General features: G+C 66.7%; 45 protein-coding genes (2 of these 45 running past the window's edge). 15 read left to right on the top strand and 30 right to left on the bottom strand.

Annotation, left to right across the window (positions count from 1 at the left end; translation table 11 throughout):
* Positions 1-735, bottom strand: the 5' portion of a protein-coding gene (locus L8G49_RS20380) for a FecR domain-containing protein (RefSeq protein ID WP_242140341.1). It extends 231 nt beyond the left edge of the window; only the first 735 of its 966 coding nucleotides appear in the window; the start codon lies at positions 733-735; its stop codon lies off the left edge, out of view.
* Positions 732-1,499: a sigma-70 family RNA polymerase sigma factor gene (locus tag L8G49_RS20375; protein WP_242187779.1), complete on the bottom strand. Its 768-nt coding sequence runs from the start codon at positions 1,497-1,499 to the stop codon at positions 732-734. The genes L8G49_RS20380 and L8G49_RS20375 overlap by 4 nt, the downstream gene beginning before the upstream one ends.
* A gap of 185 nt (positions 1,500-1,684) precedes the next feature.
* On the opposite strand from L8G49_RS20375, the gene L8G49_RS20370 reads away from it, so the two are divergent.
* Both L8G49_RS20370 and L8G49_RS20365 read left to right on the top strand, forming a co-directional pair.
* Positions 1,685-2,803, top strand: coding sequence for a metallophosphoesterase (locus L8G49_RS20370; protein ID WP_242187773.1), 1,119 nt, complete (start codon positions 1,685-1,687; stop codon positions 2,801-2,803).
* Between the two features lie 155 nt (positions 2,804-2,958).
* Positions 2,959-3,405: a DMT family transporter gene (locus tag L8G49_RS20365; protein WP_242187772.1), complete on the top strand. Its 447-nt coding sequence runs from the start codon at positions 2,959-2,961 to the stop codon at positions 3,403-3,405.
* 28 nt (positions 3,406-3,433) lie between these two features.
* Here the strand turns inward: L8G49_RS20365 and L8G49_RS20360 are convergent, their stop codons facing one another.
* Complete coding sequence (locus L8G49_RS20360; RefSeq protein ID WP_242187771.1) at positions 3,434-4,726, bottom strand: Gfo/Idh/MocA family oxidoreductase; 1,293 nt, start codon at positions 4,724-4,726, stop codon at positions 3,434-3,436.
* Between the two features lie 231 nt (positions 4,727-4,957).
* Here L8G49_RS20360 and L8G49_RS20355 point away from each other — a divergent pair, with 231 nt between their 5' ends.
* Positions 4,958-5,413, top strand: a complete 456-nt coding sequence (locus L8G49_RS20355) for a DUF3617 family protein (protein WP_242187770.1) — start codon at positions 4,958-4,960, stop codon at positions 5,411-5,413.
* 38 nt (positions 5,414-5,451) lie between these two features.
* On the opposite strand, the gene L8G49_RS20350 is transcribed toward L8G49_RS20355, so the two are convergent.
* The 4 genes from L8G49_RS20350 to L8G49_RS20335 form a co-directional block, all read right to left on the bottom strand.
* A complete protein-coding gene (locus L8G49_RS20350; RefSeq protein WP_242187769.1) occupies positions 5,452-5,796 on the bottom strand; it encodes a hypothetical protein in 345 nt (114 codons plus the stop codon).
* The gene (locus tag L8G49_RS20345) at positions 5,786-6,349 is read right to left on the bottom strand and encodes a transcriptional regulator (protein ID WP_242187768.1); all 564 of its coding nucleotides are present in this window, start codon (positions 6,347-6,349) and stop codon (positions 5,786-5,788) included. The genes L8G49_RS20350 and L8G49_RS20345 overlap by 11 nt, the downstream gene beginning before the upstream one ends.
* A gap of 67 nt (positions 6,350-6,416) precedes the next feature.
* On the bottom strand, positions 6,417-9,569 hold the full coding sequence (locus L8G49_RS20340; RefSeq protein WP_242187767.1) for a PAS domain-containing protein: 3,153 nt from the start codon (positions 9,567-9,569) through the stop codon (positions 6,417-6,419).
* Between the two features lie 108 nt (positions 9,570-9,677).
* Positions 9,678-10,280 (bottom strand): alpha/beta hydrolase, encoded by a 603-nt coding sequence (locus L8G49_RS20335; RefSeq protein WP_242187766.1) that lies wholly within the window; start codon positions 10,278-10,280, stop codon positions 9,678-9,680.
* A 302-nt stretch (positions 10,281-10,582) separates the two neighbouring features.
* Between L8G49_RS20335 and L8G49_RS20330 the strand changes: the two genes are divergently transcribed.
* On the top strand, positions 10,583-11,494 hold the full coding sequence (locus L8G49_RS20330) for a diacylglycerol kinase family protein (RefSeq protein WP_242140351.1): 912 nt from the start codon (positions 10,583-10,585) through the stop codon (positions 11,492-11,494).
* 87 nt (positions 11,495-11,581) lie between these two features.
* Here the strand turns inward: L8G49_RS20330 and L8G49_RS20325 are convergent, their stop codons facing one another.
* The 3 genes from L8G49_RS20325 to L8G49_RS20315 form a co-directional block, all read right to left on the bottom strand.
* A complete protein-coding gene (locus L8G49_RS20325) occupies positions 11,582-14,281 on the bottom strand; it encodes a glycoside hydrolase family 3 C-terminal domain-containing protein (RefSeq protein ID WP_242187765.1) in 2,700 nt (899 codons plus the stop codon).
* Between the two features lie 452 nt (positions 14,282-14,733).
* Entirely contained in the window at positions 14,734-15,513 is a 780-nt protein-coding gene (locus tag L8G49_RS20320) for a FadR/GntR family transcriptional regulator (RefSeq protein WP_242187764.1), read from the bottom strand.
* A 100-nt stretch (positions 15,514-15,613) separates the two neighbouring features.
* Entirely contained in the window at positions 15,614-16,567 is a 954-nt protein-coding gene (locus L8G49_RS20315; RefSeq protein ID WP_242187763.1) for an alpha/beta hydrolase, read from the bottom strand.
* Between the two features lie 423 nt (positions 16,568-16,990).
* Between L8G49_RS20315 and L8G49_RS20310 the strand changes: the two genes are divergently transcribed.
* The 3 genes from L8G49_RS20310 to L8G49_RS20300 all read left to right on the top strand — a co-directional run bounded on the left by L8G49_RS20310 (position 16,991) and on the right by L8G49_RS20300 (position 19,239).
* Positions 16,991-17,356 carry a response regulator gene (locus tag L8G49_RS20310; RefSeq protein ID WP_242187762.1) on the top strand — a complete coding sequence of 122 codons (366 nt, stop codon included), beginning with the start codon at positions 16,991-16,993 and terminating at the stop codon, positions 17,354-17,356.
* A gap of 126 nt (positions 17,357-17,482) precedes the next feature.
* Positions 17,483-18,040, top strand: a complete 558-nt coding sequence (locus tag L8G49_RS20305) for a GAF domain-containing protein (protein WP_242140356.1) — start codon at positions 17,483-17,485, stop codon at positions 18,038-18,040.
* A gap of 245 nt (positions 18,041-18,285) precedes the next feature.
* Complete coding sequence (locus tag L8G49_RS20300; protein ID WP_242187761.1) at positions 18,286-19,239, top strand: glycosyltransferase; 954 nt, start codon at positions 18,286-18,288, stop codon at positions 19,237-19,239.
* Between the two features lie 7 nt (positions 19,240-19,246).
* On the opposite strand, the gene L8G49_RS20295 is transcribed toward L8G49_RS20300, so the two are convergent.
* Positions 19,247-20,362, bottom strand: a complete 1,116-nt coding sequence (locus L8G49_RS20295) for a glycosyltransferase family 1 protein (RefSeq protein ID WP_242187760.1) — start codon at positions 20,360-20,362, stop codon at positions 19,247-19,249.
* Positions 20,363-20,541: 179 nt separating this feature from the next.
* Between L8G49_RS20295 and L8G49_RS20290 the strand changes: the two genes are divergently transcribed.
* Positions 20,542-21,849, top strand: a complete 1,308-nt coding sequence (locus L8G49_RS20290) for a hypothetical protein (protein WP_242187759.1) — start codon at positions 20,542-20,544, stop codon at positions 21,847-21,849.
* A gap of 25 nt (positions 21,850-21,874) precedes the next feature.
* On the opposite strand, the gene L8G49_RS20285 is transcribed toward L8G49_RS20290, so the two are convergent.
* The 6 genes from L8G49_RS20285 to bamA form a co-directional block, all read right to left on the bottom strand.
* Complete coding sequence (locus L8G49_RS20285) at positions 21,875-23,278, bottom strand: TolC family protein (protein WP_242187758.1); 1,404 nt, start codon at positions 23,276-23,278, stop codon at positions 21,875-21,877.
* Between the two features lie 8 nt (positions 23,279-23,286).
* The gene (locus tag L8G49_RS20280; RefSeq protein WP_242187757.1) at positions 23,287-26,487 is read right to left on the bottom strand and encodes a multidrug efflux RND transporter permease subunit; all 3,201 of its coding nucleotides are present in this window, start codon (positions 26,485-26,487) and stop codon (positions 23,287-23,289) included.
* A 133-nt stretch (positions 26,488-26,620) separates the two neighbouring features.
* Positions 26,621-27,877, bottom strand: a complete 1,257-nt coding sequence (locus L8G49_RS20275; RefSeq protein ID WP_242187756.1) for an efflux RND transporter periplasmic adaptor subunit — start codon at positions 27,875-27,877, stop codon at positions 26,621-26,623.
* Complete coding sequence (locus tag L8G49_RS20270; RefSeq protein WP_242140363.1) at positions 27,874-28,266, bottom strand: hypothetical protein; 393 nt, start codon at positions 28,264-28,266, stop codon at positions 27,874-27,876. Before L8G49_RS20270 ends, L8G49_RS20275 begins: the two co-directional genes overlap by 4 nt.
* Before the next feature lie 340 nt (positions 28,267-28,606).
* On the bottom strand, positions 28,607-29,221 hold the full coding sequence (locus tag L8G49_RS20265; protein WP_242140364.1) for a TetR/AcrR family transcriptional regulator: 615 nt from the start codon (positions 29,219-29,221) through the stop codon (positions 28,607-28,609).
* Between the two features lie 481 nt (positions 29,222-29,702).
* The gene (gene bamA / locus L8G49_RS20260; protein WP_242187755.1) at positions 29,703-32,297 is read right to left on the bottom strand and encodes an outer membrane protein assembly factor BamA; all 2,595 of its coding nucleotides are present in this window, start codon (positions 32,295-32,297) and stop codon (positions 29,703-29,705) included.
* A 245-nt stretch (positions 32,298-32,542) separates the two neighbouring features.
* Between bamA and L8G49_RS20255 the strand changes: the two genes are divergently transcribed.
* Positions 32,543-32,863 carry a hypothetical protein gene (locus L8G49_RS20255; RefSeq protein ID WP_242140366.1) on the top strand — a complete coding sequence of 107 codons (321 nt, stop codon included), beginning with the start codon at positions 32,543-32,545 and terminating at the stop codon, positions 32,861-32,863.
* Between the two features lie 373 nt (positions 32,864-33,236).
* On the opposite strand, the gene L8G49_RS20250 is transcribed toward L8G49_RS20255, so the two are convergent.
* Both L8G49_RS20250 and L8G49_RS20245 read right to left on the bottom strand, forming a co-directional pair.
* The gene (locus L8G49_RS20250; protein ID WP_242187754.1) at positions 33,237-34,607 is read right to left on the bottom strand and encodes a HAMP domain-containing sensor histidine kinase; all 1,371 of its coding nucleotides are present in this window, start codon (positions 34,605-34,607) and stop codon (positions 33,237-33,239) included.
* Entirely contained in the window at positions 34,604-35,338 is a 735-nt protein-coding gene (locus tag L8G49_RS20245; protein WP_242187753.1) for a response regulator, read from the bottom strand. The genes L8G49_RS20250 and L8G49_RS20245 overlap by 4 nt, the downstream gene beginning before the upstream one ends.
* Before the next feature lie 180 nt (positions 35,339-35,518).
* Here L8G49_RS20245 and L8G49_RS20240 point away from each other — a divergent pair, with 180 nt between their 5' ends.
* Positions 35,519-36,334 (top strand): response regulator transcription factor, encoded by an 816-nt coding sequence (locus L8G49_RS20240; protein WP_242187752.1) that lies wholly within the window; start codon positions 35,519-35,521, stop codon positions 36,332-36,334.
* Between the two features lie 182 nt (positions 36,335-36,516).
* Here L8G49_RS20240 and L8G49_RS20235 read toward each other — a convergent pair whose 3' ends face one another.
* The 3 genes from L8G49_RS20235 to L8G49_RS20225 all read right to left on the bottom strand — a co-directional run bounded on the left by L8G49_RS20235 (position 36,517) and on the right by L8G49_RS20225 (position 41,535).
* Positions 36,517-39,297 carry a TonB-dependent receptor gene (locus L8G49_RS20235; protein WP_242187751.1) on the bottom strand — a complete coding sequence of 927 codons (2,781 nt, stop codon included), beginning with the start codon at positions 39,295-39,297 and terminating at the stop codon, positions 36,517-36,519.
* Positions 39,298-39,351: 54 nt separating this feature from the next.
* Entirely contained in the window at positions 39,352-40,266 is a 915-nt protein-coding gene (locus L8G49_RS20230; protein WP_242187750.1) for an EthD domain-containing protein, read from the bottom strand.
* 63 nt (positions 40,267-40,329) lie between these two features.
* Positions 40,330-41,535, bottom strand: a complete 1,206-nt coding sequence (locus L8G49_RS20225; RefSeq protein WP_242187749.1) for an MFS transporter — start codon at positions 41,533-41,535, stop codon at positions 40,330-40,332.
* Positions 41,536-41,641: 106 nt separating this feature from the next.
* Between L8G49_RS20225 and L8G49_RS20220 the strand changes: the two genes are divergently transcribed.
* A complete protein-coding gene (locus L8G49_RS20220) occupies positions 41,642-42,550 on the top strand; it encodes a LysR family transcriptional regulator (RefSeq protein ID WP_242187748.1) in 909 nt (302 codons plus the stop codon).
* 75 nt (positions 42,551-42,625) lie between these two features.
* On the opposite strand, the gene L8G49_RS20215 is transcribed toward L8G49_RS20220, so the two are convergent.
* The 3 genes from L8G49_RS20215 to L8G49_RS20205 all read right to left on the bottom strand — a co-directional run bounded on the left by L8G49_RS20215 (position 42,626) and on the right by L8G49_RS20205 (position 45,937).
* Complete coding sequence (locus tag L8G49_RS20215; protein ID WP_242187747.1) at positions 42,626-43,888, bottom strand: MFS transporter; 1,263 nt, start codon at positions 43,886-43,888, stop codon at positions 42,626-42,628.
* Between the two features lie 55 nt (positions 43,889-43,943).
* Complete coding sequence (locus L8G49_RS20210; protein WP_242187746.1) at positions 43,944-45,194, bottom strand: arsenic transporter; 1,251 nt, start codon at positions 45,192-45,194, stop codon at positions 43,944-43,946.
* Between the two features lie 317 nt (positions 45,195-45,511).
* The gene (locus L8G49_RS20205; protein WP_242187745.1) at positions 45,512-45,937 is read right to left on the bottom strand and encodes an organic hydroperoxide resistance protein; all 426 of its coding nucleotides are present in this window, start codon (positions 45,935-45,937) and stop codon (positions 45,512-45,514) included.
* 176 nt (positions 45,938-46,113) lie between these two features.
* Here L8G49_RS20205 and L8G49_RS20200 point away from each other — a divergent pair, with 176 nt between their 5' ends.
* Together L8G49_RS20200 and L8G49_RS20195 are read left to right on the top strand one after the other, a co-directional pair.
* Positions 46,114-47,187 carry a glycosyltransferase family 4 protein gene (locus tag L8G49_RS20200; RefSeq protein ID WP_242187744.1) on the top strand — a complete coding sequence of 358 codons (1,074 nt, stop codon included), beginning with the start codon at positions 46,114-46,116 and terminating at the stop codon, positions 47,185-47,187.
* On the top strand, positions 47,184-48,080 hold the full coding sequence (locus L8G49_RS20195; protein WP_242187740.1) for a hypothetical protein: 897 nt from the start codon (positions 47,184-47,186) through the stop codon (positions 48,078-48,080). Before L8G49_RS20200 ends, L8G49_RS20195 begins: the two co-directional genes overlap by 4 nt.
* Here the strand turns inward: L8G49_RS20195 and L8G49_RS20190 are convergent.
* Positions 47,996-49,261, bottom strand: coding sequence for a glycosyltransferase family 4 protein (locus tag L8G49_RS20190; protein WP_242187739.1), 1,266 nt, complete (start codon positions 49,259-49,261; stop codon positions 47,996-47,998). The genes L8G49_RS20195 and L8G49_RS20190 overlap by 85 nt on opposite strands.
* A gap of 64 nt (positions 49,262-49,325) precedes the next feature.
* Between L8G49_RS20190 and L8G49_RS20185 the strand changes: the two genes are divergently transcribed.
* Positions 49,326-51,395, top strand: a complete 2,070-nt coding sequence (locus tag L8G49_RS20185; RefSeq protein ID WP_242187738.1) for an HAD-IIB family hydrolase — start codon at positions 49,326-49,328, stop codon at positions 51,393-51,395.
* Positions 51,392-52,237, top strand: a complete 846-nt coding sequence (locus tag L8G49_RS20180) for a galactosyltransferase-related protein (RefSeq protein WP_242187736.1) — start codon at positions 51,392-51,394, stop codon at positions 52,235-52,237. The genes L8G49_RS20185 and L8G49_RS20180 overlap by 4 nt, the downstream gene beginning before the upstream one ends.
* A 15-nt stretch (positions 52,238-52,252) precedes the next feature.
* Here the strand turns inward: L8G49_RS20180 and L8G49_RS20175 are convergent, their stop codons facing one another.
* The 4 genes from L8G49_RS20175 to L8G49_RS20160 form a co-directional block, all read right to left on the bottom strand.
* On the bottom strand, positions 52,253-53,410 hold the full coding sequence (locus L8G49_RS20175) for a glycosyltransferase (protein ID WP_242187733.1): 1,158 nt from the start codon (positions 53,408-53,410) through the stop codon (positions 52,253-52,255).
* A 92-nt stretch (positions 53,411-53,502) separates the two neighbouring features.
* Positions 53,503-53,730, bottom strand: a complete 228-nt coding sequence (locus L8G49_RS20170) for a hypothetical protein (protein ID WP_242187731.1) — start codon at positions 53,728-53,730, stop codon at positions 53,503-53,505.
* A gap of 187 nt (positions 53,731-53,917) precedes the next feature.
* A complete protein-coding gene (locus tag L8G49_RS20165) occupies positions 53,918-56,776 on the bottom strand; it encodes a PAS domain-containing protein (protein WP_242187729.1) in 2,859 nt (952 codons plus the stop codon).
* A 7-nt stretch (positions 56,777-56,783) separates the two neighbouring features.
* Positions 56,784-57,671, bottom strand: the 3' portion of a protein-coding gene (locus tag L8G49_RS20160; protein ID WP_242187727.1) for an ATPase domain-containing protein. Its footprint extends 570 nt past the window's final position; only the last 888 of its 1,458 coding nucleotides appear in the window; its start codon lies beyond the right edge, outside the window; the stop codon is at positions 56,784-56,786.

The following is a 57,671-nucleotide window of genomic DNA, read 5'->3' as shown; positions in this document are numbered from 1 at the left end:
TGCCAGCGCACGATCCACCGCGGATGCCCGATCGGCCTCCAACCGGACCGCCGCCTGCGCATCGACGAACGCGCGTTGCCCTGCAATCAGGCGGGTCGCGGGGATGACCTTGGCGGTATCTGCGTGGCGCGTCTCGACCGTGCCGTCCGTAACCAGGATCTCGACCCCGGTCGTGCGTACGCGCACTGAAAAGGCGGTGCCGAGCGCTTGTGCCGTGACGCCCGCTGCGGTTACCACGAACGGTCGCGCGGGGTCATGCGCCACCTCGAACCATGCTTCGCCCTGCACCAGCGCAATCTGACGTGTGTGCGCGTCGATCCGAACGGTCAGCGCGCTGGCCGAATTGATCGTCATGGTCGACCCGTCGGCGAGTGGCACGCGGCGGATCTCGCCGAGATTGGTAACGTAGCGCGTCTCGGGTGCGAAGATCCTGGTCGTGCCGATCACCCCGGCGACGATCGTTGCGGCAAGGCCGGCGAGAACGTTGCGCCGTCGCCAGAACGGCCGGACGACCGCGGGCAGATCATCGCACGTCGCTGCGGATCCGGCGGGGATCAACGCCAGGTCGGCCGCCGCCCACGCGGCCTGGGTCCGCAACAACAGCCCGGCGCGGGTCGCGTCCAGTGCCAGCCACGCAGCAAGCGCAGCCTCGTCCGTCGCATCCCAGCGGCCCGAGTCCATCCGCGCGACCCAGCTGGCCGCTTCGTCCTCGATCGTTTCGAACGGCCCGGTCATCGCTGGCTTCGCGCTCCGTGTTCGGCAAGGTCCAGCCGCATGCCGGCGCGGCGCTCGGCGAGGTTCCAGGCGTCGCGCACCGCGCGCACGCCGACCCAGATCTGCTTCTCGACCGCCTTTTCGGTCATTCCGAGATGGTCTGCGATCTCGCGATGCGACCAGCCCTCGATCTTGCGCAACTCGACGATCCGTCGACAACGCGCCGGGAGGTTGGCGATCAGTTCCATCATCCTGTCATATGCCAGATGGCTTCCCGCCTGTTCCTCCGGGGAAGGCGTCGCATCGTCGCGATATGCTTCAATCTCGGCGAACGCCTCGAACGACACGATTCGTTGCCGTTTGAGCCGGCGCAGCAAGAGATTGCGCGCGATGGAAAAGAAATAGGCTGCCGGGCTGTCGATATGATCGACCGCCTTCAGCATTGCGATGCGACAGTAGGCTTCCTGAATCACGTCGTCGATATCCTCCGGCGAAAGGCGCGCGCGCTGGAACCAGGCGCGAACCCGGCCCTCGTGCGGCATGATTTCGCGCGCCACCCAAACGGCCATGTGGCGGCGACGTGCAAGCTCCCCTTCTGGCCACCTTTCCGTAGCATCCTCCCCTGTGCGGATACGTGCGGGCGTATTTCTCGCCTCTCTGATCCCCTTAGAGACATGATGCGCCCAAACCCCTCTCCGGCAAAGCGACGAACCGTTGGTAATACGAATGTCCGGTGACCGACCGCCGTCTTTTGTGCTGAACCGAAACTGAACCAGACCGTTCACGCCACGGCGACAGGCCAGCGCATAGAGGTCTGCCCTGCCAATCGGGCGCCGGACTGCATTGATCTACAAGCGTAAAGAGTGAGTGTGATGGCAAGAGCCGCGATATCGTCCCATGCCGTCGTCGACCCCATCTTCCCGCCCGGGGCGCGCCTCGCGTATGCAGGCTGCGGCAACGGTGAATCGGCATGAGCAAAACCGTCACCTGGGTGCATGTCGGCGATTTGCATATGGACGAAGCCGACGGCTTGCTGAGCAAGACCCGGTTGCAAGCGACGGTCGCGGAGATCAACACGTGGGTCGGTGCCGCGGCAGACTTCGTCTTCCTGCCGGGAGACAATGCGAATCACGCGACGCCGGCGCAATATGCGCATATCCTGGAAGCGCTGGAACCGCTGGGTCTTCCCTGGCGGGCGATCGCGGGTGACCACGATTTCGAACCCGGGGATCTCGCGCATTACGAAGCGGCCTTTCCCGCGGCCAATCGTCCGGAAGTGGAAGTCATCGCCGGGCACCGGTGCATCTTCCTGGACATGATTTCGGCGGGCGCGGGCGGCCCGGACTTCCGACTGACGATGCACCATCGCAACCGCCTGTTCGAGGAACTGGCGCGCGCCGAGGCGGATCGCCAGACCCCGATCGTCTTCATGCACGGCTATCCCGGCGACCTTGCCGCAGACGGAGACGTCATCGCGCGGACATTGGCAGACGCGCGCGTCGCCTTTGTCGATACCGGGCACACGCATTACAACGAACTGCTCAACGATGGCCGGGTCGTTTATGGCGCGACCCGCTCGACCGGCCAGATCGAGGAGGATGACGGCCAGCCCGGTTATGCGATCGTCACCGTCCACGACCGCGTACCGAGCTGGCGGTTCAAGACGTTGGGGTCGCCGTGGCCCTTCGTCCAGATCGTGGCGCCGGCGGACTATCGCATGGTCACGCGCCCGGCCGACCCGCAACAGGTGCCTCGCCCGGGTACGGTAGAGATCGTAGCCAAGGTTTATGGTCACACCGACCAGCCCGCGTCGCTGCGCTTCGCCGACATGGAGTGGGCGATGACCGGTCCTGACGAGGCCGGACTGGTTCGCGTGGCCGTCACGCTTCCGGCGGGGCTCCACCGATTGACCGTGGCGTGTGGTACGGACCAGGACAGCGTGTCCGTGCTCGTGCGGGATGTCGACGACATTCCCCGCCGCGGCGTTCCGGTTGCACCCGGACGCGACATCCACTCCGTGGGACCATGGCCCGAACACGGGATTGCGGGAACGCAACTCGGCCCCAACAAGAACGGGCGACGTTGGTGATGCCGGCATCGGACGCAACGCCGGATCTGCGCCGTGTTCGCGGTTGCCGCCATGCGGCGGGCCTCGCGCGTGAGCCTTCCTGCAGCGGGCGCGGGGCTGCGCGCGGAATACCCTTGCCTCGATATTCCATTCCCCCGTTGAAAAAGGAGACGATCATGAATGCTGCCTGGGCCTATCCCTTCATTTTCGCCGCCGGTATCTTGCAAGCCGCCGGGGCCGCCATGGGCGGCCAGCTCAATAAGTCGCTGGTGAACCCGTGGCTGGCGACTTCCATTTCGTTCATGCTGGTGCTCTTCCTGACGTCTGCCCTATTTGCCTGTATGCCGCGGCCCTTGCCCACGGTCGGGGATCTCGCGTCCATGCCGTGGTGGGCACCGCTCGGTGGCATCGTGGGCGCGGTTGCGGTCTTCGCGGGGTTCCTGCTGATCCAGAAGCTCGGGGCCGGGCCGGTCAACGGCATCACGATCACGGCCAATATTCTTGCGAGCCTGGCGATCGATCATTTCGGGCTGTTGCGCATGGAACAGCATGCCATGAACCCGATGCGCTTCCTCGGCGCTGCATTGATGATTGGCGGCGTGACGCTGATCGCCAAATTCTGAAGCAGAGAAAGGGGCCGGCCGGCCCCCCTCATGCCTCCTGCAATGCCGGATGTCGAAACAGGTCCAGCCCTTGCCGGGCTGGCAACCGCACCGGCCGCCCGGTTCGGGCACTCTCGTAAATCGCTTCCATCAACCGGTGGTCCTGCACGCCTTCTTCCCCGGGAGTATGGGGCGTGCCGCCGGTCAGTACGCAATCGGCCATATGATCGATTTCGGCCGCAAACTGATTCTTGGGGGATAGTGTCAGAGCGTCGGTGCTGGTCGCGTCGCCTTCGCGTCCGATGATGACGAGCCGCTGGCCGGTATATTGATAGCTGTTGGCCATATCCATCGCGGCGGTTTCCAGGTTCAGCCGCTGGTATTTATCGTCGCGGCCGCCGTAACTGGTGAAGCAGTTGGCGATGGTATGGGATGGAAACCGCAGCGTGAAGGACACGGTTTCCTCGACTTCGGCAAACCGTGGATCGCCAGGGGGAGAATAGCTGGTAGCGAAGATCTCGATCGGTTCCTCGCCGGTGATGAAGCGTGCGGTGTTCAGGCAATAGAGCCCGATGTCGAACAGCGATCCACCCCCGGCCATCGCCTTCTTGTGCCGCCACTGTTCGTGACCGTCCTGCGCGACGGTCTGCGTGTTGACCCCGTGATAGGCGAGCAACTTGCCATATTTGCCGCTGCGAACCAGTTGCATGGCGCGGCGATTGTACGGCTCGTACTGGATGCGATAGGCCACCATCAGCTTCACGCCGGCCTTGCTGCAGGCATCGACCATGGCTTGCCCATCCTGTGACGATATCGACATCGGCTTTTCCGTCAGGACGTGCTTGCCTGCTTTCGCCGCGCGTTCACAGTAAAGGCGATGCATCGCGTTGGGCAGCACGATGTAGACGACCTTGACCTCCGGATTATCCCGGATGCGGTCGAAATCCGCGTAGCTGTAGCAAGCCTCGGGCTTGATCCCATATTGCCGTGCGACCGCGTGCAATTTGTCCGGCGAGCCGGATACCAGCGCAACGGGTTTTGCCTTGAGCGACATGGCGAATGCGGGCAGGATCTCCTCGAGCGCGAGGCGGCCGAGGCCGACGATCGCGAAGCCGACCCGTTCCCCAGGTGGGAGCGGGGTGGGGGGTGGCGGAGAAGGCGTGTCCGCGGCGTTGCGCCAGGCGGGAAACGTCACCTTGCCGTTTTCGACCCGACCGACATCGACCGGGCTGGGCGGGACGAAAGTTTGCGCCGTCGCACGTGATCCTAAAAGCAGCGCGGTTGCGCCTATACCGGCAGCTTGAAACACTTGCCGGCGGTCGGGGCGATCGGTCGGGTCCATGGCGGAACATCCTCTTGCACATCTCGTCGATGGCTAAACGCGAGGCGGGCATATTGGAGCCGCCGCTCTGCTGCCCGATCCGGCGATGCGACGTGAGTGAGCGGCATACCCTCCCGGAACCGGCATGATGCCATCCCGCCTTTCGTTGCGACCGTGGAGCCCTTGGTCGGGCAATTTTGCCATTCCGAAGAGAGGCTTGCGTGACCGCAGCGCGCCCGGCACAGTGATGGAATGTGGAAATCGCTCCTGTTGCTCGCCCTTGTGGTTCCGGGGATTTCGTCCGCGCAGTCGATCGCGCCCGGGCGGTGGGACGTCGTCTCGACGGCGACCGACCTCGATATTCCCGGCGCGCCAGGCTTCTTGCTGCGGATGATGAAAGGCCGGTCGAAGGCCGAGCATAAATGCGTTTCGGCCGAGCAGGCGAAGGCTGGGGTCGCCGCGCTTCTTGCGCCGGACCCCAAAGCGCACTGTCACGTCGACAGCGTCCAGATCGACAAGGGCCGCTTTACCCAGGTGCTGAGTTGCCCGCAGAAACAGGGAGCGCCGCTGAAGGTATCCCGCTCGGGAACCTATGATCTGGCGGGATTTGCCGGGCAGGCGCAAATGTCCGGCGTGACCCCAAAAGGTGCGATGCGGATCCGGCTGGAGCAACGGGCAGCGCATCTCGCCGGGGCCTGTCGCGGCTAGGGTAACGCCCCGCATGCGGTAATCGTGCCGATCAGGAACTAGCGGTCGAGCGTTGCGAACCAACTCGCGTACGGTGTGTTGCGCGCCATGTGTCGGTTGAGGTCGGGGGCGCCGTCCTCCCACCAGACGGGGCCACGTTCGCCGAGGGCGTGCTTTGCCTGGTCCACTTGCCGGCGTGCCTGGGTCTCTCCGGCGCCGTCTCCGGATCGCAGCGCCACACCCACCGCGCGGCGGGCGTCCATCAGTTCCTTGACGAGCGCCGTCCGAACATCCGCTGCCAGCGCGGGATTGCTGCGTCGCCATAGCCTCCCGCGGACGACGAAATAACGTCCGTCGGGCGTTACGGGGTAATCCGGAGCGGCGGCGGACCGGTCAGCGGTCATTTTGCAGACGCTCCGCCGCGCGAAGGGCTGCGGTGCGGACCGCACACCACCGTCCCCGTTCTTCCTGGGCATCGGCCAACGCGCGATGCGCCGGAACATGGGCGGGTTCCCGAATTTGCGCGAGGGTCAGCACGTCCTCGACACGATCCGTCAGCGCGCCCGCTGGCACATGCGGCGCCAGGATCGCGGTTGCGGTTTCGCGGCGGGCATCTTCACTGGCGCGTAACCGCAAACTGCGTCGGTCTATACCCGCCGCGCGGAGCAGCGCACTCAGCCACTTCCCGTCCCAGGACGGCGCGCTTGCCACCAGGTCGTGGCCGGAAAGATCCGCAACCATCTTCGCGGCGACCAAGTCGTGCGGCGTGCCGTCCGCGACCAGCGTGTGCCGCGCGATGTGATGGATCGCTTCTGCCGCCGGATTCCAGTCGGTCCAGTCCGGGGCCGGACGGATCAGGCACCCGTGGGACCGCCCGTCCTCGAATACCCAGCCGACCTCGATCGGATAGCTCTTCTTGGCGAGCGACGAGGCTTCGAAATCGATAAAGACCAGCATGCCCGGTGAACGCCGGACCGCTGGCAATCGTCTCACGAGATCGGGCCAAGGACTATCGTGGCGTTGATTATTCGTCCGCGACCGGTGCCGCTTGAGCGGATACCGATGCCTCCTCGTCCTTCCGCCCAAGCGCCTGATCGACGGCCGCAACGAGATCTGTCGCATCATATGGCTTGCTGAGCAGGACTGCTCCCGCGTCTGTATTGGCCGCGGCAGTATCGCCGGTGGCGAAGACGATCCCCACGTCGGGTCGCAGTTCGCGTGCCTTGCTGGCAAGTTCCGGTCCGGACAGGCCAGGGAGATTGACGTCCGTTACCAGGGCGTCGATCGGGACCGTCTGCAAGGCGGCCATCGCCTCCTCCGCACTTGCCGCATCGACCACGACGAAACCGCTCTGCTGCAACATCTCTGCGGTATTCATGCGGATCATGCCATCGTCTTCGACCAGCAGGATCGTGCCGCGCTTCATCATCGGCACGGGGGCGATGACAGGGGCGGCGACGGGGGTGACGACTGACGGGGCAGGGGTGCCGGTGGTTGCGCCGGCCTTGCGCTGGCGCTGGTTGGCGAGGACGTGCTTGAACTTTCGGGCGAGCGCCTCCCGCGTATAGGGTTTCGACAACAGTTCGATCCCGGCGTCGAGTTTGCCGCCGTGAACGATCGAATTCTCGGTGTAGCCCGAAGTGAACAGCACCGCGATGTTCGGGAGCCGTTCGCGTGCCTTGCGGGCAAGCTCCGGGCTTTTCATGGTTCCCGGCATCACCACGTCGGTAAACAGCATGTCGATGGCGATCCCGCTCTCGATCACGCTGAGCCCGCTAGCGGCGTCGACCGCCTTGAGCACGCTGTACCCGAGGTCGGACAGGATTTCGACCACGGTGTCGCGGACCTCGGCATCGTCCTCGACGACCAGCACGGTCTCGCTGCCACCAACGATCGGTCCGGTGTCGGTCACCACCTCGACGTCCTCCGACTCCATCGAGCGCGGGAGATACAGCTTGATCGTGGTGCCTTCGCCAACCTCCGAATAGATTTTGACGTGCCCTCCCGATTGCTTGACGAAGCCATAGACCATCGACAGGCCGAGCCCGGATCCCTTGCCTTCGCTCTTGGTCGAGAAGAACGGCTCGAACACCTTCTCGATGACCTCTGGCGGCATGCCGCTGCCGGTATCCGAAACCGCCAGCATGACATATTGCCCCGGCACCACTTCGTCATGGGTCCGCGCGTAAGCGTCATCGAGATGCGCATTGCCCAGTTCGATCGTCAGCTTGCCTTGGCCCTCCATCGCGTCGCGGGCGTTGATCGCCAGGTTGAGCAGGGCGTTCTCGACCTGTGCCGGGTCGATGAAGGTATTCCACAGCCCGCCCCCGACGATCGTCTCGACCTCGATCCCCTCGCCGATCGCGCGGCGCAGCATGTCGTCCATGCCGCGTACGAACCGAGTAACATCGACGACCTTCGGCTCCAGCGCCTGGCGCCGGCCGAATGCCAGCAACTGCGCGGCAAGCTTTGCGCCGCGCGACACGCCGGCCATGGCATTGGCAACCCTGCGTTCGGCACGATCGTTGCCCGCAATGTCCTTCGCCAGCAGCTGGAGGTTGCCCGAGACGACCTGCAGCAGGTTGTTGAAGTCATGGGCCACGCCGCCGGTCAGCTTGCCGACCGTTTCCATCTTCTGTGACTGCGCGAGCTTGGCCTCGGCCTGCCGCCGCTCGCTGATTTCCGCGATGACCCGCGCTTCGAGATCTTCGTTGAGCAGGCGCAACTGATCCTCGGCCCGCTTGCGATGCCCTGCCTCCCGCGCCAGCTTCTCCGCCTGCGCGCGCAATGCGGCTTCGGCGGAACGCTGGTGCGTGATGTCAGTATGGACCCCGACCCATTCCCGGATCTCGCCTGCTTCGTCCAGCAGGGGGAGTGCGCGGACGGCGAACGTGCGCCACACGCCCGAATGATGCCGGACGCGGTGTTCGAACACAAACATCGACTTGGTCGCGACCGCTTGCAGCCAAGCGTCGGTCGTGGGCGCAGCGTCCTCTGGATGGACGGCGCTGGCCCAGCCAAAGCCCTGGTAGGCTTCGAAAGTCTGGCAGGTCAGGGCGGCCCAGCCCGGCTGTTCACCGATCATCCGACCGTCGGGACTGTTGGTCCACAGCACACCGTGGGTCGCATCCATCGCGGTGCGGAAACGACCGTTGCTGAGCGCCAGGGCAGCCTCGCGATCCGCCCGCTCCTCGACGTCGATGGCCAGGATATGGACGCCGGGGATCGACCCGTCCGGCTCGATATGGGGGATGTAGCGGATCTCGCTACGCCGCTCGCGTCCGTCGCGGTGGACCAGCATCGTTTCGGACGACAGCTGCTCGCCCCCGAGCGCCCGGTCGATCCACGGACGCCGTGAAGCATATTGCGTCGGTCCCAAGACGGTCGCGACCGACGTGCCGATCATCGCTTCGGGGTCGACGCCCAGCCAGTCGCGGTAGCACCCATTGGCGAAACGGTAGATGTGGTCGCGGTCCACATAGGAAACGAGCATCGGCACCGCGTCGGTGATCCGTCGCAATTCGGCGGCGCTGGCAGCAACGCGCCGCTCGACGTCTGCGCGCGCGCTGTTGTCGACGATCGTGCACATGACCCCGCCCGGATTGCCGGTCGAATCAAATACAGGCGTGTAGAACATGTCGAGGGTCAGCGTCTGCGGGCCGGTCGCGCGGTCAAACACGACCGGCTGGTTGCTGTAGGAACGGAGTTCCCCGCGCAGCCCCGCTTCCAGGATCGGCCGGTTCCAGTCCCAAACGTCCGGGAAGGCACGTGCCACCGGGCTGCCAAACGCAGCGGGATGGCGATCCCCCGCGATCGTGCAATACGGATCGTTGTACAGCATGATGTGATCCGGTCCCCACATCAGCACCTTGGCGACCGGGGAATTCAGGATGTTCGCGACGGTCGTCCGAAGCTCCACGGACCAGTCGTCGACCGGACCCAACGACGTCTTGCTCCAGTCCCGTGCGCGCACCAGATCGCCACAGGCCCCGCCGCCACGGGGCCATTCCGCCAAAGCGTGGTCGCGTTGCGGCTCCTCTTTGGCACGCAGCGCCGACAACGCCGCCATCACCACCGCACCGACGTCTGCATAGGTGCCAGCCGCGACCTGCTCTTCGATGAAGCGATCGTATTCCAGTGGTAGCGATAAGGTCCGAGGCTGCGCCGAGCTTGTCATTCGGCGATATCTGGGAGCAGGCGGATCGGCTGTCAATAAACGGTGACAGTTCCGCATGAACGCATGACAATTGTGCCGCCCCGGGCGACGCTACGCCCGTGCGCGGACCTACGATGCCCGGTCGATTGCCGTGGGATCGGGCACGGTCAGACTGGCCAGCCTCGGCTGTCCCGCCGGGGCCCGTTCCAGTAGCCGAGCATGCGACAGCAACATTTCGGCGACGTCCGAACGGGCATGGCGGTTGGTTGGGTCGCCGACCGTTGCGGGTGCCGTGGCGACGAACTGGCTGCCCCATTTGTCGGCGAGTGCCAGCACCTCTTCGACCTGGAACGTCGTGTCGCTGACGACGATCGACGGAAAGGGCAGCCGATAGATTGGTCCCGTTCGAATGCTCGCAGCTGCCGCGACGTGGTGGAGATCGATCGACAAGGGTGAGTCGAAGACGGCGCCCCGCACTGATCGCAGATAACTGCGCGGCGACAATTGTGCCCACCAGGATACCGCCAGGCATGCGAGCCCCACCGCCAGAATGACCACGGACGTATCGCGATGCGCGAACGCGGCGTCGAGCTGCAACGCCCAACGTCCGTTATGAAATTTGGACAGGTCGAGCACGACCTGCTCGATCGAGGAAGGTGGTAGCGTGTCTGCATCGACGCGCACGAGGATGGCTTGCGGCTCCACGGCCGTTTCACTGGCACGAAGGTCCATGACTGCTCTCCCGACGGCGAGGCGTGATCACGATCGTCCCTTGATGTGAGCCGACTCGCACAACGCCCCCAACACCATCAAGCTATTCCCACCATGAAGATGGGCAATGGGTCTGCGCCGAAATGCAACGCAGCTGCGCCGAGTTGTTCCAGGGGCCATATGACAGCGGTATCTATCCATCCTCGGTTCAGACGTGTGTGGCGCTCATCGCAGCATGGGCTTGTCGTGGTGGCGGACGGGGCCGTCGCATGACGAAAGCGCGGCCGCTCGGAGCCACAGCGTGTCTCGCGTGTTGTTGCGGGATGGAAACAAGACCCTTGCCACGCGAAGCCGCGCTGATCGTCAATGCCCATTCGCGAAAGGGGCAGGATCTGTTCGAGACCGCGCGCGCCAAGCTGACCGCGGCGGGCGTGGTGCTGCGAAGCGCCCACGCCGTGCAAGATCCCGCCGACATGGAGCAAACCATGCGCACCGTCGTCGCCAGCGGTGCCCCGATGGTCATCGTCGGCGGCGGGGACGGATCGCTTTCCGGCGTTGTCGATCAACTGGTCGGCACGGACTGCGTATTCGCGGTCCTGCCCCTCGGGACCGCAAACAGCTTCGCGCGGTCGTTGCGTCTGCCGCTTGATCTCGACGGGGCGATCGATGTCATCGCGCATGGCGAGCGGCGTCGGATCGACCTGGGAATGATCGACGACGATTATTTCGTCAACGGTGCGTCGATCGGGCTGTCGACGATGATCGGCGAAACCGTGCCGCACGCGCTCAAGCGCTATGCCGGACGCGTCGGCTATCTGCTGTGGGCGGTGAAATGCTCGATCCGCTTTCGGGCGTTCCGGCTCACGGTGGACGATGGGACGCAGCGCGAAACGCTTTGGGCAACGGAGCTAAGAATTCTCAATGGACGGCATCATGGCGGAGTGGCGCTGTCGGATCATGCCGATGTCGGGACGCGGGAGCTGCTGGTCCAGGCGGTGGTGGGTCAGAGCAAGGTCGCCTTGGCCCGCGACTGGTACGCCAAGTTCTTCAAGCTTCGCGACAAGGACGCATGCAGCCGCGATTTCGTCGGCAAGTGTTTCCAGATCACGATCGATCCACCACAACGCATTTCGATCGATGGCGAGGTGCTCGCCTGTACGCCCGTTACCGCAAAGGTGGCTCCAGGCGCCATCGAGGTTGCCGTGGGCAAGGCCGATCGCACCAGGTCCGTCTGAGCGCGCGGATCGCGCCTGACGGCTGCATCCTGCGCACGGCCGCGAAAAGGCTTTCGCTGCTCGCGGCAGGATTGCACCGTACGGTTTTCACAGCGGCAAGGGCTCTACCCGGCTGGTCCGGAAATTGGCCGATCGTACCGGAACGTCGGTATCGGGCTGGCCCGAGCCAACGCTGACCCGGAATTGCCCGGCCATGACCTGACGCGTGCCGTCGGCGGTCACGGCACTGAGGTCGCGCGGGGAAAGATCGAAGGTCACGCCGCGCCTTTCGCCGGGGGCCAGCGCGATCCGCTGATACCCGCGCAGCGCCACGCGTGGCGCACCGGGTACGTCGGGGAAGGTGAGGTACAGCTGCACGACCTCGTCGCCCGCGCGCTTGCCCGTATTGCGGACCTCGGTCGTCACGCGAAGCCCGTGTTCCGCACCGCCTGTCGCTGGTGTGAGCGTAAGCGGGGCGTAGGCGAAGCTCGTGTAGCTGAGCCCGTACCCGAAGGGATAGACCGGGGTGCCGGTGAAATAGCGATAGGTCCGGCCCGCCATCGCGTAATCGCCGAACGGGGGCAGGTCTGCGAGGCTGCGATAGAAGGTCAGCGGCAGGCGTCCCGCCGGGTTGACTTTACCGGACAGCACGTTGCCGATCGCCAGTCCGCCCGACTGGCCGGGATACCAGGCCTCGAGGATCGCCGCGGCATTGTCCTTTGCCCAGGCCAGGTTGATCGGGCTGCCGTTCATTGCGACGACGATCACCGGCTTGCCGCTCGCGCGTGCCTGTTCGAGCAGCGCCTGCTGGTCGGCCGGCAGGTCGAGTGTCGTCTTGTCTCCCCCCGCAAAGCCGGGCACCGTAACGCTCGTTTCCTCGGCCTCGAGATCGGAGGTCAGGCCGACCGCGGCCACGAGGACGTCGGCATCCGCGGCCGCGGCCTTGAGCGCGGCTGCGGGGTCGGGCGCGATGCGTTTCCACACCAGGTCGATGCCGGACAGCACATGCTCGTCGCCGGTTACAGTGATCGGATAACGATGCCCCGCTTCGAGCTGAAGAACCTTCATGGTCGGCAGGCTGCCATAGCCAGCCTTGGTCAAGTCGACGAACGCAGCACCATTCAGGGTCATCGAGCCGGCAAAGCCCGTCAGGCCGAGCCGATAGGTACCGGTGGCGGGCGGCACGAGGAAGCCCGTCCATACGACACGGTGATGATCCGAAACCTTGACGAGATCCAGGCTTCTTGCGGCGACGTCGGGCTCGCGTCGGGTCGCGACGGGCTTGGTTGCGAACCGCATCGCCTTGGTCGCTTCGCCGAAACTGCCAGGCGCAAACCGTTTGGGCGGCGGCGTGACGGGGTTGTAATAGCGTGCAAGCAGCCCGGGCTGGCCGTCGGGCGCGCGGAGTGCCGACGTCGGGACACGGTCCCCGTCGGTGAACGACGGACCGAACGGCACGACCGTGACGGTCGCCCCCGGGATTGCCTGCCGCAGCCCGTCGGCGATCGAGATCGGCGGCGCGGACAGGGCAGAGGAATAATTGCCGCGCAGCACCCGCGTGGCGTCACCCAGCGGGCCGATGACCGCGATCCTGACCCCTGGCTTCAACGGAAGCACGCCCGCATTCTTGAGCAGGACCAGGCTCCGTTCCGAAGCCGCGAGCGCCAACGCGCGATGCGCCGGCGTATCGATCTGGCTCGGGCTCACCGCACTGACGGGGCGGATCCCCGCCAGGTCCCCATTGCGGTAGCGCGCCGAGAACAGCCGCACGAGCGTCCGGTCGATATCGGCCTCCGAAATCAACCCGCGCTTCAACGCGGCGCGATAGCGCTCGCCGAGCCCGTCGGTGTCGGTCAGCGTTGCGGTGTTGCACTCATTGTCGACCCCGGCTTTCAACGCTGCCGCGGCCGCAGCGGCGCCGTCCGGGGCATAATGATGGCCGTCACTAATGTCCTTCACCGCGTCACAGTCGGATACGACATAGCCCTTGAAGCCCCACGCGCCGCGCAGGTGCTCCTTCAGTAGCAGGTCATTGGCGCAGGCGGGCTGACCGTCGATGCGATTGTAGGCGCACATGATCGATCCCGCCCGTCCTTCCACCACCGCAGCCCGGAAGGCGGGGAGGTAAGTATCCTCCAGATCATGCGGAGAGACATAGACGTTGGCGGCGTGCCGCGTCGATTCTGGACCGCTATGGACCGCAAAATGCTTGGGGCTGGCGATGACGTCGGGCAGATCGGGGTCGGGGCCCTGCATGCCGGTGACGAAGGCGACCCCCATGTGCGCGGCAAGATACGGATCCTCGCCGTAGGTCTCTTGCCCGCGACCCCAACGTGGGTCACGGAAGATGTTGATGTTGGGGGACCAGGTGTCGAGCCCCGTGCCGATCCGGCCCATCCGCCCGGTCTGGCGGGCGAGCGTATGCAGGCCACGCACTTCGGTACTGATCGTAGCGGCAACGTCGTGCAGGAGCGGGGCATCGAACGTCGCCGCCAGCCCGATCGGTTCGGGGAAATTGGTCGTTGGGAGAGCGCCCAGCGCACCATGCAGCGACTCGGTCCACCAATTATAGGCCGGGACGCCCAGCCGGTTGATGGCGGGCGCGGTATTCAGCAGTTGGTCGAGCTTTTCGTCGAGCGTCAGTCGTGCGACCAGCGTTGCCGCCATGCGATCGGCCGCGATCCGCGGCGCGCCGGCGGCGCTGGCGTCGGACGCGGTCTCCTTGTCCTGTGCCTGTACCGACAAGGGCGCTAGGGCTGCCCCGACCAGCAGGAGGGTACGGAACGCGCGCGAGACAGTCGATGCCATGGTATACCTCGGGTCAGGGACGAGAATGTCCGGCGGTTGGGTCGCGGGTCATCCGCGTGCTACGATCTTTCGAATGAGGTCCCGATGGCATGGCCATCCTGCGCGAAGGCGCTCGGTCGGCTTGCGGCCTCCCGACGCGTCTGTTGCGTGATCCGGTTCTCTCCGGCGGTGGCATCGAGAGAAACGTCGGTGTGGAAGCGCATGCCGTACAGGACCTGTGGATAGCTTGTTGCAGCATTCAACGACTGCCATTTTCTGACAAAAGTTGATGCATTATTCACGAATATCTATCTAAAAATCATAAGTGACAAGAAAACTTTGCATCCTTTTATAAAAATAAGAACCGCTTTTGGCGTGTTGGTGCTATTACAACTGTAGAATGTCCTTTCGCGCAAGGCATGCCTGTCTTGTGCGCAACTGCTCCGTCGATGTCATCGGCAAACCGGATAGTTTCAGCCCGCCATTGCGCTTTGTGTGTCTTCCAGTGCGAGCTCGACCAAGCGGTGCATCGCCGCCCTGGCGGCATCGGGATTTGCGGCGACGATCGCGTCGTAGACGAGCACATGGTCCGGAATCGGATTACGGGGCAGGGCCCGAAGGCGCTGCTTGAACTGCGTGGTCCAGCTGACTGCCGCCCCGATCGACGCGCTCAGCACGCCGAGTGCGTCGTTCCGCGTTGCCCGCAGGATCGCATCGTGAAACTGTCGATCCGCCGCCCGGCCGAGATCCGTCGCAAGCGAATGGCGACGCATCGCCGCGAGCGCGTCCTTCATCAGCCTGAGGTCGCCACGATCGCGGTTGGTTGCGGCCAGCCCGGCCGCGGCGGGTTCGATGATCAACCGCAGCTCGAACAGGCTGCGGACCAGTTGCGGATCAGGCTCGCCGGCGAATGCCCAGGCCAGCACGTCGGGGTCGAGCAGGTTCCACCGCTCGCGGGGGAGCACGCGGGTTCCCGCCTTGGGGCGACTCTCGACCAGCCCCTTTGCGATCAGGACCTGGATCGCCTCGCGATACGCGCTGCGGGATACGTCGAGCGACTCGGCGAAGACGATCTCGCTGGACAGTGTTTCGCCCGGCGCGAATTCTCCCGAGAGGATTGCCACGCCCAATTTGTGCGCGATCGCACCGCGCAATCGACGGCCCTTGCCGCGCGGCTGGCGTGCGGGCGTTTCGGACTCTGCCGGGGCATCGCTGCCGCTGGTCACCACGAGCGGTTTCTCTGTCGTCTCCATCAAGTGTCTCAGCAGCATCCCGCAACACAAACCGATGCCATCGAGCGCCCGCGGGCGGAGCCGGTGCTACCCGTGCAAAGCCCGACCTCGAAACGTCCGGTCATGGTTTCGCGTCTCCAGCGCCCGGCTTGAGTAGTCCGTTCATGTCGAGCCAGGCGATGAAGGCAGCGAACCAACCGGTGCTGGTCGTATCGCGCTTGCCGAGACCGAACCCGTGTCCGCCCTGCCCGTACAGGTGGAACTCGACCGGCCGGTTCGCTTGCCGCCAGGAATCGATAAGGCCGAGTCCCTTGCGGGCAAACAGCGGGTCGTCGGCGGCGAGCACGGCAAACAGCGGCGGGGCATCGGGGCGGACGACGACTGGCTCCATCGACCCGTAGATCGGTGCGAGGAAGGCCGGGCGGAGCTCGGGTGCCTTGAGCGCGGTTGCCATCGTCGTCATCGCGCCGGCGGAAAACCCCATCATCCCCACCCGCGCTGGGTCGACATGCCATTCGCGCGCATGCGCGCGGACGAGCGCGAAGGCCGCTTGCGCGTCCGCGATCGGCTCGGCGAGACCGGTGGCGGCTGCATCGGGGCGGAGGCGCGTGGTCGCCCGCCCCGCGCCGGCGAACATCGCGGCCACCGCCTGCTCGAACTGCGGCATCGCTGGAGGGGTAGGCTTCAGCCGATATTTCAGCACGAACGCGGCAATCCCGCGGTCCGCCAATGCGCGCGCGACGCGCCAACCCTCATTCTCCATCGACAACATCAGGAAGCCGCCACCCGGTGCCACGATCACCGCCGTGCCGGTCGCCTTCGCGGGGTCGGGCAGGAACGGCGTCAAGGTCGCCGTGCTGACGTTGCGCGCCATCGCAACTCCATATTGACTGAACCAGCTTTCCGGCGCGCTGGAGCCAGCGACACCGCCAGTGTCCAGCCGGATCGCGTTGGGCTCGGCAGGGGCGGGGGTGGGCACCATCCGGGCGTCCTGCGCCGTCGCAGGCACCGCAAGGACCAGCGATAGCCCTGCCAATATCCCGTGCCAGCATCGGTTTCCGGAACTTGCTCGCATCGTCTTTCCCCTATTTGGTCGCGGGCTTACGCTTCGTGCGTTCAACTCGACAGAATGCGCCGCGGCGTGCCGTCGGGATCGTCGACCCTATGAGGGCCGAGCCAAGCATGGCGTGGCGACGGAGAACGCGCGGTCCGGTCCCGTCCATCCTCAATCTCCCACATCCTGTCGCCCCCAACGGGCGCAGCGATTTCAAAGCTAACCGGCGGAGGCTGACCGGGTCAATAGTCCGACAAGAAAGGGCCGGTGGCACCGACGGACGGCGGCGTGGTATTTTGCCGGGGCTTCGACGTCCTCTGCGGTGCCGGACGGATCCCGAAGCGCGGCTTATTCAGGACTGTCCGAAATTCCGTTTATTCTCCGTGCCTTGCAAATGGTCCGTCGTCGTCCCTATTGCAGCGAAAGGCATGAGAGGGCGCAGCGATGACAAAAACAGTCTTGTTGATCGAAGACAACGTACTGCACCGCAAGCTGTTCGCGGCCTGGCTGGAGAAGGGCGGTCATCGCACGGTGACGGTAGCTGACGAACGCATGGCTTATGGCGAGGCCGCGGCGCGGCAGCCGGATATAATCATTATCGACATTCGATTACCGTATGTCGATGGCCGGGATATTATCCGTCAGCTCAAAAACAGCCCGCTCACGCGGCATATCCCGATCATGGCGATATCCGTGCTGAGCGGCCGCCAGGATGAGGAATCCTGCAAGGCCGCGGGCGCGGACGTGTTTGTCACCAAGACGATCCGCATGGCGGCATTTATCGATCACGTCGCTGCATTGGCAAATTGAATACAGCTTCGGCCATCGTGCCATGAATTAGACTATTTCCAACGGTTTCGCGCAGGCTTACGATTGGTCCGAGGTACTGCGTGCGCAGACGAGGTGACTGGCGGCAGGGATCGGTGCCGGATTTGGTTGGACAAGATTGGCGTTGAGCGACTTGGGGATACTCGACCCGATGTGCGGGAGCGTAAGATGTTAGAGCATTGGGGTGCCCCATTTGGGGCCGCGCACGAACGGCAGCGTCAAAGCGCCGTCGACGCCATCAGGCAGACCACCAGCGAGCGCGAAGGAGAATTGCAGCGGATCGTCGAACAGGCGGCGGCGATCGCACAGGCGCCGATAGCGTCTGTCTCCATCATCGATCGCGATCGGCAGTGGATCGCCGCCGGGCTCGGCATCGACGTTTCCGAAACGCCGCGCTCCGCGTCGATCTGCAACCGCGTGATTCTGCGTCCGGGGGAGCCGCTCGTTATCCTCGATGCGCAGCAAGACGAGCGTTATGCGACCATTTCGACGGTTGCAAACCCGCCGTATGTCCGTTTCTACGCCGGCATCCCGCTGGTCAATCGCGCGGGCTATGCGTTGGGCGCCCTGTGCGTGGTCGACATGGTGCCTCGGACGGCCGCACCGGACTTGCTTGCGCTCGGCCGTCTCGCGCGGGAAGCGGAACGGGTCATTACCGGCCACTAAGGCTGCAGTTGCCCTCGGGCCCTTGCGATCCAGCCGATGCGTTCCGCCCATGGTCGCGCCATAGGTTCGGTGCTGTAAAGCGCTTGGTGGCATAGCGCGCCTCGCCGCGATGTCTTCCCAATAGGCTGCCCCACAAACGTACATAATCTTAAGTACAAATATCGGAAAATACCGTAGAAATGTGCATAAAATCTGTTCCAGGCAAGGTTGTATTGGCATTCTGCGATAAACTTTGACAGTAAGCGGTGGTATCGGAAGACCTGGTTCGGTCCCCTTGGCGCACACGTCTCGAGAGTCTGGAAACCATGATCTCTGGAAATCGGTTATCCTTGGCGATTGTCATTGCGAGCGTCGGTCGGCCCGGGGTCCTCGCGCAATGGAAAGAGCGCATCGCTGACCAGACTAGCCCACCTGATCTGCTGTATATGGTCGTATCCGCGCCTGCGGACTTGCCGGACGGCGGGCAGTTTCCGGCGGGATGCGAGGTCATCTTCAGCGCCAAGGGATCGTCGGTACAGCGCAATGCCGGGCTGGAGCAAGCGCTTGGCAATGCCGACATCATTGCGTTCTTCGATGACGATTATGTCCCGTCGCGCACGATGGTCCGAGATATTACGATGCTGTTTCAGGATAATCCGGATCTGATCGCAGTGTCGGGGCATTTGCTGGCGGACGGGATCAATCGGTCGGGCATCCCGTACGACGTCGCCTTGGCCACGGTAAGCGAATATGATCGCGCGCAACGGCCGCCGGTCTGGCTGCGCGAGCATCCCGGCGGGCTTTACGGGTGCAACATGGTCTATCGGTCCAGTGCGATCGGGGACGTGCGTTTTGACGAGCAACTCCCGCTATACGGGTGGCTCGAGGACGTCGACTTCGGGTACAGGCTCGTCGGGCGCGGCAGGATTGCTTACACCAACGCCTTTGTTGGTGTTCATCAAGGCATCAAGAGCGGCCGCACGAGTGGGTTGCGGCTGGGTTATTCGCAGGTGGCAAACCCCCTCTACCTTTGGCGCAAGGGTACGATGCGCTTGACCGCCGCGGTCCGGCTCATGGCGCGCAACATCTGCATGAACGTCGCGCGCGCCGCGTTCCCGGAACCCTGGGTCGATCGCTCCGGTCGGCTGAAAGGCAATATGCTGGCACTCCGCGACATGGTTTTCGGCGGCCTGCACCCGTCAAAGATCACAACGTTATAGCGCGAGGTTATACCGCGGGCGGATCCACGGGTGACATCATCGGGATGCCGAGCGCCACGTCTTCGAAAAGCTGCTCATAGGCCGCTGCCGCGCGTTCCCAGGAAAATCGTTGCGCGTTGCGATATCCGCGCGCGCGGAGCTCGGCACGCAACAAAGGCGCGTGCAGGACTTGCTGGAGCAATTGAGCAAGGCCCTGGATGTCGCGCGGATCGAATCGCAAGCCGCCGTCCCCGCCGATTTCCGCAGTACCGGGCGCGTCCGCGAACAGCACAGGGCAGCCGTACCGCTGTGCCTCGATGACCGGCAGGCAAAACCCTTCGTACAGCGACGGCACCACCAGACATAGGGCTGACTGGTACAAGGCGGCCAGTTCCTCGTCGGTGATCCCCGTGTACCGGATCAGGCGATCCGCATACCCGTGCTCGGCCAAGGCCCGCCGCATGCGATCATCGCCGTCGCGCCCGGCGTGTACGAGCATCAACGCCGGATCGGTCGCAGCGGCGATGCAAAAGGCTTTCGCAAGGGTTTCGAGGTTCTTGTTCGGCGTAGCGTTGGCGACCGTCAGGACGAACCGCAGCGCTTTCAGGCGCGTCAGCCATGTGGAGTCCGCCACCGCGCGCATCGTCGAGTCGGACAGAATGACGCGAACCCGACCGGCCAGATGCGGGAAGTGCCGCTTGATATCGCGCGCCGTCGATTGCGAGATCGCCACGATAACCTTGCTGCGACCCAATACCATATGATGCAACAGCCAGGCCTTGGCGACGGCAAAGCGGCTGTACAGTCCGGGCATGGCCGCAAAATACAGGTCGTGAACGATCGTTATACGGGTCGCCGCGCCAAGGAACAGACCTAGCGGATCCAGATTGACGACCAGGTCCATCGTCCGGACCGAACGGTCGAACGGCGCCATGAGCGAACTGCCGATCATTTCAAAGGCATGCTTGCTGACGGGTTTGATTGCCGTGATGGTCCTCATGGCAGTAAAGGCAGGGTCGAGTTGCGATTGCCGGAACTGAGATCGCAGGGAATAGCTGTTCCGTTGACGAGCCATCAGTTGGCGCGAAAGCTCCATGCCGAATCGTCCCACTCCAGTGGGATGATCTGACGGCTGGCTGGGCATGTTCAGCAAGATGTTCATCCGCTATAAGGTCCCAAGCTGATCTATCGTGAAGAGGTAGTATGGTTCTGGCACTATTCTGGCTATGCGCGTTTGCAGCAATATGGTGCCCGATACGGATTGCCGTGTACATATTCCTTATCAGTATAAGCTTTGTAACATTTGCTGTCATTCCCCTCGATGTGACCAAGGGCGTCTCCTTTGTTCCCGTGATCATAATCTCACCCATCATTGTGGTCCGATTGATGTATAAGAGCGCTCCCGCCGATCTTCAGGACGCAACCTTGAACTGGCGCCATCTCGGTCTGCTTGCCTTCTTCTGCCTTTACGCTTTGACGCTGACCGTGGTCGCGCCGCGGATATTTGGCGGGGCACCGACGATTGGCCTCAATACCCAGCAGGAAACCCCGCTCGCCCCGGGGTTCGGGAATGTCACGCAGACCTTGTATTTGTTGAATTCCTGCCTGCTCGCGTTGGGGACATATCTGCTGCTGCTCCAGCAATCGGGCCGCGAAATTTTCCGTAAGGGGCTGATCCTGGGGGGAATGGCCATCGTGCTGAGCGGGGTGGCGGACATGCTCACCTATGGCAGCACCATATTGGATCCGCTGCGAACCGCTCCCTACGCCCTGTTGGGCAACGCCGACATGGCCGGCATGCGCCGCGTGATCGGGTTGCAGCCCGAGGCGTCCAGCTTCGGCTATGCCACGCTTTCGTTCGCGGCCACGCTCCTGTTCGCCCGTCCCGCACAGACGCTGAGCGCTGGCTGGCAGGTATTGGCGGCGCTCACCGGCTGGTCGTGCCTGTTCATGGCAGCGTTGTCGACGTCTTCGGGCGCTATCATGGGTATCTGCCTGCTCTTCGCGATTCTCGCCGGCGACACTGTGGTGCTGGCCGTCGCTGGTAGAACTGCGTTGGATCAGCGCATCCTTCGTTCGAACGTCCTCGTCCTGGCGGGTCTGGCCGTTGGCTTGGGCCTGATGGTCACCGTCTTGCCCGACGTGGGCAGCCAGTTGCTGCGGATTTTCGACGCAGCGATCCTCCAGAAATCGGGCAGCTCATCCTATGAAGAGCGATCCTATTGGAACAGTGTGAGTCTCGACGGCCTGAAGGCAACCGGCGGCTTCGGGCTGGGCATCGGCTCGACCCGGGCGTCCAGCTGGATCGTTGCGATCCTCTGCGCGACGGGTTTGATCGGCAGCCTATTGCTGGCCCTGTTCATCCTCAACGCCTTCCGTCAGCCGCTAGCGCATCTGGATCCGGCGGATCGGCTGTTCGTCCGGGGTACCAGGCGGGCGTTGGTCATTGCTTTCCTGCCGTTGGTCGGATCCGCGCCCTCTGCCGATTTCGGGGTACAGATCGCTATGATGTTTGCCGTGATGACGGCAATACCGGCAGCCCTGGCCGGACACCCGTCAGGACGAAAGCCTCTGCCTGGCCTGCGACATGCCGTTGCGCGGCCGCGCGCGCATCGATCGATTGGCGCATGACGTAGCCGGCACCAAGGCCGCGCCGTCAGCTTCGCTGCGTCTGCCAGCCTCCACCGAGCGCGCGAAACAGGTCGATCTGCGCGTCGGCGATCTGCGCATCGGCGTTCGCGAGCTCGGCGTCGGCATCGGCAAAGGTGCGCTCTGCGTCGAGTACCTCGAGAAAATCGATCGTTCCTTCGCGCTGCCGCGCGCGGGTAATGCGCGCGGCGGTGGCGGCATTGTCGCGCGCGGACTGGAGCTGCGTGCGGCGATCGAGTTCGCGCGCGTAGGTAGAAAGCGCGGTCTCGGTTTCCTCGAGTGCGGTCAGCACGCTGCCATCGAAGGTCGCCAGCGCGCCGCGCGTCTCGGCCTTGGCCCCCGCGATCCGCGCACGCGCGGCCGACTGGTTCAGCGTCCAGTTGAGCAATGGCCCGACCAGCCAGCGCACCGGACCTCCGGTAAAGACGTCGCCGATCGTCGTCGCGGTCGAGCCGACCGAGCCGCCAAGCGAGATTTGCGGGTAGAGTTGTGACGTCTCCACCCCGATCCGTGCGGTGGCGGCGGCGAGGCGCCGCTCCGCAGCGCGGACGTCAGGGCGGCGCGCGAGGAGCGCCGCGCCGTCACCGACCGGGATTGGCTGGTCGATCCGCGGGGTGGTGGTGCGTGCACCCGCGATCGCGGGAAGCGCCTGCGGTGTACGGCCGGTCAGCGTCGCCAGCCGGAACAGTGCGGCCTGCCGCTCGGCTTCGATCTGCGGGATGAGCGCGGCGCGCTGGTCGCGCAGTGCGGCGATGCGCGACTGGTCTAGCTTGGTCGCGCGCCCGGCATCGACGCGCTTGCCGGTCAAAGTGGTCGACGTATCGAGCAGGTCGACGATGCGCCGCGCGACCGCGAGCCGTTCGGCCGACGAGGCGGCATCGACATAGGCGCGCGTCGTCGCCGCGACGATCGAGACGCGGACGGCATCGGCATCCGCCTGCGCCGCGCCGACATCGCCGCGCGCCGCCTCGACGCCTCGGCGGACCCGGCCGGACAGGTCGACCTCGTAGCTGACGTCGAGTCCGACGTCGTAGGTGGCCCGCTCGCGCGCAAAGCCGGGGAGGCTCTGCAATTGCGAGGCGCGCCCGTAAGTGCCGCTGGCGCCCGCATTCACCTGCGGTTCGCGGTCGGTCTTTGCACCGCGTAGCGATGCGCGCGCAGTATCGAGCCGCGCGACTGCGACGCGCAGGTCGGTGTTCGTCGCGAGTGCGTCGGCGACGAGACCGTCTAGGATCGGGTCGCGGTACATTCGCCACCAGTTCTGGTCGACGGGGGCAGTCATCGTCGCCGCGCTCGTCGAGACGAACGGCGCGGCGGCAGTTGGCGGGGGCAGGGGCGCGACGTAGGTGGGGCCGGCGGCGCATGCGGAGAGCGCAAGTGCGGAGAGGCCGGTGAGCAGGAAAGTTTTCATGGGCGGTCCTATTCGGCTGGCTGCAGCGCGTGCGGCGCAACGGGGCCATATGGCGTGACGGGCAGGGGGGCAGGGCGACGTTCAAGCCGCTTCGCCAGCGCCCGCGCGACGACGTAGAAAGTGGGGGTGAACAGTAAGCCGAAGCCGGTCACGCCGATCATCCCGAAGAACACCGCCGTCCCGAGCGCCTGGCGCAACTCGGCGCCAGCCCCCTCGGCGATCACCAGCGGCACCGCGCCGAGGATGAACGCGAAGCTCGTCATCAGGATCGGGCGCAGACGGTCGGTCGCGGCGCGGACCGCGGCATCGATCGGCGTGAGACCATCCTCTTCCTCCGCCTGCTTCGCGAACTCGACCACGAGGATCGCGTTCTTGGCGGCGAGCGCGATCAGCACGACGAGGCCGATCTGGGTGAGGACGTTATTGTCCATGCCGCGCAGGTTCACGCCGGTCATGGCGGCCAACAGACACATCGGCACGATCAGGATGATCGCGAGCGGGAGCGTCAGGCTCTCATATTGCGCCGCGAGCACGAGGAAGACGAACACCACCGCCATGCCGAAGACGAGCGCGGCGGTGCTCCCCGCCGACTTCTGCTGATAGGCGATGCCGGTCCATTCATGCGCATAGCCGGTGGGCAGAGCGGTATCGGCGAGCTTCTCCATCGCGACCAGCGACTGGCCCGAGGACGAGCCCTTGGCGGTGTCGCCATCCACTTCGACCGCGGGGAAGAGGTTGTAGCGCACGACGCGGTACGGCCCGGTCTTGTCGCGGAAGGTCGAGACCGACCCGATCGGGACCATTTGCCCGGTGTTCGAGCGCGTCTTGAGGTTGGCGATGTCCGCCGTCGTATTGCGGAACGGCGAGTCGGCCTGCGCGGTGACGCGGTAGGTGCAGCCCAACAGATTGAAGTCGTTGACGAACGCCGAGCCGAGATAGACCTGCAACGCTTCGAACACGCGCTCTGGCGGCACGCCCAGCATGTTCGCCTTGGTGCGATCGACATCCGCGAAGATGCGCGGGGTGGCGGTGTCGAAGAAGGTATAGACTTGCGCCAAGCCCTTGGTCTGGTTGGCCTTGCCGATCAGGTCATAAGCGGTCTTGCCCATCTCCTGATAGCCATGCCCCTGCTGGTCCTGGACCATCAGGCGATAGCCACCCGCCGAGCCGATCCCCTGGATCAGCGGTGGGGGCACGATCAGCAATCGCGCTTCGTTGATGTCGGCGGTCGCCTTTTGCGCTTCGGCCATGATCCCGGCGAAGGTGACGCCAAGCTTCTTGCGTTCCTCGAAGCTCTTGAGCGGGATGTAGGCGGCGGCGCTGTTCGGCGCGAGCGTCTGCGACGGGCCATCGAAGCCCGCGAGCATCACCGCGCCCTTCACGCCCGCGAGCGGAAGGATGCGCTTGGCGACCTTCTGCATCACCGCGTCGGTGCGCTCGACCGAGGAGCCAGGCGGGAGCTGGATCACGGTCAGGAAATAGCCCTGATCCTGTGCGGGGACGAAGCCCGCGGGCGTCACCGTGAAGACGAAGGCCGTTAGCGCGATCAGGCCGCCATAGACGAGCATCATCCGGCGCGGCGCGCTGACGAGCCGGAAGGTGAGGCGACCATAAGCCGTGCTCATCCGCTCGAACCCGCGGTTGAAGCCGTCGCCCGCGCGGCGGACGAGGCGAGTCAGGCGACCGCCCGAACCCGCATCGGTATGCGGCTTGAGCAGCATAGCCGCGAGTGCTGGCGACAAGGTGAGTGATAGCAGCAGCGAGATGATCGTCGCGGTCGAGATCGTCACCGCGAACTGGCGATAGAAGGCGCCCGACAGTCCGGTGAGGAACACGGTCGGGATGAACACCGCGCACAACACCAGCACGATCGCGACGAGCGCGCCCGACACTTCGTCCATCGACTTGCGCGCCGCATCGAGCGGGGAGAGGCCGTGCTCGAGGTTGCGTTCGACATTCTCGACCACGACGATCGCGTCATCGACGACGATCCCGATCGCGAGCACCAGCCCGAACAGCGACAGGTTGTTTAGCGAATACCCCACCGCCGCGAGCACCGCGAAGGTGCCGATCAGCGAGACCGGGATCGCGACGATCGGGATGATCGCCGCACGCCACTTCTGGAGGAAAACGAGGATGACGAGCACGACCAGCACCATCGCCTCGATCAGCGTGTGCTTCACCGCGTCGATCGACTGGGCGATGAATTCGGTCGGGTTGTAGATGACCTTGTAGGCGAGCCCCTTGGGGAATTTCTTCGACATCGTCTCCATCTCGGCGGACACCGCCTGCGCGGCGGCGAGCGCGTTGGAGCCGGGGCGCTGGAAGACCGCGGCGATGACGGTGGGCTTGCCGCTGAGATAGGTGTTCGCGCCATAATCCTGCGCGCCGAGCTCGACACGGGCGACGTCGGACACCTTGACCTGACGGCCGTCGGTGTCGGTGCGGATCACCACGTCGGCGAACTGCTTAGGGTCGGTGAGGCGGCCCTGCGTTTCGACGTTGAGCTGGAACGCGTTCCCCGTCGCATAAGGCGGCTGGCCGAGCGTGCCCGCTGCGACCTGGACGTTCTGCGCGCGCAGCGCGGCGACGATTTCGCCTGCTGCCAGGTTGAGCGCGGCGGCGCGGCCGGGGTCGATCCACACGCGCATCGAATAATCGCGCGCGCCGAACAGTTGCACGTCGCCGACGCCGTCGATCCGGCTGAGGCGATCGCGGACCTGCGTCAGCGCGTAATTGGAGATGTAGCCGCGATCGAGCGAGCCGTCGGGCGAGACCAGGTTGACGACCATCAGGAAGTCGGGGCTGGTCTTGCGCGTCACCACGCCGAGACGCTGGACGTCCTCGGGCAGCCGCGGGACGGCGACCGCGACGCGGTTCTGGACGAGCACCTGTGCCGCATCGAGGTTGGTGCCGATCTTGAAGGTGACGGTGATCGTCACCTTGCCGTCGCCGGTCGATTGCGACGACTGGTACAGCATGTTGTCGACGCCGTTGATTTCCTGCTCGATCGGCGCGGCAACGGTCTCCGCGACCGTCTCGGCGGACGCGCCGGGATAGACCGCGCTGACGGTGACGGTGGGGGGCACGATGTCGGGATATTGTGACACGGGGAGGCCCATGTACGCGATCAGCCCGACGATGGTGATGACCACCGCGATGACCCCGGCGAAGATCGGCCGGGTGATGAAGAAGCGCGAGAAGCGCATGGATTTTGTCCTTGGACGGCGCCCACGACCCGGCCTTCCCCGGCGGAGGCCGGGGCCCAGGTGTGGAACGGCAGTTTTTAGAGCGGAGAGCGCATCTCTACTGGGCCCCGGCCTTCGCCGGGGAAGAAGGCGGCTATTTGGTCAGCGTTGCTTCGCCCGCGATCGGTTGCGCCGTCGGTGCGGCGGTATCCGTCGACACGGCGATCTTGCCCAGTGTCGGCGCGACCTTGGCCCCCGGCATCGCCATTTGCGTGCCCTTGATGATAATCCGGTCCTTGGGTCCAACCCCCGAGCGGATCACCCGCATCCCGTCGACCACCGCGCCGAGCACCACCGGCTTGGCAGTGACGACGTTGTTCCGGTCGACCGTCAGCAGCACCTTGCGCGCCTGATCGGTCTGCACCGCATCGTCGGGGACGAGCAAAGCGGGTTTGGTCCCGGCGCTGGCGAGGCGCATGTTGCCGAACATCCCCGGCGTCAGGAACAGCCCCGGATTGGGCAGCACCGCGCGCCCGCGGATCGTCCCCGAATGCGTGTCGAGGCCGTTGTCGGTGAAGTCGAGCTTGCCCTTCCAGCGGTGGCTGGTCTCGTCCTGCAACTGGATCTCGACCGTGGGGGCGGCGGCGCCCGGCTGGCGCGAGCGCTGCGTCTTGAGGAACAAGGCTTCCGATCCGTCGAAGGTGAAGTAGATCGGGTCGAGCGCGTTGATCGTGGTGAGCACGGTGCCGCCGGTGCCTTCGCCGCCCGCCACCTGATTGCCCGCATCGACCTTGCGGTCCGAGATGCGCCCGCCGATCGGCGCACGGATCTGGGTGAACGACACGTCCAGCGCGCGCGCGCGAACCCGCGCCTGCGCGGCGGCGAGCCCAGCCTGGGCGGCCTGGAGCTTGCCGCGGAGCGCATCGACTTCGCCCGCGGACACCGCATCGTCCTTGATCAGCCGCGTCGCGCGGCCGAGGTCGGTGCGCGCGAGCACCAGCGCACTCTGCGCGCTCGCCTCGTTGGCGCGCGCTTCCGCCAGCGCCGCGGCGAAGGGACGCGCGTCGATCGTGAACAGCAACTGCCCCGGCTGCACGACGTCGCCATCGTGGAAATGCACGCCGGTCACCTCACCCGCGACGCGCGGGCGCACCTCGACCGAACGGCTCGGCGCGAAGCGGCCGACATAATCGTCCCACTCGCTCACCTGACGGACCAGCGGCGCGGCGACCGTGACCGCAGCAGGGGGCGGCGCGGCGGCGACCGCGTCGGAATGGTCGAACAGCTTGACGCCGACCACCCCGGCGATCGCGATGGGCACGAGAATCAGTCCGCGTGTCTGCCAGCGCGACCGGCGCGCCATGGCTCCGCGGCTGTCCTGCGCGGTTTCGATCGGGGTGATCATGTTCATGCGGAGACTCTCCGACTGTTCTGGCCGACGCGCAGGCCGGTGACGCTGGTGACCAGCGTCTCCATCTGCGCTTCGGAAAAACCGTTTTCGTGGAAATTGGCGATTTCGGTCACGGGCAAGGCGTAGCCACGGTGGCGGGCGTAGACCGCGGCGCGGCGCAGCGCCTCGAGCTTGGGGTCGGCGAGCCGCGATGCGGCGCCGCGCCCGAACAGGCCGCCGAGCGCGCGCGACATCCGGCCGGGCGTGCGCAGGCTTCCCAGCGAATCGCGTTGCGACAAGGCGATCACGCTCCATTCGAGCGCGGAAAAACTCGCCCGGGGCGCGGCGCTCGCCGTGGTGCGGCTGGCGACGGGGGCGGCGAACGGGTGGTCGATATCGTAATAAGCCATGGAAAATTCCCCCTTTGGGTCTTTGCCGGTCATCGGGACGAGCGACGGCCTCGCGCGGACGAAACATCGTCAACGTTGCACCTGTCGCAGGCGTGAAGGCCCGGCGGCGCAAACACGGTCGTGCCGTGCCGGACGGGTCTATCGTATTGAAAAAACACGCAGCATCGCTGCAGGCACGATCAGGTGGCGGTGGTGATCATGGGCGGTAACCCTTCTGTCGATGCCGGGGCCGCGGGAGGAACCAGCTTCAGTACCAGTCGGTATATAAAGGGAGGATGCAGCGCGTCAACTGCATTCTATACCGTTCCGAATAATTATCGCGGGACGAACGGAAAACCGCTTATTTCGTCGGCCAGACCGCCATGCTGGTCGCGACCAGTTCGCTCAGCTGCACGCAGGTCGCGCCGGACCCGCCCTGCAGCGCCATGCCCTGCAGGATCGCGAACAGATAGCGGGTGAGCGCGGCCGGGGTCATGCCGTCGGGGAGTTCCCCCGCCGCCTGCGCCTGTTCGAACCGGCGAATCAGCGCGGCTTCCGAGGATGCCCGGCGCTTGACTACCTCGGCCTTGATCGGCTCGGCCTCCGCGCCACAGGTGGCGGCGCTGATCACCCCGAGGCAACCCTTGGGATCGCAGGTGCTCATCTGCATCTCGAGCGCGCCGTGGAGCAGGCGCTCCGCCACGCCCCGTGCGGTGGGCGCCTCGAGGGCGGAGGTCATGTAGGCGAGCTTTTCACGCTCGTAGAGGTCGAGCGCCTTGTGGAACAGCGCCTCCTTGTTGCCGAACGCAGCGTACAGGCTGGGTTTGGTGATTCCCATCGCGCTGGTCAGTTCGGCCATCGACGCGGCCTCATAGCCGTTGCGCCAGAACACGAGCAACGCCTGCCCGAGCGCCTCGTCGATGTCGAACTCGCGCGGCCTGCCTTTCGGTGCCGGGGTGGAGCAAACGCTATTCATACCGGGCGGTATATAGGCATTCGCGACCAAACGTCCAGCGACGGGACCGTTGGCGTTCGACACGAACGCGACGGTCGCATGAGGGCTCGGCTCCCGGGCGCGGAGGCGCTGCAAGCCGCAACCGCCAGCCGCCGATCCTTCGGCACGATCAGGAGCAGGCGAGCACCTATCCGTCGACCTACCATCCATATGGTCGGTCGTTCTTCTCGGGAGGTTCGTGGAGGTCCTGAGGGTTGGGGCGTTCCGGGTGGACGCCCTCCGTTTGTCATGACGCCTTTGCAAAAGCCGCCCGGCCCCTCGTCCGTCACCCCGGCGGAGGCTGGGGCCGTGTAGTTACCCGGGCGCGGCGGGGCGATGCGGTGCTGTATCGCCGGTCGCGCGCGTCACCATGGCGGCCCCGGCCTTCGCCGGGGTGACGGACGAGGGGGCAGTCGCGCCAGTCCGGGCTGACGACGGTGAAGGTGTCCAGGGTCCGCCCCCCTCAGAACTGCCCGCCGACGTTGAACGTCACCAGCTTGGTATCGTCGCCCTTCTGCTTGAGCAGCGCCTTCGCCAGATCGATCCGGAGCGGGCCGAACGGCGAGTTCCAGTTGACCCCGATGCCGATCGAGACGCGCGGCTTCGGGCTGTTGCCGGAATAGGTCTCGCGGTAGTTGCTCAACGCATAGGTGTACGGCGTGCCGGTGTTGGTCGTCGTGCTGTTGCCGGACGAGTCGAGGTACAGCGGCGCGCCACTGCTGTTGGTATATTGGCGGTTGGTCGTGGTGCAGGCGACGCCCGCGACGATCGCGGCGGCGCAACTGTCCGCGAGCGTCGGCGTCTTCCCGCCGAACACCGCGCCGATATCGGCATAGATCGACGGCCGCAGCCCCAACTCGCGCATCCCCGCGCCGAGCGGCAGCTCCATCTCCAGCCGCCCGCGATAATAGGTGTCGCCGCCGAGTGCTTCCGAGGTGTTGTTGCTGGCGGCGGTGAGCGTCGCTGGGATCGTCGACGTGTCGTAATAGCTTCGCGTCACGCGCGGCCCGACCCCGCGAATGTCGAACCCGCGCATCTGCGGGTCGCCGAGGAAGAAGCGGTCGGTCAGCCGGACGTCCTGGCCGATCCCCTGGATATGCCCCCCCTCGGCCTGCGCGTTGAGCACGAAGCCCGAGCCGAGGCCCCAATATTTGGACGCGACGATGGTCGAGCGGAGATAATGCGTATCGCCGCCCAGCCCCGCGAAATCCTGGCTGATCGACAGGCGCGAGCCCTTGGTCGGGTTGAGCCGGTTGTTGAGCGAATCGAAGATGATCGAATAGCCGACCGACGAGGTCCAGCGGTTGCCGACCGCGTCGCACAGATAGGATCCCGCAAGCGCCGTGTCGCAGGTGCCGTTGGTGTAATAGGTCGCCGCATCGAGCGAGACCTGGTCGTAGCTGAGGCCGTAGCGCGTCGAGGCGGTCCAATATTCGCTCAGCGGCAAGGCCGCGCGGACCTGGAACCCGGTCGACAGCTGGGTGTAGGTCGTCGTGTTGGTATCGCCGATCGTATTGTACGAGCGATAGTCGCGCCGGAAGATGTCTCCGCCGAGCGCGATATTGGTGTCGAACAGATAGGGTTCGGTGAAGCCCAGCTCGACTGACTTGGAATAGGTCGAATAGCTCACGCTCGCGCGCAGTTCCTGGCCCTTGCCGCGGAAATTGCGCTGCTTGATCGACGCCTGGATGATGAACTTCTCGAGGCTCGAATAGCCCGCCGACAGCGACAGCTCGCCGGTCGATTTCTCCTGCACGTCGGCGGTCAGCACGACGCGGTCGGGGGCGGAACCCTGGCTCTGCTTGATCTCGAACTTGTCCTGGAAATACCCCAGCGAGTTGATCCGGTCCTGTGAGCGCTTGACCTGGAAACTGCTGAACGCATCGCCCTCGGCCAGCCGGATCTCGCGGCGGATGATCTTGTCTTGCGTCTGCGTGTTGCCGTTGACGTCGATCCGCTCGATGTAGGTGCGCTTGGCCTCGGCGACGTGGAAGTTGATCCCCATCGTCAGCGTGTCCTTGTCGCGCTGGAAATCGGGGCTGACGTCGACGAAGGCATAGCCGAACGCGCCCGCCGCCTGGCTGAGCGAATCCACCGCGGTCTCGACCTGCTTGGCGTTGTACCAGCTACCCTTGACGATCCCGAGGCTCGCGGCGAGCTTCGTGTTGTCGAAGTCGCGAATGTCGCTGTCGACCGTCACGTCGCCGAATTTGTAGCGTTTTCCTTCCTCGACCACGTAAGTGATGATGAAGTCGCGCTTGTCCGGGGTCAGCTCGGCGACCGCGGAGATGACCTTGAAGTCGGCATAGCCCTCGGTCAGGTAGAATTGCCGCAGCTTCTGCTGGTCATAGGCGAGGCGATCCTGGTCGTAGCTGGTGTTCGCGCTCAACAGCGTCTTGAGACGCGCTTCCTTGGTGGCCATCTGCTCGCGCAGTTTGCCTTCCGAGAACACCGTGTTGCCGAGGATGTTGATCTGGCGGACCTTGGACTTCGGGCCTTCCGACACCTCGAAGATGACGTCGACGCGGTTCTGGTCGAGGTTGACCATCTTCGGCTCGACGACGGCGGCGAACCGCCCCTGCCGGCGATACAGTTCGATGATCCGCGCGACATCCTGCCGGACCGCGGTGCGGGTGAAGATCTGGCGCGGGGCGAGCTTCACCTCCTTCTTGATCTTGTCCTCCTTCAGCCGCTTGTTCCCCTCGAACAGGATGCGGTTGATGATCGGGTTCTCGCGGACGCGCAGCACGATGGCGCCGGTCTCGGCGCCCGCAATCGACACGTCGGCGAACAGGTCGCTCGCGTAGAGATCCTTGATCGCCTGATCGAGTGTTTCGTTGGTGAACGGCTGGCCGGTGCGCAGCCTGGTATAGGACAGCACCGTCTCGGGCTCGACGCGTTGCGCGCCCTCGACCCGAATCGACCGGATCGGGCGCTGGGCGGCCGGTGTCGGGGCTGCGGGTGGCTGTTGCCGCGAGAGGACCTTCGGAGGAGCCGTGGTCCCCGACACGGCGGCGGTTGCGAAAACGATCGGGCCAACGCCCAACACCAAAAACATCACTGCATCTCCAACCAGCCGTCGGGCTAGGGAGGCGATGTGTCCGGCGGATTTTCGCGTGTGACACCCGCGCCACGGCATGCGTCGCGGCGGGCACAATCGGTCATGGCGATCAACGTGCGCGCCGCCGCGACCCGGCTCTGTGTCGTCCCAGCCAAGCGCGGGACACGCGGCAGACATTCAGCGGGCGCACCAGAGCCCGACGCACCGTTCCCCCTCCGGCGCGTTTGTCTGAAAGGCTTGCCATGTACGTTGCCATCAAGAGTCCGATCGTCCCCGAGCCCAAGGTCGAGGAACCGCCCTATGTCGACAATCCGTTCGCGCCGGAGATTTTCGCGACGGGCTATTCGGGGCTGGCCAACATGGGCGGCGTGATCGTGATGACGCTGGAGAGCGCACGCTGCGACCACAGCCGTCCGCAACCCGCGCTCGAGCGGGTCGTGGTCGGGCGCGTCGCCTTCACGCCGACCGCCGCGCTCGAGCTCGTCACCGGGCTCAACCAGTTTCTCGAGCAGCAGGGCATCAGCCCCTCCAAGATGCTGGCGGCCGGGGCGACCTTCCAGTGATCGTGCGGGTGGCGCTCTTCGTGGTGTCGAACTGGTGGCGGCTCGTTCCATGAAGTGGCGAGCGCCCTGGACCGGTGCTGGAACCACTCTCGACTTGCGCCGTCACCCCGGCCCTGGGCGAGGCCACTGCGAAAGTCGGTATACGAGCCCTTCGTTTGTTGTTTTCCCGCGAAGGCGGGAATTCAGGGCCAAGCAAAACAACGGCGTACAGTTCTCGCGACTCCTGGACTCCCGCCTTCGCGGGAGAACTGATATGGTTTCGTAGAGGCCATGCCCTGTGCGGGGTCCACCATGGTTTGCGTCCGTAAACCGATGGAATGGCTGCACGGTGGACCCCGGAACAAGCGCGGGGTGACGGCGGCGGCAAGATCCGTCACACCGGCAGCGTCACGCGCGCGAGCAACCCGCCGCCCGGACGCGACGCGATCGTCGCGTCCCCGCCGTGCGCCCGCGCGACCGCGCGGACGCTCGCCAGGCCAAGTCCCGTGCCGCCGGTGTCGCGACTGCGCGAGCGTTCGGCGCGGAAGAACGGTTCGAACGCGCGCACCAGGTCGGACGGGAGCATCCCCGGCCCGGTATCCGCGACCTCGATGATCGCGACCCCCCGCTCCGATCGCAGCGTGACCTCGGCATTGCCCGCATATTTGACCGCGTTGCTCACCAGATTGGTCAGCAACGCCTTGAGCGACGGCGCGTCGCCCTCCATCACGATCGACGGACCGGCATGGAGCATCACGTCGCCGCCCGCATCGCTCGCATCGGACACGACGCTCTCCGCGAGCGAGCGCAGGTCGAGCCGCTGCCGCCGGACATGCCGCGTCATCTCGCGGACGAACGCCATCGCCGCGCCGATCCGGTCGCTCATCTCGCGAATGTCCTCTTCCCCCGCCAGCCGCAGGTCGTCGGGCGCCTTTTCCAGCCGGAGCGACAGCCGCATCAGCGGCGTGCGCAGATCGTGCGCGACCGCGGCGATCAGCGTCGTGCGATCCTCGACATAGCGGTTGAGCCGTTCCTGCATCTGGTTGAACGCGGCCGCCGCCTCGGCGATTTCGGACGGTCCGGTCAGCGTCAGCGGCTCGGCACGCGGGTCGCGGCCGAGCCGGTCCGCCGCCGCCGCGAACAGCGCGATCGGCTTGGCGATCCGCCGCGATACGCCCCAGGCCAGCGGCGCGATCGCCACCGCGGCGAGCACGAACCACAGGACGAAGCGCATCCGCCACGGGCTGAGCAGCCGTTCGACCGGCTCGACCATCAGCCACGTGCCGTCGGGCCGGCGGATCGACACGGTGAAATCGCCGAACAGCGCATCGTCCATCGCGCGATGTTGCCGCGGGCCCCCCATCCCCATCGGGAGCGGCGGGCGGAACACGCCGATGATCGTCGGCCCCTTGTGCTGGCCGGATTCGACGAGGACGGACGCGGCCGGCAAGTGCAGGTCCGACGCGATCGACCGCGCCAGCGCCAGGTCGCGCGGATTCTCCGCCGAAGCGCGGGGCGCGCCCGTCGCATGGATCGTCAGCAAGTGGCTTGCGTCCCGCCCGGTGCGCGCGACGGTGGCGATGCGGCTCGACGTGAAGATGACGGGCGAGGGCGGCGGCATCAGCACGAACGCGCCGAAATTGAGCACCTGGACGAACAGCACCGTCACCAGCATCGTCGCGAAGATGCGCAGGAACAGCGGCCAGGAGCGCGACAGGCTCCCGGGCAGGGCGACGATCGACGCGCGCCTGGCGAGCGCGGTCATGCGCGGGTTACCGTCGGCACGAAGAAATACCCTTCATTTCGGATGGTGCGGATGATCTCGTCGTCGCGCGCGCGCAGTTTCCGGCGCAACCGGCTGACCTGCACGTCGATCGCACGGTCATAGGCATCGCTGTCGGGACCGCGCGCGTCCTCGAGCAGCGAATCGCGGGTCAGCACCCGGCGCGGACGTTTCACGAACGCGCGCAGCACCGAGAATTCGCCGTCGGTCAGGTCGACCAGCATCCCGCTGCCATCGACCAGCTCGCGCGCCGCGAAATCGACGCGCCAGTCGAGAAAGCAGTAATAGCGTGGCTCGGCGGCGATCTCGTCGCGCGCGCGCAGTGCCGCGCGGACCGTGGCGAGGATCTCGCGCGCGCTGCACGGCTTGGTCAGATAATGGCTCGCGCCCATTTCCAGGCCGAGGATCCGGTCGGGCTCGTCCCCCAGCGCGCTGAGGAAGATGATCGGCGGTCCCCCGCGCAGCGCGATCCGCCGGCACGCGGAAATCCCGTCCTCCCCCGGCATCATGATGTCGAGCAGCACCAGCGATACCGGATGCCGCGCCAGCGCGATGTCCATCTCCTGCGCGCTGGCCGCGGTCTCGACGCGGTAGCCGTGCCGGCTGAGGCTTTCGGTCAGCAGCGTGCGGATGGCGTGGTCGTCATCGACGACCAGCACGGTCGGGGTATCGCGCGGCGGCGGCACGGGGTTGGGCTGGGGGGCCATTGTCATCGCGTTGCGATGCGGTTGCGATGTGTCCGGGATGTGTCCGTCCGAACGTGGAGCGACCCGCCCCGCAGCACACCGCAGTCTTTGTGCCGATTTCGATACCCCGGGAAACAAGCCGGAAAAGAAAGCACGCCATGGGCGGGGTGCAGTTCGTCGCCGCAGCAACTTTCCCTCAGGAGTCGCATGATCATGACATTCCATACCAGCGGTGACACCATGTCGTCCGGCCTTGCCCAGGCTGCCCTGCCGATTGCCTCCGGCGCAAGGATCGTGATCGTCGACGACGATCCCGGCGTGCGCGAGTTGCTGACCGAGTTTCTCGTCGAGAACGGCTTCGGCGCCGAAGGCGTCGCCAATGGCGCGGCGCTGCGCGAACGGCTCGAACGGCGCGACTGCGACCTGATCGTGCTCGACATCATGATGCCGGGCGAGGACGGCCTGTCGGTCCTGCGCTCGCTGATGCATGTCGAGGATGGTCCCGGAATCATCATGTTCTCCGCCATATCGAACGAGATCGACCGGATCGTCGCGCTCGAGATGGGGGCCGACGACTATATCCTCAAACCGTCCAGCCCGCGCGAGATCATGGCGCGGATCCGCTCGGTGCTGCGTCGCCGTGCGGCGACGGCGGCGCGGGGAACGGCGACCGGCATCGGTCAGGCGACGACGCCGCCGACGGATTGTTTCGGCTTTGCCGGATGGACGTTCGACGCGCGGCGCCGCAAGCTGACCGCGCCCAGCGGCGCGATCGTCGCGGTGACCGAAACCGAATATCGCATGCTCGCCATCTTTCTGCGCGATCCGCAGATCGTGCATTCGCGCGAAAATCTGGCGGACCTGACCGGGCGCGACAGCCCGACCTGCAATGATCGCACGATCGACGTCCATGTCAGCCGGCTGCGCCGCAAGCTGTCGGCCAACGGTGGGGACGAGATCATCCGTACGGTCCGCAATCGCGGGTATCTGTTCCTGCCGCGGGTCGAGGCGCGGGTCGCCTGACCTCGCGGTGAAGCGGGGCCGGTTGCCCCTGGCGACCGGCCCCGCTCCCGCATCAAAGGGCGACGTGCACCGATCCGACAACGGCGTGGCGACCCGAAGGCGTAGCGCCTAGTGCTGGCGGCGTTGGCCCCGGTCGACGGACGCTGCGGAATGGTGCGGGCGTTTCATGCCCGGCCAAGCGGCTAGAACAACCGCCGCAGCGACAGGCTGATCGTCCGCCCGAGCGGATCGATCGCGGCGGCCTGGTACAGCAACGGGGTCGCGCCGGTCGCATCGCGGACATGCTGGCGCGCGTCCGCGACATTGCCGATCGCGAGCGTCACCCGTGTCGCGCGTGCCCACCGGCCCGCGAAGCGTTGCTCGAGATTGGCGAACAGCCGGACGTCGAGCGTCGCGAGCGCGGCGAAGCGCAGCATGCCCGCGGCGGTCGTCGCCGCCGTCACGGTCGTCGCGCTTTTCCAGTTTCCGCTCAGCCGCAGGCCGATGCCGTTGTCGACGATCCCGGCCTCGCCCTGGACGGCGTGCCGCGGCTGGCCGCCGGTCCCGGTCGATCCACCATCGAGCAGGTCGATCGACGCGCCGCCATCCCGCAGGACGATCCGATCGCGGAAATACCAGCTGTGGAACAGCGAGACTTGCAGCCGCATCGCCGTGTCGCCGCCGTTGCCACCGGGAGGACCACTGGGAGGACCACCGGGACCGCCAAACCCGCCAGGACCCCGCGGACCGCCGGGGCCGCCGAACCCCCCCGGCGGCGGCTCCATTCCGTCGGGGGGCGGACCCGGCGGCGGCCCGTCGCCCTCGGCGAAGCCGGGCGGCAGATCGGGTGGGGGCAGTGCGTCCGCGCGCATGCGGTGGCCCTCGACCACGATATCGTCGCCATCCGCGCCCGGTGTGGCACGGTCCGCGCGGGTCTCGACCGATCGCGCGTCGCCGTCCCGCGGAACGTCGCGCGGCACGCGATGGCGCAGCAGGAAGGGAGGCGGAGCCCAGTTGGCCGGGGGTCGCGGCCGCGTCGGGGACCGCAGCACCTGCGAGAAGGTCAGCCCGGATCGCAGTTCGCGGCGCGCCTCACGCGCATAATTGACCGCGCGGGCATCGACCGACACGAGCGTGCCCGCGGAATCGCGCACGTAGCGATCGGGAAACGCCGCCTCGACCGCTGCGGTGAGGGTCGGCAGCGATCCGATCGCATTGTCGGTCCGGCTGGCGATGTACGTGGCGCTGAGCGTCAGCTTGGTTTTCGCCGCGGCGATCGCCGCCGCGGACAGGCCCAGCTTGAAGACATGCCGGCCGTCCGCGGTCAGCGTCGCGGATCCCCCGCTGATCTGCGTCACCGCGACGGTCCGTCCGCGCACGTAATCATAGACGAGCACGTTGGCGGTACGGATCGTCGGTGCATTGAGTTGCTGTAGCGTCGGCGCGACGCGATCCTCGTTGACCGCGACGATGACGCCGATCCCCTTGCGCGGGGTCCAGTTGAGCCCGTAGCCGAGCGTGCCCAGCGCGCCATAGTCCGACAGCTGCGTCGTGCCGAGATTGACGTTGGCGGAGAGCGTCCCGATCGCATCGAGGAAGCCGGTCTTGCTGCTGGTCAGTGGCACGTCGAGGCTGGCCTGCGCATTGTAGTCGGACCGGCGGAGCGTAGCGGCGCTGGCTGCCCCCGCGCCGCTGCTCCCGGATGAAAGCGCGCTGAACCCGCCACCGATGCGCAGGCTGGCACGCGCCGGGCCGGCGGGCAGGGAGAACAGCTTGCCCATCGCGACCACGCTTGCGCTCCCGGTGTCGGCAACGGCGCTCGCGTGCTGGCGCCGTGCGATCCCCAGCGCGGCGGCGAACAGCGGGCCGTAGGGATTGACGGTCGGATCGCCCGCGTCGATCGCGGCCTGCACGGTGCTGCCGTCATACCCCGCATCGGTCGCGGTGCGCGTGTCGCTATGGTCGAGCGTGCCGATCATCGACAGCTGCCAGTCCTTGGACAGGTCCGCGTCGAGGGTGATGCCACCATGGGCGGTCGCCGTCGCGCTGTGCTGGCGCAGCGGCGCGCTGGACAGGAACCGGGTGATCGCGGCGGTGTCGTCGCTGCGCGCGAAGGGACTGTCCGCCGGCACCGAGAGGGTCGCGGTCGGCAGGCCGTTGCGCGCGGCGCTCGTCTGATAGGCGCCATTGGCGTTGAGCGACGCGGTCAGCGCGTCCGACAGGCGGTGCGCGAAGGTGCCGTTGAGCGTGTAGCTGCGCGTATCGGGCTGCAGCGTGCGAAAGGGGGTGTCGTCCGCCACCGCGCCGGTCGGATCGGTCGCCGCGCTGGTCGAGACCAAACCGCGGTCGCTTTGCAGCAGCGCCGCGCTTGCTGCCGCCTTGGCGGAGAGGCTGAAGCGGTCGCTGTCGTGGATGCGCACATAGCTGAGGACGCCAGCGCCGTTCTCGCCCCCGCCGTCGGTCGCGCGGCCGCCGGTGGCGTTGGTGACGCGGGCGATGAACCGCCGCCGCAGGATGACGTTGACGACCTTGCGTTGCGCGTCATAGCCATATTTGAGCGCGACCTCCTCGGGCAGGATGTCGATGCGCAGCACCGCCTCGGTCGGCAGGTCGCCGACCTCATTGACGCCGGAAACGCGCTTGCCGTTGACCAGCACGACCGGCGCACTGCTGCTGTCCCGTCCTTCATCGCTTTGCGTCTGGTCGGCGATCGCATCGAGCAGATCGCTGATGGTGGACACGCCATAAGCGGCGATGTCCGCCGGGTTCAGCCGGTTTTCGGGCGGAATGTCGCCAACGACCGAACCGGGGAGCGCACGGCCCGTAACGACGATGTCGTCGCCGGTGGTCTTGGGCGTCACGCCAGCGGCCGGACCGCCGGCGTGCGCGGCAGCGATCGCGCCGAAGGTCGCGCCCATGAGGAGGACGCCGTGGCGCAGGGACGGGTGGGTGCGGGTCCGTTGGCGCGGGCGGGGGCGTTTCATATCCCCCGCCCGCTATCGGCCGATCATTTCGGCCGCATTTCCGCGCGCGGTCGGTTAGGGTTTTCCCGACAGGATCAGCTGACGGACGTCGTCCGCCGTCTGGTTGTTCGCGCCAAGCCGCTCGATCAACTGCGCCGGACGGCTGCCGCGCAGGCCGGCCAGCGTGAGCGTCTTGTCGCGGACATAGGTGTACACCCCGCTGACCGCAAAGGCGGTGGCGTGGCGGATATGCCTGCGCTGCTCCGCCTCGGTCGCGCGGAACGCGTCGCTTTCCAGGAAGGCGCGGCGGGTCAGCGGAGTCTCGAAGGCGAGTTCGAGGATGGCGATCGCGGCGCGCTCCGGGGGAACGAGATGATCGACGTTCGGGGCGGGCGGCGCCGGGTTCGCATTGTCATAGCGATCGGGCAGATGCAGCCGCACCTTCAGGACCGCGGGCTCCGCCGCCAATTGCGCCGCGAACGCGCGGAGGAAGGTGCCGAAGGCGTCGAGATCGTCCCCCGCCGCGCCGAGATGGACGTGGATCCGGTCGAAGCCGTCGTCGGCATTGGGTAGCGCGTCCGGAATACGGTCGACCAGCGTCTGCGATCCGTCGGGCAGGGCATAAGCGACGGTCGCCTCGAACATGTTCTGTTCGTCGGCGAACAGGATGTGGCTGGCGTCGTTGAACGTGGCCTGGTCCGCGGCCGAGGCGAACCCGATCTCGACCCCGCCATCCAGTTCATAATCGGGGAAGGGTGTGATCCCCTCGACCGGCGGCCAGAGATGGGCGTCCTGTTCCCGGTCGAAATGGTTCTGGACGTACCAGCCGAGCCCCGGGATGCGCGAGCAGAGCGGCCCGTGCACGTCGCGCCAATAGGTCGCGAACAGATCGTGCGGCACGCGCGGGCGGCGCAGCACGGTGGTGTAGCTGTTGATCGCGATGCTGGCGTCGCGCTCGGCGTAATTCTGGTTGATCGGGAGCTTTGCCATGACGGTTCTCCTGGGTGGCAAGAAACGGATGCTGCGGGTATGCGCAAGACGATGGGTGGGGCGTCAGCCCGCCGCGCGTGCCTTCAGCCGCACAACGAGCGGCGTGAGCAGGACGGCGAGCAGCGCGATTCCGGCGGCGACATAGCCGACGCTCGGCAAACCCCAGTGCAGGATGATCGTTCCGCCGATGATCGCGCCAAGGCCGATCCCGGCATTCGCCATCGACACGTTGAGCGTACCGGCAAGCGCCTGCGCATGGCTCGCCGACTGCATCACGCGAACCTGACAGATCGGGTAGAGCGCGGTGTTCGCGACACCCCATACCGCCAGCGCGACGCCCAGCCAGACCGGCGACCCGGCGAGCAGGGTGGTCGCCGCCACGCCGATCGCGAGCACGAGCGCGGCGATGGCGGTGACGAGCAACGGCCCGCGTCCCACGAACTGGCCACCGAGCCAGTTGCCGCCCAGCCCGACGATGCCGAAGCCCATCAGCCACCAGCCGACCTGACCCGCCGGGATATGCGCGATCTGCTGCAGCGTGTCGGCAAGGTAGGTATAGGCCGTGAACATCGCGGTGAAGACCACCACCGACAGGATGACGTTGCCGAGGAAATACGGGTCCTTCAGGATCTTCGCCTGTTCGGCGAGCTTGACGCGCGGCGGCTTGGCCAGTGTCGGCATGACGAGGAACAGCATCGCGCCCATCACCAGCGACAGCCCCGACAGGCCCCAGAAGGTCCCGCGCCAGCCGAACGCCTCGGATGCCAGCGTCCCCAGCGGAATGCCGAGCACCATCGCGCCCGAAATGCCGAGATAGACATTGGCGACCGCCTTGCCCGCGCGTTCCGGTCCCGCCAGTTCGCCGGCGGTCTCGCTCGCGGTGCCCCAGAAGACGGGGAGCGCGAGCGCCGGCAAGAACCGCGCAAAGCCGAGGATCCAGATGTTGGGCGCTGCCGCCGCCAGCGCATTGGCGCCCGCGAAGATCAGCAGGATTACCACGAACAGCCGCTTGCGCTCGAAATGCGACAGCATCGCGGTCAGGAACGGTCCCGCCAGCATCACGGTGAAGGCGAACAGCGTCACCAGCTGCCCCGCCGCGGCGATCGAGATGCCGAGATCCCGCGACAGGCTCGGCAACAGCCCGACGATGATGAATTCGGTGGTCACGATCACGAACGCGGAAATCGCCAGCAGCAGCACGGCAAGGCCGTTGCCGCGCGGTTCTGCGCGTGCGTCGCGGGATGGGGACGATAGGGTGGTGGTCGGCATCAAAGGGTCTCCGGCGGATCGTCCTCTATGTAGGAAGACAAATCGGATCGCCTCGCGCTAAGAATTCGTGTTACTAGTGACCGTATTTCCGCAATCGAGGGCCGCAATGATTCCATCGGAACGCCTGAAGGGGATCGAGGCCTTCGTCACCGCCGCCGACGCGGGCAGCTTCGCCGCCGCCGCGGGGCGGTTGCACCTGACGAGTTCGGCGATCAGCAAGAGCATCGCCCGGCTCGAGACCCGTTTGGGCAGCCGGCTGTTCGATCGGACCACGCGACGGCTTACGCTGACCGACGCCGGCGCCGCTTTCTACGAAACGTGCGTCCGTGTGCTCGCGGATCTTGCGGAGGCCGAGGCGGTCCTTGCGTCCCACCGGTCCGACATCGTCGGACGCCTCAAGGTCGACGTGCCGGTCGCTTTCGGGCGGATGCGGGTGTTGCCGTTGCTGCTCGATTTCGCCGAACGCCATCCCAATGTCCGTCCGAACATCACCTTTACCGACCGGGTGGTCGACGTGATCGAGGAAGGCGTCGACGTCGCGGTACGGATCGGGACGCCGACCGCCTGGCCGGAAGCGCTCGGGCATCGCTATCTCGGCACCGAACGGGTGATCTTCTGCGCCGCGCCCGCGTATCTCGACCAGCATGGCCTGCCGCGGACCGTGGACGAGCTCGCGACGCGCGACTGTATCCTGTACGGTCGCGCGGACGGCAGCACGATCGCATGGCGCTTCGGCGATGCGGCGGGCGAGGTCGAGCAGCGCACGATGGACGGGCGGATCGTGCTCGGCAGTGCCGAGGCGCAGGTCGAGGCGGTCCGGGCCGGGTTCGGGATCGCGCAGCTGGCGACCTGGCTGATCGCCGCGGACCTGCAGCGCGGCGACCTGGTCGAGATCCTGCCGGGACAGGCGACCGAAGGTCTCCCGCTCCACCTCGTCTGGCCGCGCAGCCGGCAGTTGAGCCCGAAGGTCGACGCGCTGCTGGCGGTGCTGACGGAAGGGTTGCGGGTGGAGTGAGGTCGGTCCCTCAGACCCTGTCGTCACACCGGCCGAGGCCGGGGCCGCGATGCTGCGGGCACCGCGCCGCCCGCATCACCCCTTCGCCGTCTTCGTCTCGGGCATGGCCAGCAGGTACAGCGTGAACCCCGCCCCCGCGATCGCCGCGAGCGTCAGGAAGCTGACGCTATACCCTGCCCAGACGATGATGCTGCCCGCGAGCGATGCCGACAGCGCGGCACCAAGCCCCTGCGTCGTCGCGACCGCGCCCTGGCTGACGTTGAACCGTCCGGTTCCCTCGGTCAGGTCGGCGATGATGACCGGGAACAGCGCCCCGAAGATCCCCGCGCCGACGCCGTCGAGCGCCTGTACCCCGACCAGCCAATAGGGATCGTTCGACACCGTGTAGAGCGCACCGCGCGCCGCGAGGAAGCCGAAGGCCAGGAGGAAGATCGGCTTCGTGCCCCAGCGTTCGGTGTTGCGCCCGACGACGATCGCGACCGGGACCATCACGAGCTGCGCGGCGACGATGCAGGCCGCGGTGAGCGAGGTCGCCTGATCCTTGCCGACGGTCTTCGCCAGCAACTGGCTCACCGACGTGAGCATGGCTGCGTTGGACAGGTGAAACAGGAACGCGATGCCGGCGAACAGCATCAGCGGGCGGTTCTCGACCAATGCCTTCCATCCGCTGGGTTCCGCGCAATCGTCCTCCGGTTCGCATTCGAGCCCGCGCGCGACGGCGTTGTCGATATCCGCGTTGCGGATGCGGAAGGTGGTGGCGATGCTCGCCACGGTCAGCCCGGCCATCAACCAGAACACGACCACCGGCCCGAACTTCCAGGCGAGCACGCCCGCAAGCGCGGCGGACACCGCGTTGCCGGCATGGTTGAACGCCTCGTTGCGCGCGATGCGCTTGGCGAACAGCTTCGGCCCGACCAGGCCAAGCGTGATCGCCGAAATGGCGGGGGCGAAGACCGCGCCGGCGACTGCGGCGATCGACTGGGTCACCGTCACCGCGGCAAAGCCCGACGCGATCGGCAAGGACAGGCTGCTGATGGTGACCAGCAAGGCCGCGATCATCACGATGCGGGGCTTGTTCCTGCTGCGATCGATCAGGCTTCCGGCGGGGGTCTGCGCGAGCAGGCCGACGATCCCCGCGATCGTCAGCACCAGCCCGACGGTCGCCTCGTTCCAGCCATGCGCCGGACCGCGAACCGCGACGAGATAGATCGCCAGATACGGCCCGAGACCGTCGCGCACGTCCGCCAGGAAGAAGTTGAGCGCGTCGAGTGTACTGCCCGCGGAGGAACCGCGCGGGGTCGATCCGCCGGTCGCAATGGTCGCAGAAGCCGTGGCCATAAGGGATCTCGCAGGAGCTAGGGTCTGAAGGAAGCGAAGGGCAGGACGGGCCGGATCAGCCGAGGATCAGCCGCGCCGCGAGCGCGGCGGCCAGCGCGGGAAGCATCGTCACCGCGCCGACCCGGAGGAATTGCCAGAAGCCGACGTCCTCGCCCTCGCGACGGATCGCCTGGAGCCAGAGGATCGTCGCGAGCGAGCCGGTGATCGACAGGTTGGGACCAAGGTCCACGCCGATCAGCAGCGCGTCGACCATCATCCGCGGGGGATGCGCCTGCGCGAGCGCGCTGCTCGCGATCAGGCCGGCGGGCAGGTTGTTGATGAGATTGGAACCGACCGCGAGCACGGTGCCGGCGATCGCGCTGCCGCTCGCGGGGTCTGACGCGAGCGCGTGCAACGCCTGCGCGACGTGGCGGATGACGCCGGTATGGTCGAGCGCCTCGACCAGCACGAACAGGCCGGCGACGAGCGGCAGGACGCTCCACGACACGTCCTTTGCCACCGCGATCGGCGAGGAGCGCGTCAGCGCCGAGACGACCGCCATCGTCGCGATGCCGGCGATGCAGGTCGGCAGGCCCAGTTGAACGTCGAAGGCCGATGCCAGCAGCAGGATCGACGCGGTCGCAATGATTCCGGCCAGCGCGGTCTTGCCCCCGGTGGACAAGGGCTCGCGCTCGACCGACGCGGCGCAGTCCCCCGCGATCCGGCTGCGCTCGACCCAGCGGAGTACCAGGAACGTCACCACGATCGCCGCTACCGACGGCAGCGCAAACGCGCCGAACCACTGGCCCAGCGGCGGCATCTTTCCGCCATACAGAACGAGATTGGCGGGATTCGAGATCGGCAGGACGAAGCTCGCGGCGTTGGCGATCAGCGCGCAGGCAAACAGCAGCGGGAGCGGCTCGGCCTTCGCCTTGCGTGCCGCGGCATAGACCGCGGGCGTCAGGACGACCGCGGTCGCGTCATTCGACAGGAAGGTCGTGGTGACCACGCCGGTCGCGTACACCAGCAGGAACAGGCGGGGGCGGGACCCTTGCGCCTGGTTGACGGCCGTCGCCGCGACCCAATCGAACAGGCCCTGTTGGCGGCAGGTTTCGCTCAACAGCATCATGCCGACCAGGAACAAATAAACGTCCAGCCCCTTGCCGACCGCGCCGACCGCGGCGTCGATCGGGAGCAGCCCGAAGACAAGCAGGACGAGCGCGCCGAGCACCGCCCAGATCGCCTCCGGCCACCGGAAGGGACGCAGGACGACGCCCGCGGTGGAGGCCGCACAGATGCCCCAGGTCGCGCCCGTCGCAAGGATCACGAGCAGCGGCTTCCGGCGCGCGCGCGCAGCGGCAGGTGCGGACAGTTCGGGGTCGGCGGGGAAGCTTTGAAAGTCTCGGTCATTACGCGGGCTCCGACGGTCAGCCGCCTCAACGAAGAAGGACCGATCTGGTCGCATCGCCGCACGAGGGAATTCGCGGGGCAGCGTTTCCGAATAAAGGAGGCTTATCAGCGGGATGACCGCGAGCGCCTGAACCGTCCGATTCAGTTTCGGTTCAGAAGGGTTAACGCGGCCTTTGCCGCCGTCCGGTCGGGGGCCGCGCCGCCGGCCGGAGACCGGGCGGCGCGGCAGAAGCGTCAGGCGATGTGCAACCCGACATCGACGTTGTTGCGGGTCGCGTTGGAATAGGGGCAGACATCATGCGCGGCGTGCGCAAGCTTTTCCGCGTCCGCCTTGTCGACGCCGGGCAGGGTGATCGTCAGGTCGACGGTGATTCCGAAGCCACCCTCGGACCGCGGACCGAAGCCGACTTCCGCGGTGACGGTCGTGTCGGCCGGAACCTTCACGCCGACCTTGCCCGATACCGCCTTCATCGCGCCGATGAAGCACGCCGAATAGCCCGCCGCGAACAGCTTTTCGGGATTGGCGCCGTCGCCGCCCGGGCCACCCATTTCCTTGGGCACGACCAGCTTCACGTCGACCGAGCCGTCATCGGAGCGGGTCGATCCATCGCGTCCGCCGGTGGCGGTGGCGCTGGTCTTGTAGATTACGGATACGGACATGGGATACCTTTCAAAAGATGGTGCGCGCCCTGTGCGCTGCGACACCGAACGACTGGTCGCGCGGTAGGATGCATCGCCGGCGTGGACCGTGTGCGGTGTGGGCGATCGACGTCCGGGAACCGATCGCCCGCACCGTTCGTCCATATCGCCGGGGACGGGCCCCGATCAGGGAAATCATGGCCACTTCACCGACGTTTGCCCCTTTACGGATCGCGCAGGTTGCGCCCGTCATCTTCCCGGTCCCGCCGATCGGCGCGGGCGGCACGGAGCGGGTGGTGTACGACCTGACCGAGGCGCTGGTGGCGCATGGGCATGCGGTCACGCTGTTCGCGCCCGAGGACAGTCGGACATCGGCGCGATTGCGCTCGGCCGGGCCGAGCCTTGCCGCGCTCGAGCGTGATTTCGGGCGGGTGGCGCCGGGCGTGCCCGCCGCGCTCGAGGCGATGCAGCTCGATCTGCTCCGCGCGCAACTCGACACGTTCGACATCGTCCATTGCCACGGCGAGTTCGCGCATGCCGCGGTGCTGGGCAAGGCGCGGGCGCGCAGCATCACGACGGTCCATTGGCGGCTCGACGAGCATGACCGGCAATTGTTCTTCGGCCATTTCTGCGACCTGCCGGTGGCCGCGATCTCGGCGTCGCAGGCGCGCGCGTTGCCGACGGCCAACCTTGCCGGGATCGTCCACCACGGGATCGATCGCGATCGCTATGCCCTGGGGGACGGGGCGGGCGGCTATCTCGCCTTCATCGGGCGGATGACCGACCAGAAGCGGCCGGACCGGGCGATCGCAGTCGCGAACGGCGCGGGGCGTTCGCTCCGTCTGGCGGGCGCGATCGACGTCGGCAACCCGACCTATTTCGCAAACCATGTCGCGCCTGCGCTGGGGCGGGACATCGTCCATGTCGGCGAACTGGACGACGCGGGGAAGCAGGATCTGCTCGGCAACGCCGCGGCGCTGCTGTTCCCGATCGATTGGCCCGAGCCGTTCGGGCTGGTGATGATCGAGGCGATGGCGTGTGGCACCCCGGTGATCGCCTGGGACAAAGGCAGCGTGCCCGAGATCGTGGAGCACGGCATCACGGGCTTCGTCGTATCGAGCGAGGCGGAGGCGATCGCCGCGGTCGGCAAGGCCGTCAGGCTCGATCGCGCGGAAATCCGGCGACGGTTCGAGGCCCGATTCACGGCCGATCGCATGGCGCGCGACTATGTCGACCTGTACGCCGCGCAACTCGCCAGGGCGCGCGGATGACCCGCCGCCACGCGGCGCGCTTGCGATGCCCGGTCTGCGGCAATCCGGACTGGCACGCGCGGATCGGCGGCGAGGAATGTACGCATTGCGGGTTGCAGGTCGATGCCGACATCGCGCTGGCGGCGGTGCGCGCCGGCATCCTGCGCCGTCTCGCGTCCGGTGCGGCCGAGGGCGGCCCGGCCGATCGCTGGGCGCTGACGGCGGAGGGCTGGCGCAACGCTGCGTGGCGGTTCGCCCATGTGATCGACGAGGGCGTCGCCGTGCCGGCGCGACCGGTGGATCACGCGATCACGCTGGCGATCATGACCCGCCCGTCCGAATGCGCGGAGGCCGCTGCGCTGGTCGCCGGATTGCCCGGGTTCGCGCGCCGGACCGTCCTGATCGACGCGACCGATGCGACGCCATGGGCCGGGTCGTTCCCGCAGGCGGACGTCCACGCACATCCGCTGGACGGGGACTTCGCCGCGCAACGCAACCGGCTGCAGGCGCTGGCCGGAACGGGATGGGTGCTCCAGCTCGACAGTGACGAGCGGCCGGATTGCCGGTTGCAGAACAGCCTCGGGTGGCTGGTGGCGGCGGCCGATCGGGACGGGTTGCTGTCGCTGGGGCTGGCGCGGTCCAATCTGGTCGATGGAGTACCTTCGGCGCTGTTCCCGGACATCCAATATCGCCTCAACCGCGCCGAGGTGCGGTTCGTCGGACGCGTGCATGAGCGCCCCGCCGTGCCGTTTGCGCAAAGCTCGCTGGCCCTGTCGGGGGCGATCGACCATCGGCTGCACGCCGCCCGGGTGCGCGAGCGGACCTTGCGCTACGGCGCGATGGCGGCCGACGGTGCGCGACCCGAGGACGAAGCCCGCTTGCTCCGTCCGTTCGACGCGATCGCCGACCGGTAGGCCGCGATCGTCTGCTCGCCCAGCGTGCGGCGGGTGAACTGGCCCGATGCCGCACGGCTGGCGGCGGCGTGGGTGGCGCGCAGGGGCGCATCGGTCATCAGCAAGCGCAGCGCCTGGGCGACGGACGCGCCGCTACAGGTCCCGGCAAGTACCCCGGCGCCGCTGTCCCCCACGAACAGGCGCGCGCTCGCATCCTCGGCACAGGCCACGATCGGGCGGCCGAACATCATTGCTTCCTGATACACCAGGCCGAAGCTCTCGTAGCGCGACGGAGCGACGACGACATGCGCCTGTTCGAACAACCCGTGCAGCGTCGGCTCGTCGACCCGGTGATACAGCCGGAGCAGCGAACGCGCATCGGCCGGAAGCCCGGCGACGTCGGCGTCCTCGGCGCCCACCAGCGTCAGGCGGAACGGGGCCAGACGCCCCGCCGCAACGTCCCCGGCGAGTTCGGTCGTTGCGTCGAGCAACGCATCGAAGCCCTTGCGCGGCTCGTTGCGTCCGACGAACAGCAGCTCGATCGGGCCGTCCGCGGGATAAGCGGCGCGCTGGCCGCGCTCGGTAATCGCCTGGGGCAGGCTGAGGCCGATCACCGCATGGCGCGGGCCCGGGCGTGGTACGCCGTACAGCTCGGCAATGGTTGCGCCGTGCGCGGCGGTGTTCGAGATCAGGCCGGCGCTGCGACGCGCCGCGATCCGCTCGATCAGCGTGGCCGCGGCGCGATCGATCCGGTTGCGCAGCGTCGGGTCCTGCGCCAGCGAGATCGCCGCCGGGGTGGAGTTGCGCGTGACCAGCGGGATCGCCCCGGTCGCCGCGATCGCCGCGCCAGGCGCGTACCAGTTGGTCGCCTCGATCACGTCGAACGGACGGTGCCGCTGTTCCGCCAGCACCGCCTTCCGAAACGCGAGCGGCGCGGCGAGGTGCCCGATCGCCGCCTGCCGTCGCAGCATCGCCAGCGCGCCGGCAGGCGCGCATCCGATGATGTCGAGGACTCCGTCCTGCGCCCGGCCGGTGCGATCCAGCGTGAATACGCGCACGTCCGCTCCCGCCTCGGCGACCGCATGCGCGATCTCGAGCGCGGCGCGCGACAGGCCGCTCTTCTCCGGGGGCAGTGCCCAGGTAAGCAGACCGACCTGCAGGCGAGGGGCGACTTGCTTTGGATCAGGGAGATTCACGGACATGCTACCGGAACTGTGGCGATCGCAAATGGGTTCCATTTTCCTGACTCCAGGATGAACGGAACCGATGTTCGTACTTCATATCGCCCTTCAGGGCTGTCTGCGGGCGCATGACGTCGAATATGGCGTAACCGCCGACACGGGTGGCCATATCCGCTATCTGCTCGATCTGGTCCGGGCGAGCGGCGACAATCCCGCGATCGACCGGATCGAGATCGTCACGCGCGCTTTCGTCGATCCGGTGCACGGGCAATGCTACGACCAGTGCATCGAGGCGATCGACGACCATACGCGGATCGTCAGGCTGCGCACGGCGGACTCCGGCTATCTCGCCAAGGAGCAATTGTGGACGCAGCACGACAGCATGGTGGAGGCGCTGGTCGCGCATATCGGTCGGCTCGATCGCTGGCCTGATGTGATCCACGCGCATTATGCCGATGCGGGCGCACTTGCCGCCGCGGTGCAGGCGCGGCTCGGAATCCCGTATGTCTTCACCGCGCATTCGCTCGGGCAGGTCAAGCGCGCAGCCTTCGACGGGCCATGCCGCGAACTCGACGGGCTGGACCGGCGCATCGCGATCGAGGACCGGGCGATCGCCGGCGCCGCCGCGATCATCGCGTCGTCCCGCGACGAGGCCGAGCTGCAATATGCGCTCTACGAGGCTTATGACCCGGGGCGGATCCGGATCATCGCGCCGGGAAGCGACGTGAAGGATTTCGCCGACGCCAGGCCCGATCCGGCGATCGACGCGGCGATCGACCGTTTCCTGACCGATCCCGCCAAACCCGCGCTCCTCGCGATCGCGCGGCCCGTGACCAAGAAGAATTTGGCCGGGCTGGTCGAGGCCTATGGCCGGTCCCCGGCGCTGCAGGCGGCCGCGAATCTGGTGATCGTGGCGGGCACGCGCGAGGATCTGCGCACGCTCGAGCCAGAAGTGCGCGACAATCTCGCCGAACTGCTGATCCTGATCGATCGCTACGACCTGTACGGCAAGGTGGCCTATCCCAAGACGCACAAGCCCAGCGAGATACCGGCCGTCTATGCCTATGCGCGCGAGCGGCGCGGGGTGTTCGTCAATCCCGCGCTCAACGAACCGTTCGGGCTCACGCTGCTGGAGGCAGCGGCGTCCGGGTTGCCGGTGGTGGCGACCGACAGCGGCGGCCCCAACGATATCGTCGAAACCTGCGGCAACGGCCTGCTCGTCGATCCGCGGGCACCCGAAGCGATCGCGGCGGCGCTGCTGTCGATCCTGGAGGAGCCCGCCCGCTGGGATCGGTACGCCGCCGGCGGGCGCACGGCGGTGCGGACCTACGACTGGGCCGCGCACGTCGCGATCTACGCCGACCTGCTGTCCGACGTCGTGGCGGCGGGCGTGACGCAAGCCGCGCCGGATCCGGTCGCGGCGCAGCTGCTGGTGTCGGATATCGACGGCACGTTGCTCGGCTCCAGCGAAGCGTTGTCGGCGTTCCGCGAATGGCATGGCGACGAACGCGCGCTGGTCTTCGCGGTCGCCACCGGGCGCAGCTTCCACAGCGCGATGGCGGTCCTGGCGCAGCATCACGCGCCCTTGCCCGCGATCGTGATCTCGTCGGTCGGGTCGGAAATCTACCACCGCCAGCCGGGCGGGGTCTATGCGCGCGACACCGTGTGGGATGCGAAGGTCGCGGCGGGCTGGGATCGCGAGGCGATCGCGCAGGTGATCGCGGACGAGGGCGGGCTTACGCCGCAAAGCCCGCTGGAACAGCGGCGCGCCAAGCTCAGCTACATGATCCAGGGTGATCCCGATGCGGGACGGCGGCTGCGCGGGCTGCTCGATTCCCGCGGCCTGGCGTGCACCATCATCCAGAGCCATGGGCGGTATCTCGACGTGCTGCCGTTCGCGGCGTCCAAGGGGACGGCGGTCGAACATGTTCGCCAGGCCCTGGGGCTTGCCCCCAGGCAGGTGATCGTCGCCGGCGACAGCGGCAACGATATCGAGATGCTGCGTTCGGCGCCGAATGCCATCATCGTCGGCAATCATTCGGATGGACTGGCCGACCGCAAGGACCTCAGCCGCTGCTACGTGGCGCGCGGCCATCACGCGCAGGGTATTCTCGAAGGCGTCGCGCATTTCCGCAAGAACGCGCAGCGCGCGTGACGGTCAGCGTCCTGACGATCGTCCGCGGGCGATCGGCGCATCTCGCCAATCTGATCGCCGGGCTCGCGCGGCAGACGCGTCCGCCGGATGAACTGGTGATCGCCTGGATGCAGGATGCGCCGTCCCCGTTGCCGACCACCGCGTTCCCGGTGCGCTCGGTGCTGGTCCCGGGCGACCCGATGCCGCTCGCCGCCGCGCGCAACCGCGCAGCCGAAGCCGCGGCGGGGGACCAGCTCGTCCTGCTCGACGTCGACTGTATCCCCGCGCCCGATCTGGTCGAACGCTATGCGGCGACCAGGGATGCCGCGGGCGTACGGCTTGGCGACGTCCTGTATCTGCCACCGGGCGAGGTCGATCCGCTCGACGTCGCCGCGCTGGACGCGGCGGGTGTCCGGCATCCCGCAAAGCCGCCCCTGTCCGACGACGAGATCCGCCCCACGCCCAGCCACGGGGAATTATGGGGCCTGTCGTTTGCCCTGTCGGCGGCCGATTGGCGTCGCGCAGGTGGGATGGACGAACGCTATGTCGGCTATGGCGGGGAAGAAACCGACTTTGCCGCCCGGCTGGAACGGGCCGGCGTGACGATGGCCTGGGTCGGCGGCGCGCGGGCCTATCATCAGCATCACCCGATCCATCGCCCGCCGCTCCAACATTTCGACGCGATCCTGCGGAACGCGCGGCTGTTCCACGCGACCTGGGGGCGGTGGTGCATGGACTATTGGCTCGGCCAGTTCGCGGACCGCGGGCTGATCACGATCGCGGACGACACGCTGACCGTCCTGCGGCGCCCGACCGATCCGGAAATCGCCGCTACGCTCGACCGGGCCGCGCTGTTCAGCTGAGCCCGGCCGCGCGGCTTACGCCGCCGACAGGAGCGGCGGGGCGTCGTTTGCGAGGCGCAGCGTCGTCGGCATCTCCTGCGCCCACAGATCGATCGCCATCCGCTCCAGATAGGCCGCTGCCTTCCGGGCGGCGTCGCCATCGTACAATGCGGCGAGCGCAGCCGGATCGAGCGCCTTGGCGGCATCGAGAATCGTGCGCCACGGCGCCAGCGCACCCGGCCATTCGCGCAGCATCACCGCCGCGCCGACGTCGGCCAGGCGCTCGGCCTTGCGCGTCTGTTCCGCGAAATACCGCCATTCCGGCGCGCAGACATACGGCCGACCCACGCGCGCGATCTCGTGCACCGTATTGTCGCCCGCCGAGGCGATGACCACGTCCGCCGCCGCGATATAGTCGGTCACGTTCGGGACCCAGCCAAGCTCGCGCAGGTTCCCGAAGTCGGTCTCGTGCCCCTCGCGGTGGGTCGGCCCGAGCACCAGCCAGAGCGCATTGGGGACCGCGCGCGCGGCCATGGTCAGCGGGGCATAGGGCGTGCCGGCCCCACCGCCGCCGGTCAGCACCACGACGATCTCCTGGACAGGGTCGAGCCCCAGTTTCGCCCGTGCGGCGTCGCGGCTCGGAATGGCATCGACCGTGGTGCAAAGGCCGCCGGTATAGCAGGTTGCCGCTTGCACCCAGGCGGGCGTGTCGTCCTGTTCGAGCGTGCGGTCGAACGGCGCCAGCAAGCCGACGCTGGCCTGATAGGCGCCGAGATGGCCCGGATCGAGCCGGTCGCCGTGCATCCTCAGGCTGATCGCCGGGACGCTGGCGATGCGCGCGAGCATCGCGATCTCGGCCGAGACGTCGACCACGAACAGTGCGGGATCGACGTCATCGAGATGATCCAGGATCGTGCGCATGGTGCCGCGCGTCTTGGCGACCCCCAAGGGAACGCAGTGCATGATCTCCGGGGTCGGCTGCGCGAACAGGCCCGGCGCGGGGACCGGCGCGCCGATCATGTTGGGCAAAGCGACGATATCGATCGGCCGTTCGAACCCGTCGAACAGCTCGGGCCGCGCGCACAGGACACTGACCGGACGCTCCGCCGGGAGCTGGCGGATGATCGCCATGGCCCGATTGGCATGGCCGCGGCCCTGGTGGTGGATGAAGAAGCTGATCGGTTTGGAGGTCATGTCTTGGCAACGCGACATGATCCCTTCGGTTGCCTGTACGGGGTCGAAAAGCGCATCGGCACCGCAGTTGCCACCGACGGCCGCGCCGCCGTTCAGTCGAAGGTGGCGACATAGTCCATGCCATTCTCGACACGGCGCAACGGTGCCAGGAAAATGTCGAGCTGCCCCATTACCGGATGGGTCATGTGATAGGTCGATTGCGGCCAGGTCTCGGACGAGGAACTGCGGAATACCAGCGAGAAGGGTGATGCACGGCCGTCCACCGCACGCCGCCGCGATGCCTCGACCAGGGTGAGCGCCACCATGCCGAGCTTTGGCATGCCGACCGTGAAGGTGGTGCCCACATGCCCGGCAAAATCGCTACATGTCCTCAAAGGAACCGCCATTTGCCCCCCCCTCCGCGCAGCACCGTGCCGAGCCGTGATGGCAGACAATTGAGTAACAAATTACCGCCGCCCCGCGCAACGCAAAGCGGGACTATCCTTCGAATTACTTCGAATTATGTAGTCAGTCGGTCGTCAACTGCTGTATTCGCGCGGACAGGGCATCCATTGCGAAGGGTTTCGTAAGAATATGCATGCCCGGATCGAGGTGTCCATTGCCGACCGCCGCATTTTCGGCATAGCCGGTGATGAACAGGATTTTCAGGTCGGGCCGCCTGACGCGCGCGACATCGGCGAGCTGCCGTCCGTTCATCCCCTTGGGCAGGCCGACATCGGTGATCATCAGGTCGATGATCCGGTCTGAATCGAGCAGCGTGACCGCGCTGGGGCCGTCACCGGCCTCGAGCACGTGGTGGCCCAGATCCACCAGCGTATCGACGACCAGCGCGCGCACGGCCGGTTCGTCGTCGACGACCAGTACCGTCTTGCCGGTTGCCCGCGCGGTCGCGTCCAGCGTCGGCTGGCTTTCGAGATCGGGTTCCTCGGCATCGTAGGAGCGCGGGAGATAGAGGCACATCGTCGTGCCGCTGCCGAGTTCGGAATAGATCCGCACCTGCCCACCCGACTGACGGACGAAGCCGTAGATCATCGACAGGCCAAGCCCGGTTCCCTCGCCGAGCGGCTTGGTGGTGAAGAACGGGTCGAACGCGCGCGCGATCGTCTCGGGGGTCATGCCAGACCCGGTGTCGGTCACGCAGACCGAGATATATTGCCCCGCCGCCATGTCGCGGGTCCGCGCCGCGGTCGCGTCCAGCCAGATATTGGCGGTCTCGATCGTGATCCTGCCCCCGTCGGGCATCGCGTCGCGCGCGTTGATGCACAGGTTCAGCACCGCATTCTCGAGCTGGTTCGGGTCGACCAGCGTCGTCCACAGCCCGGCCGCACCGACGATCTCGATCTCGACCGACGGCCCGACCGAGCGGCGGAGCAGATCCTCGAAGCTGGCGATCAGGCGGTTGATGTCGGTCGGCCGGGGGTCGAGCGTCTGGCGTCGCGAAAACGCCAGCAGGCGGTGCGTCAACGCCGCGGCGCGGCGCGCGGCTTGCTGTGCCATGTTGACGTACCGGTCGAGCTCGTTCGCGCGCCCCTGCAGGATCCGGGTCTGGATCAGTTCGAGGCTGCCGGAAATCGCGGTCAGCAAATTGTTGAAATCGTGCGCGAGGCCTCCGGTCAGCTGGCCGACGGCTTCCATCTTCTGTGCCTGGCGCAGCTGTTCCTGCGCACTTTCCAGGTCCGCCTGCGCCGCGCGTTCGGCCGTGATGTGGCGGCCGCTCGCGTACAGGCGGTTCCCTTCCAGCGTGGCGACCCAGCCGATCCAGCGGTAGCTGCCGTCCTTGTGGCGATACCGATTTTCATACTGCCGCAGATTGCCGCGCAAGGCGCTTTCGCGCGCCGCGGCGTTGGCGCTCACTTCGTCGGGATGCGCAAAGGCGAGGTGGTTGCGACCGATGATCTCGTCCGGGTTCCAGCCGAGCACGCTGGTCCAGGCCGGATTGACCGACAGGATCATGCCGTCCTCCGACAGGATCGCCAGCATGTCCTGCGAATTCTGCCACGTCCTGTCGCGTTCGCGCGTGCGTTCCTCGACCTGCCGCTCGAGCGTCTCGGCCAGCGCGGCGAGCGCGTCCTCGGCACGGCGACGCTCGATCGCCGCCTGGGTGCGATCCGCCACGTCGCGCACGAAGGTGAGGTCGTCGTCGGACCACGCACGCGGGTGCGCGTGGCTGAGATACAGCAAGGCGGAAAAGGTGCCGCGCTCCACCAGCGGGAGATTGATCACCGCGCGCGCCGCGATCGCCTCGAGCGCGGAGGCGCTCTCGGCGGTGCGCGGATCGGTCCGCGCATCGGCGAACGCCACCAGTTCGCCGCGCTTCAGATTTTCGATGTACGAGCCGTAATCGCGGAAATGCAATACGCCGGCGAGGGTCTGGATGCCGGGCATGCACCAGTCGCGCTCGATCGTGATGGTCTCGGCCACGGGATCGATCACGCCATAGCCAGCCCGGCATACCCCCAAGGTGCTGCCCAGGATGGCGGCCGCTTCGAACGACATGGATGCGGTGTCGGGCGCCTCGCGCAGGCGGTCGCTGAGCGCGAGGAGCGCGCGCTGACGCAGCTCGATCACGCGCCGGTCGGTAATTTCGTGCGACACGCCCACGACGCGGCGCGGCTTGCCGGCGCGATCGCGCTCGACCCGCCCGTCGACTTGCAGCCAGTGCAGCGAACCATCCGGCCAGACGCAGCGCACTTCCGCGCGATAGTCCGAATGGTCGGCCATCGCACGCTGGACGCCGGCAATGGTGTCGTCGCGGTCGTCGGGATGGATCGCGGCAAGAAGGTCCAAATAGTCGAATGGCTCGTCGGGGCCACGGCCGAACTGCGCCTTGGTGTCCGGCTCGACGTGGAGCGTCGAGGTCGACATGTCCAACGTCCAGGCGCCGAGCCCGCCCGCGGCAATGGCGAGTTTCAGCCGTTCCTGACCGGCGTGGATGTCCTCCAGCCGGTTGCGCGCCTCATATTGCCGAAGCCGCGCGCGCCGCGCCGCGCGGGCGAGCGACAGCAGCGTAGTGGGATGAAAGGGGCGTTCGAGAAAAGTGACGTTGCCGAGCGTCTCGAGCAGCCGCACCGCGCCGGGATTGCGCTCCAGCCCGCCGCCGCGCTCGGTCAACACGATGAACGGCAGGTCGGACCATTCCGCCTGCCCGGCGAGGACGACGGTCAGCTCGCGCAGGTCGGCGCTCCGCAGCGCCTCCTCCGTCACGATCGCAAAGCCGCTCCCGCTGCGCAGCGCCGCCACCAGCGCCGCCAGATCGGGAGCGATCGCCGCTTCCATCCGGCCCTCGACCAGCATCGCCTGCGCGATCGCGGCATCGCGGCCGCGGGGTGCGAGAATGATGGCGCCTTCAGCGAGGGTACGGTTCAAGAAACGGTCAAGCCTGTGTTACGTCCAGCAACAGTGCGTCGTCGCCGATCAACGTCGGGACCCCGCGCAGAACGCCCTGGAATGCGGTGAGCGGACGCCCGAGCGAGATGCCGGTGCGACCGATCGTGAATTCCCGGATCGTATCCTCGTGATGGCCCGTCCGCTTCTTAACGACCGAGATGGCGCGTCGGACCCGACCGGCCGCCTCGAAATATCGCAACAGGATCACCGTATCGGCCAGATAGGTCACGTCGACCGGGGACTTCATGTCGCCGACCAGCCCGTGTTGCGCGACGGTGAGGAAGGTCATCACGCCCTGCCGGTTCAGATATTGCAGCAATTCATGCATGTGCAGGATCAGCGCCTGCTCCTCCGGCATGGCCGCCTGATAGCCGTTGAGGCTGTCGATCACGACGGTACGCGCCTTGTGCCGCTCGACACAGATCCGCACGCGCTCCGAAAACTCGCCGGGCGACAGCTCCGCGGCATCGATCTGCTCGATCACGAGATGCCCCGCCGTGACCATCGCCTGGAGATCGATCCCGAGCCCGAGCGCGCGATCGAACAGCAACCCCAGTTCCTCGTCGAACACGAACATCGCGGCACATTCGCCGCGGTCGATCGCGGACTTGACGAAGCTGAGCGTCAGCAACGACTTGCCGGTGCCCGCCGGGCCCAGGATCAGCGTGCTCGCGCCGCGTTCGAACCCGCCGCCGATCAACCCGTTGAGCGCGTCATTGTCGATCGCGATACTCTCGCGCGAGAAGCTGCCGCGATGCTCGGCCGAGACGAGCCGGGGAAACACTCGGACCCCGCCGGTAGCGATGACGAGATCGTGATAACCGCCGCGATACTTGCGCCCGCGATATTTCAGGACGCGCATGCGGCGGCGTTC

The sequence above is a fragment of the Sphingomonas sp. CARO-RG-8B-R24-01 genome, from assembly GCF_022662295.1.
GTDB lineage: Bacteria > Pseudomonadota > Alphaproteobacteria > Sphingomonadales > Sphingomonadaceae > Sphingomonas.
The sequence above is the reverse complement of the archived record's forward strand: the minus strand, read 5'-3'. Positions and strand labels throughout refer to the sequence as shown.

Bases quoted from the DNA above. Each gene is read 5' to 3' on its own strand.
- L8G49_RS20370 (WP_242187773.1), top strand. From the start codon at position 1,685: ATGAGCAAAACCGTCACCTGGGTGCATGTCGGCGATTTGCATATGGAC.
- L8G49_RS20365 (WP_242187772.1), top strand. From the start codon at position 2,959: ATGAATGCTGCCTGGGCCTATCCCTTCATTTTCGCCGCCGGTATCTTG.
- L8G49_RS20360 (WP_242187771.1), bottom strand. From the start codon at position 4,726: ATGGACCCGACCGATCGCCCCGACCGCCGGCAAGTGTTTCAAGCTGCC.
- L8G49_RS20355 (WP_242187770.1), top strand. From the start codon at position 4,958: ATGTGGAAATCGCTCCTGTTGCTCGCCCTTGTGGTTCCGGGGATTTCG.
- L8G49_RS20350 (WP_242187769.1), bottom strand. From the start codon at position 5,796: ATGACCGCTGACCGGTCCGCCGCCGCTCCGGATTACCCCGTAACGCCC.
- L8G49_RS20345 (WP_242187768.1), bottom strand. From the start codon at position 6,349: ATGCTGGTCTTTATCGATTTCGAAGCCTCGTCGCTCGCCAAGAAGAGC.
- L8G49_RS20340 (WP_242187767.1), bottom strand. From the start codon at position 9,569: ATGACAAGCTCGGCGCAGCCTCGGACCTTATCGCTACCACTGGAATAC.
- L8G49_RS20335 (WP_242187766.1), bottom strand. From the start codon at position 10,280: ATGGACCTTCGTGCCAGTGAAACGGCCGTGGAGCCGCAAGCCATCCTC.
- L8G49_RS20330 (WP_242140351.1), top strand. From the start codon at position 10,583: ATGGAAACAAGACCCTTGCCACGCGAAGCCGCGCTGATCGTCAATGCC.
- L8G49_RS20325 (WP_242187765.1), bottom strand. From the start codon at position 14,281: ATGGCATCGACTGTCTCGCGCGCGTTCCGTACCCTCCTGCTGGTCGGG.
- L8G49_RS20320 (WP_242187764.1), bottom strand. From the start codon at position 15,513: ATGGAGACGACAGAGAAACCGCTCGTGGTGACCAGCGGCAGCGATGCC.
- L8G49_RS20315 (WP_242187763.1), bottom strand. From the start codon at position 16,567: ATGCGAGCAAGTTCCGGAAACCGATGCTGGCACGGGATATTGGCAGGG.
- L8G49_RS20310 (WP_242187762.1), top strand. From the start codon at position 16,991: ATGACAAAAACAGTCTTGTTGATCGAAGACAACGTACTGCACCGCAAG.
- L8G49_RS20295 (WP_242187760.1), bottom strand. From the start codon at position 20,362: ATGCCCAGCCAGCCGTCAGATCATCCCACTGGAGTGGGACGATTCGGC.
- L8G49_RS20285 (WP_242187758.1), bottom strand. From the start codon at position 23,278: ATGAAAACTTTCCTGCTCACCGGCCTCTCCGCACTTGCGCTCTCCGCA.
- L8G49_RS20280 (WP_242187757.1), bottom strand. From the start codon at position 26,487: ATGCGCTTCTCGCGCTTCTTCATCACCCGGCCGATCTTCGCCGGGGTC.
- L8G49_RS20275 (WP_242187756.1), bottom strand. From the start codon at position 27,877: ATGAACATGATCACCCCGATCGAAACCGCGCAGGACAGCCGCGGAGCC.
- L8G49_RS20270 (WP_242140363.1), bottom strand. From the start codon at position 28,266: ATGGCTTATTACGATATCGACCACCCGTTCGCCGCCCCCGTCGCCAGC.
- L8G49_RS20265 (WP_242140364.1), bottom strand. From the start codon at position 29,221: ATGAATAGCGTTTGCTCCACCCCGGCACCGAAAGGCAGGCCGCGCGAG.
- bamA (WP_242187755.1), bottom strand. From the start codon at position 32,297: ATGTTTTTGGTGTTGGGCGTTGGCCCGATCGTTTTCGCAACCGCCGCC.
- L8G49_RS20255 (WP_242140366.1), top strand. From the start codon at position 32,543: ATGTACGTTGCCATCAAGAGTCCGATCGTCCCCGAGCCCAAGGTCGAG.
- L8G49_RS20250 (WP_242187754.1), bottom strand. From the start codon at position 34,607: ATGACCGCGCTCGCCAGGCGCGCGTCGATCGTCGCCCTGCCCGGGAGC.
- L8G49_RS20245 (WP_242187753.1), bottom strand. From the start codon at position 35,338: ATGACAATGGCCCCCCAGCCCAACCCCGTGCCGCCGCCGCGCGATACC.
- L8G49_RS20240 (WP_242187752.1), top strand. From the start codon at position 35,519: ATGATCATGACATTCCATACCAGCGGTGACACCATGTCGTCCGGCCTT.
- L8G49_RS20235 (WP_242187751.1), bottom strand. From the start codon at position 39,297: ATGAAACGCCCCCGCCCGCGCCAACGGACCCGCACCCACCCGTCCCTG.
- L8G49_RS20230 (WP_242187750.1), bottom strand. From the start codon at position 40,266: ATGGCAAAGCTCCCGATCAACCAGAATTACGCCGAGCGCGACGCCAGC.
- L8G49_RS20225 (WP_242187749.1), bottom strand. From the start codon at position 41,535: ATGCCGACCACCACCCTATCGTCCCCATCCCGCGACGCACGCGCAGAA.
- L8G49_RS20220 (WP_242187748.1), top strand. From the start codon at position 41,642: ATGATTCCATCGGAACGCCTGAAGGGGATCGAGGCCTTCGTCACCGCC.
- L8G49_RS20215 (WP_242187747.1), bottom strand. From the start codon at position 43,888: ATGGCCACGGCTTCTGCGACCATTGCGACCGGCGGATCGACCCCGCGC.
- L8G49_RS20205 (WP_242187745.1), bottom strand. From the start codon at position 45,937: ATGTCCGTATCCGTAATCTACAAGACCAGCGCCACCGCCACCGGCGGA.
- L8G49_RS20200 (WP_242187744.1), top strand. From the start codon at position 46,114: ATGGCCACTTCACCGACGTTTGCCCCTTTACGGATCGCGCAGGTTGCG.
- L8G49_RS20195 (WP_242187740.1), top strand. From the start codon at position 47,184: ATGACCCGCCGCCACGCGGCGCGCTTGCGATGCCCGGTCTGCGGCAAT.
- L8G49_RS20190 (WP_242187739.1), bottom strand. From the start codon at position 49,261: ATGTCCGTGAATCTCCCTGATCCAAAGCAAGTCGCCCCTCGCCTGCAG.
- L8G49_RS20185 (WP_242187738.1), top strand. From the start codon at position 49,326: ATGTTCGTACTTCATATCGCCCTTCAGGGCTGTCTGCGGGCGCATGAC.
- L8G49_RS20175 (WP_242187733.1), bottom strand. From the start codon at position 53,410: ATGACCTCCAAACCGATCAGCTTCTTCATCCACCACCAGGGCCGCGGC.
- L8G49_RS20170 (WP_242187731.1), bottom strand. From the start codon at position 53,730: ATGCCAAAGCTCGGCATGGTGGCGCTCACCCTGGTCGAGGCATCGCGG.